Source organism: Streptoalloteichus tenebrarius (assembly GCF_024171885.1).
GTDB classification, from domain to species: Bacteria; Actinomycetota; Actinomycetes; order Mycobacteriales; family Pseudonocardiaceae; genus Streptoalloteichus; species Streptoalloteichus tenebrarius.
Map to the genome: position 1 here is coordinate 1 of NZ_JAMTCP010000007.1, position 57,671 is coordinate 57,671.

General features: G+C 71.7%; 49 protein-coding genes and 2 CRISPR repeat arrays (1 of these 51 running past the window's edge). Of the genes, 29 read left to right on the plus strand and 20 right to left on the minus strand.

Going from position 1 to position 57,671, the window contains the following annotated elements:
- Together LX15_RS09095 and LX15_RS09100 are read right to left on the minus strand one after the other, a co-directional pair.
- The coding region (locus tag LX15_RS09095) for a hypothetical protein (protein WP_253669072.1) at nt 1-239 on the minus strand (239 nt) is incomplete at its 3' end.
- A gap of 65 nt (nt 240-304) precedes the next feature.
- Nucleotides 305-754, minus strand: coding sequence for a hypothetical protein (locus tag LX15_RS09100; protein WP_253669073.1), 450 nt, complete (start codon nt 752-754; stop codon nt 305-307).
- Nucleotides 755-832: 78 nt separating this feature from the next.
- On the opposite strand from LX15_RS09100, the gene LX15_RS09105 reads away from it, so the two are divergent.
- Nucleotides 833-1,390 carry a PadR family transcriptional regulator gene (locus LX15_RS09105; RefSeq protein WP_253669074.1) on the plus strand — a complete coding sequence of 186 codons (558 nt, stop codon included), beginning with the start codon at nt 833-835 and terminating at the stop codon, nt 1,388-1,390.
- A gap of 263 nt (nt 1,391-1,653) precedes the next feature.
- Here LX15_RS09105 and LX15_RS09110 read toward each other — a convergent pair whose 3' ends face one another.
- The 3 genes from LX15_RS09110 to LX15_RS09120 all read right to left on the minus strand — a co-directional run bounded on the left by LX15_RS09110 (nt 1,654) and on the right by LX15_RS09120 (nt 3,593).
- Complete coding sequence (locus LX15_RS09110) at nt 1,654-2,070, minus strand: RNHCP domain-containing protein (protein WP_253669075.1); 417 nt, start codon at nt 2,068-2,070, stop codon at nt 1,654-1,656.
- Between the two features lie 39 nt (nt 2,071-2,109).
- The gene (locus LX15_RS09115; RefSeq protein WP_253669076.1) at nt 2,110-2,493 is read right to left on the minus strand and encodes an RNHCP domain-containing protein; all 384 of its coding nucleotides are present in this window, start codon (nt 2,491-2,493) and stop codon (nt 2,110-2,112) included.
- A 455-nt stretch (nt 2,494-2,948) separates the two neighbouring features.
- Entirely contained in the window at nt 2,949-3,593 is a 645-nt protein-coding gene (locus LX15_RS09120; protein WP_253669077.1) for a TetR/AcrR family transcriptional regulator, read from the minus strand.
- Nucleotides 3,594-3,736: 143 nt separating this feature from the next.
- On the opposite strand from LX15_RS09120, the gene LX15_RS09125 reads away from it, so the two are divergent.
- Nucleotides 3,737-5,677, plus strand: a complete 1,941-nt coding sequence (locus tag LX15_RS09125; protein WP_253669078.1) for a fumarylacetoacetate hydrolase family protein — start codon at nt 3,737-3,739, stop codon at nt 5,675-5,677.
- 218 nt (nt 5,678-5,895) lie between these two features.
- On the opposite strand, the gene LX15_RS09130 is transcribed toward LX15_RS09125, so the two are convergent.
- The 4 genes from LX15_RS09130 to LX15_RS09145 all read right to left on the minus strand — a co-directional run bounded on the left by LX15_RS09130 (nt 5,896) and on the right by LX15_RS09145 (nt 9,518).
- Entirely contained in the window at nt 5,896-6,921 is a 1,026-nt protein-coding gene (locus LX15_RS09130; protein ID WP_253669079.1) for a metallophosphoesterase family protein, read from the minus strand.
- Nucleotides 6,922-7,137: 216 nt separating this feature from the next.
- Nucleotides 7,138-8,355 carry a cytochrome P450 gene (locus LX15_RS09135; protein WP_253669080.1) on the minus strand — a complete coding sequence of 406 codons (1,218 nt, stop codon included), beginning with the start codon at nt 8,353-8,355 and terminating at the stop codon, nt 7,138-7,140.
- Between the two features lie 18 nt (nt 8,356-8,373).
- Nucleotides 8,374-8,958 (minus strand): hypothetical protein, encoded by a 585-nt coding sequence (locus LX15_RS09140; RefSeq protein ID WP_253669081.1) that lies wholly within the window; start codon nt 8,956-8,958, stop codon nt 8,374-8,376.
- Nucleotides 8,959-9,203: 245 nt separating this feature from the next.
- Entirely contained in the window at nt 9,204-9,518 is a 315-nt protein-coding gene (locus LX15_RS09145; RefSeq protein ID WP_253669082.1) for a hypothetical protein, read from the minus strand.
- A 389-nt stretch (nt 9,519-9,907) separates the two neighbouring features.
- Between LX15_RS09145 and LX15_RS09150 the strand changes: the two genes are divergently transcribed.
- Genes LX15_RS09150 through LX15_RS09170 form a run of 5 tightly spaced genes read left to right on the plus strand, consistent with a single transcriptional unit; the run spans nt 9,908 to nt 14,191 of the window.
- Nucleotides 9,908-11,344: a nucleotidyltransferase family protein gene (locus tag LX15_RS09150; RefSeq protein ID WP_253669083.1), complete on the plus strand. Its 1,437-nt coding sequence runs from the start codon at nt 9,908-9,910 to the stop codon at nt 11,342-11,344.
- Nucleotides 11,341-12,336 (plus strand): hypothetical protein, encoded by a 996-nt coding sequence (locus LX15_RS09155; RefSeq protein ID WP_253669084.1) that lies wholly within the window; start codon nt 11,341-11,343, stop codon nt 12,334-12,336. The genes LX15_RS09150 and LX15_RS09155 overlap by 4 nt, the downstream gene beginning before the upstream one ends.
- Nucleotides 12,333-12,827 (plus strand): hypothetical protein, encoded by a 495-nt coding sequence (locus LX15_RS09160; RefSeq protein WP_253669085.1) that lies wholly within the window; start codon nt 12,333-12,335, stop codon nt 12,825-12,827. The genes LX15_RS09155 and LX15_RS09160 overlap by 4 nt, the downstream gene beginning before the upstream one ends.
- Nucleotides 12,817-13,839: a pyridoxal phosphate-dependent aminotransferase gene (locus LX15_RS09165; RefSeq protein WP_253669086.1), complete on the plus strand. Its 1,023-nt coding sequence runs from the start codon at nt 12,817-12,819 to the stop codon at nt 13,837-13,839. Before LX15_RS09160 ends, LX15_RS09165 begins: the two co-directional genes overlap by 11 nt.
- Entirely contained in the window at nt 13,832-14,191 is a 360-nt protein-coding gene (locus LX15_RS09170; RefSeq protein ID WP_253669087.1) for an inorganic pyrophosphatase, read from the plus strand. Before LX15_RS09165 ends, LX15_RS09170 begins: the two co-directional genes overlap by 8 nt.
- Before the next feature lie 1,025 nt (nt 14,192-15,216).
- On the opposite strand, the gene LX15_RS09175 is transcribed toward LX15_RS09170, so the two are convergent.
- From LX15_RS09175 to LX15_RS09205, 7 genes are read right to left on the minus strand one after another with little or no spacing between them, the layout of a single operon-like run.
- Nucleotides 15,217-15,495, minus strand: coding sequence for a phosphopantetheine-binding protein (locus LX15_RS09175; RefSeq protein ID WP_253669088.1), 279 nt, complete (start codon nt 15,493-15,495; stop codon nt 15,217-15,219).
- A 29-nt stretch (nt 15,496-15,524) separates the two neighbouring features.
- Nucleotides 15,525-16,718, minus strand: coding sequence for an acyl-CoA dehydrogenase family protein (locus LX15_RS09180; protein ID WP_253669089.1), 1,194 nt, complete (start codon nt 16,716-16,718; stop codon nt 15,525-15,527).
- Complete coding sequence (locus LX15_RS09185; protein WP_253669090.1) at nt 16,715-17,962, minus strand: type III PLP-dependent enzyme domain-containing protein; 1,248 nt, start codon at nt 17,960-17,962, stop codon at nt 16,715-16,717. Before LX15_RS09185 ends, LX15_RS09180 begins: the two co-directional genes overlap by 4 nt.
- A complete protein-coding gene (locus tag LX15_RS09190) occupies nt 17,959-19,482 on the minus strand; it encodes a class I adenylate-forming enzyme family protein (protein ID WP_253669091.1) in 1,524 nt (507 codons plus the stop codon). Before LX15_RS09190 ends, LX15_RS09185 begins: the two co-directional genes overlap by 4 nt.
- Nucleotides 19,479-21,383 carry a condensation domain-containing protein gene (locus tag LX15_RS09195; protein WP_253669092.1) on the minus strand — a complete coding sequence of 635 codons (1,905 nt, stop codon included), beginning with the start codon at nt 21,381-21,383 and terminating at the stop codon, nt 19,479-19,481. The genes LX15_RS09190 and LX15_RS09195 overlap by 4 nt, the downstream gene beginning before the upstream one ends.
- 16 nt (nt 21,384-21,399) lie before the next feature.
- Entirely contained in the window at nt 21,400-23,196 is a 1,797-nt protein-coding gene (locus LX15_RS33040; protein WP_253669093.1) for an ABC transporter ATP-binding protein, read from the minus strand.
- Nucleotides 23,197-23,206: 10 nt separating this feature from the next.
- Entirely contained in the window at nt 23,207-25,198 is a 1,992-nt protein-coding gene (locus LX15_RS09205; RefSeq protein WP_253669094.1) for an ATP-binding cassette domain-containing protein, read from the minus strand.
- Nucleotides 25,199-25,903: 705 nt separating this feature from the next.
- Here LX15_RS09205 and LX15_RS09210 point away from each other — a divergent pair.
- The 21 genes from LX15_RS09210 to LX15_RS09305 all read left to right on the plus strand — a co-directional run bounded on the left by LX15_RS09210 (nt 25,904) and on the right by LX15_RS09305 (nt 51,303).
- Entirely contained in the window at nt 25,904-27,505 is a 1,602-nt protein-coding gene (locus LX15_RS09210) for a B12-binding domain-containing radical SAM protein (protein WP_253669095.1), read from the plus strand.
- A gap of 15 nt (nt 27,506-27,520) precedes the next feature.
- On the plus strand, nt 27,521-28,795 hold the full coding sequence (locus LX15_RS09215) for a radical SAM/SPASM domain-containing protein (protein ID WP_253669096.1): 1,275 nt from the start codon (nt 27,521-27,523) through the stop codon (nt 28,793-28,795).
- Nucleotides 28,796-29,023: 228 nt separating this feature from the next.
- Complete coding sequence (locus LX15_RS09220; protein WP_253669097.1) at nt 29,024-30,007, plus strand: hypothetical protein; 984 nt, start codon at nt 29,024-29,026, stop codon at nt 30,005-30,007.
- Entirely contained in the window at nt 30,004-30,837 is an 834-nt protein-coding gene (locus LX15_RS09225; protein ID WP_253669098.1) for a phosphorylase family protein, read from the plus strand. The genes LX15_RS09220 and LX15_RS09225 overlap by 4 nt, the downstream gene beginning before the upstream one ends.
- Nucleotides 30,834-31,853 carry a thymidylate synthase gene (locus LX15_RS09230; RefSeq protein ID WP_253669099.1) on the plus strand — a complete coding sequence of 340 codons (1,020 nt, stop codon included), beginning with the start codon at nt 30,834-30,836 and terminating at the stop codon, nt 31,851-31,853. The genes LX15_RS09225 and LX15_RS09230 overlap by 4 nt, the downstream gene beginning before the upstream one ends.
- Nucleotides 31,840-32,361, plus strand: a complete 522-nt coding sequence (locus LX15_RS09235; RefSeq protein ID WP_253669100.1) for a nucleoside 2-deoxyribosyltransferase — start codon at nt 31,840-31,842, stop codon at nt 32,359-32,361. The genes LX15_RS09230 and LX15_RS09235 overlap by 14 nt, the downstream gene beginning before the upstream one ends.
- Nucleotides 32,358-33,224, plus strand: a complete 867-nt coding sequence (gene thiD / locus LX15_RS09240) for a bifunctional hydroxymethylpyrimidine kinase/phosphomethylpyrimidine kinase (RefSeq protein WP_253669101.1) — start codon at nt 32,358-32,360, stop codon at nt 33,222-33,224. The genes LX15_RS09235 and thiD overlap by 4 nt, the downstream gene beginning before the upstream one ends.
- Nucleotides 33,221-34,381: an NAD(P)/FAD-dependent oxidoreductase gene (locus LX15_RS09245; protein WP_253669102.1), complete on the plus strand. Its 1,161-nt coding sequence runs from the start codon at nt 33,221-33,223 to the stop codon at nt 34,379-34,381. The genes thiD and LX15_RS09245 overlap by 4 nt, the downstream gene beginning before the upstream one ends.
- A complete protein-coding gene (locus tag LX15_RS09250; protein WP_253669103.1) occupies nt 34,378-35,124 on the plus strand; it encodes a TenA family protein in 747 nt (248 codons plus the stop codon). The genes LX15_RS09245 and LX15_RS09250 overlap by 4 nt, the downstream gene beginning before the upstream one ends.
- A gap of 491 nt (nt 35,125-35,615) precedes the next feature.
- Nucleotides 35,616-35,750: a hypothetical protein gene (locus tag LX15_RS32340; protein WP_301304295.1), complete on the plus strand. Its 135-nt coding sequence runs from the start codon at nt 35,616-35,618 to the stop codon at nt 35,748-35,750.
- A 17-nt stretch (nt 35,751-35,767) separates the two neighbouring features.
- Nucleotides 35,768-36,685: a GNAT family N-acetyltransferase gene (locus LX15_RS09255; protein WP_253669104.1), complete on the plus strand. Its 918-nt coding sequence runs from the start codon at nt 35,768-35,770 to the stop codon at nt 36,683-36,685.
- Nucleotides 36,678-37,805: a hypothetical protein gene (locus LX15_RS09260; RefSeq protein ID WP_253669105.1), complete on the plus strand. Its 1,128-nt coding sequence runs from the start codon at nt 36,678-36,680 to the stop codon at nt 37,803-37,805. The genes LX15_RS09255 and LX15_RS09260 overlap by 8 nt, the downstream gene beginning before the upstream one ends.
- Nucleotides 37,806-37,873: 68 nt before the next feature.
- Nucleotides 37,874-39,817 (plus strand): ABC transporter ATP-binding protein, encoded by a 1,944-nt coding sequence (locus LX15_RS33045; protein ID WP_253669106.1) that lies wholly within the window; start codon nt 37,874-37,876, stop codon nt 39,815-39,817.
- Between the two features lie 316 nt (nt 39,818-40,133).
- Entirely contained in the window at nt 40,134-40,499 is a 366-nt protein-coding gene (locus LX15_RS09270; RefSeq protein ID WP_253669107.1) for an MmcQ/YjbR family DNA-binding protein, read from the plus strand.
- A gap of 383 nt (nt 40,500-40,882) precedes the next feature.
- Nucleotides 40,883-42,217, plus strand: coding sequence for a cytosine deaminase (locus LX15_RS09275; RefSeq protein WP_253669108.1), 1,335 nt, complete (start codon nt 40,883-40,885; stop codon nt 42,215-42,217).
- Between the two features lie 275 nt (nt 42,218-42,492).
- A CRISPR array of direct repeats spans nt 42,493-44,464; the repeat unit is 28 nt; unit sequence GAACCATCCCCGCGTGGGCGGGGCCGAC.
- 199 nt (nt 44,465-44,663) lie between these two features.
- A complete protein-coding gene (locus LX15_RS09280) occupies nt 44,664-44,882 on the plus strand; it encodes a hypothetical protein (RefSeq protein ID WP_253669109.1) in 219 nt (72 codons plus the stop codon).
- Nucleotides 44,883-45,432: 550 nt separating this feature from the next.
- The gene (locus LX15_RS09285; RefSeq protein WP_253669228.1) at nt 45,433-46,968 is read left to right on the plus strand and encodes a flavin-containing monooxygenase; all 1,536 of its coding nucleotides are present in this window, start codon (nt 45,433-45,435) and stop codon (nt 46,966-46,968) included.
- Nucleotides 46,961-47,896, plus strand: coding sequence for an alpha/beta fold hydrolase (locus LX15_RS09290; protein WP_253669110.1), 936 nt, complete (start codon nt 46,961-46,963; stop codon nt 47,894-47,896). Before LX15_RS09285 ends, LX15_RS09290 begins: the two co-directional genes overlap by 8 nt.
- 31 nt (nt 47,897-47,927) lie before the next feature.
- A complete protein-coding gene (locus tag LX15_RS09295; protein ID WP_253669111.1) occupies nt 47,928-49,274 on the plus strand; it encodes a flavin monoamine oxidase family protein in 1,347 nt (448 codons plus the stop codon).
- On the plus strand, nt 49,271-49,960 hold the full coding sequence (locus tag LX15_RS09300) for a transporter (RefSeq protein WP_253669112.1): 690 nt from the start codon (nt 49,271-49,273) through the stop codon (nt 49,958-49,960). Before LX15_RS09295 ends, LX15_RS09300 begins: the two co-directional genes overlap by 4 nt.
- Nucleotides 49,957-51,303, plus strand: a complete 1,347-nt coding sequence (locus LX15_RS09305; protein WP_253669113.1) for an NAD(P)/FAD-dependent oxidoreductase — start codon at nt 49,957-49,959, stop codon at nt 51,301-51,303. The genes LX15_RS09300 and LX15_RS09305 overlap by 4 nt, the downstream gene beginning before the upstream one ends.
- A gap of 326 nt (nt 51,304-51,629) precedes the next feature.
- Here LX15_RS09305 and LX15_RS09310 read toward each other — a convergent pair whose 3' ends face one another.
- Together LX15_RS09310 and LX15_RS09315 are read right to left on the minus strand one after the other, a co-directional pair.
- Nucleotides 51,630-52,748, minus strand: coding sequence for a helix-turn-helix domain-containing protein (locus tag LX15_RS09310; RefSeq protein ID WP_253669114.1), 1,119 nt, complete (start codon nt 52,746-52,748; stop codon nt 51,630-51,632).
- Between the two features lie 400 nt (nt 52,749-53,148).
- Nucleotides 53,149-54,031: direct repeats of the CRISPR family, unit length 28 nt; unit sequence GAACCATCCCCGCGTGCGCGGGGCCGAC.
- An 867-nt stretch (nt 54,032-54,898) separates the two neighbouring features.
- Nucleotides 54,899-55,723, minus strand: a complete 825-nt coding sequence (locus LX15_RS09315) for an aldo/keto reductase (RefSeq protein WP_253669115.1) — start codon at nt 55,721-55,723, stop codon at nt 54,899-54,901.
- A gap of 120 nt (nt 55,724-55,843) precedes the next feature.
- On the opposite strand from LX15_RS09315, the gene LX15_RS09320 reads away from it, so the two are divergent.
- Nucleotides 55,844-56,332: a pyridoxamine 5'-phosphate oxidase family protein gene (locus LX15_RS09320; protein ID WP_253669116.1), complete on the plus strand. Its 489-nt coding sequence runs from the start codon at nt 55,844-55,846 to the stop codon at nt 56,330-56,332.
- A gap of 82 nt (nt 56,333-56,414) precedes the next feature.
- On the opposite strand, the gene LX15_RS09325 is transcribed toward LX15_RS09320, so the two are convergent.
- Both LX15_RS09325 and LX15_RS09330 read right to left on the minus strand, forming a co-directional pair.
- Nucleotides 56,415-56,864, minus strand: a complete 450-nt coding sequence (locus LX15_RS09325) for an Lrp/AsnC family transcriptional regulator (protein ID WP_253669117.1) — start codon at nt 56,862-56,864, stop codon at nt 56,415-56,417.
- Nucleotides 56,865-56,874: 10 nt separating this feature from the next.
- On the minus strand, nt 56,875-57,671 hold the 3' portion of the coding sequence (locus LX15_RS09330; RefSeq protein ID WP_253669118.1) for a M24 family metallopeptidase. Its footprint extends 361 nt past the window's final position; 797 of the gene's 1,158 nt are visible here — the last part of the coding sequence; the start codon falls outside the window, past its right edge; its stop codon occupies nt 56,875-56,877.

A 57,671-nucleotide genomic window follows, 5' to 3' on the forward strand; every position in this document is an offset into this window, starting at 1 on the left:
GGCGCTGGTGCCCACCCGTTGGCGAGGCGGGTGTAGGGATACCAGCGGCCGTCGCAGCCATGACGCAACTGGACGTTCTGACCGTCGTAGGTGATGCAGTTGGCCTCCAGATGCGGGGTGCCCCCGGGACCGCTGCGAACATTCTCGATCGACTCGGCTGCCTTCCGCAGGATGTCGGGGGCGACGGTGACGGGGTAGAGGGTGGTGAGGACGCCGTTGACGCCCCGAAGGCGTGTCACCCGTTGTTACCGATAGCTGGTGGATGGGTGCGCGGTCCCCCACGCAGTCCGGAAGCAGCGGGCCTTCACTGTGGCCTGCGGCGGATGCGAAAGCCCGGAGGGCACGGCGACGGCGGCCACCCGGGCCGGCCGCCGTCCTGCGGCGCGGGGACGTTGACCTCCTCGCAGACCTGGATCTTGCCGCCACCCAGCTCGGCGACCTCGCGCACGGCCACCCTGACCGCGCGGGCGAAGCCGTGGGGGTCGGCGCGGTCGCTGCCGTACCCGGCCACGAGGTCGACGACCCGGCCCTCTCCCATGTAGGGGCGAGGACTGACCGGCGTCGGCGGGTGGACCAGCTCGCCGTCCCGTCCGTAGCTGCGGTAACACCGGACGTAGAACCTGTCCGCGCCGCCAGCCAACTCCCGGAGCGCGGCGGCGGTGCGGGCGACGTCCTCCGGGGGGACGTCGACGAACGTCTCGAAACGTTCGAGGTCACGGTCCACCACACCCGGCCAGACACCGAAGGTGATCACAGGACACTCCTGTTCGTATACGAGTAGTTCAGGACCCGACGGTACTCGTATACGAACACCGCGCGCTACCCTGACCCCGTGCCGCAGAACGCCATGGACAACCCGCTGGTCCTGCCGATGCTCGGTCTGCTCGCGGAGAGCCCACGCCACCAGTACGCGCTGCTCACCGAACTCCGGGCCCGGTACGCCGTCCTCAGGGCGAAGACGTCCACGGTCTACACGCTCGTGCGGACCCTCGCGCGGCACGGCCTCGTCACCCTCGACGAGGCGGCGGACACGGCGGAACGCCAGGAGGTCCGCCTGACCCAGGCCGGGCTCGACGAACTCCGGCGGCGTGTGGAGGCGCACCTGCTGGACGGCGACCCCAACGCGGACCCGAAGTTCATGATCGCCCTGGCCTACCTCGGCGCGCTCGCCCCCGCCAGGGCCGTCGAGCTGCTCAGGGAACGCGCGCGGAACCTCCGGGCGGACCTCCGCTCCGTGACCGACGTGCTCGACCGGCCCGACCTCCGGGAGCTACACATGATCGAGGCGCACTTCCTGGCGTCCCGCCTCCGGCACGACGCCGCGTGGCTCACCCGCCTGGCCGACCGCATCGAGACCGGCGACCTCGAATGGCCCACCCCCGACCAGTGACCTACAGGCCCACCTCCAGCGAAGAGGTCGAACGGCCAGCCGCTGGGATTCCGCCAGGACACCACCGGTCCGGTGCGACCTCTCCCCCACTGACGTCCACATTGGACGGCAAACCCCCGCGGACCGATCGCGGGACCCCACCGACACGTGACCGGTCCCCGGCGGAGGAACTCGACCGGGGACCGGGACATGACTGGACACGGCGGCGAGGTGGCGCTCCCTGACGGGAGCGCCACCTGCCGGTTCCTCTTTCTCTTCTCTCCTTACAGCGTCAGCAACACCCGCACCGGGACCCGACTGTCGGACAGCGGGCGAACCGCCATCCGCAACAGGGCCAACGGGTTGTCGTCACCCGCGATGCGGTTGACGCTGAGTTCCCCGCACTCCAGACAGTGGTGGATCAACATCCACTCACCGTCGGGACGGACCGAGAGGCCCATCGCCTCCATCCGACCGCGACAGTCCGCGTCCCGGTCTCCCGGAATGCGACGGTCGACGTGCAGGCTGGTCAGGCAGTGCGGGCAGTGGTTGCGGTGCGCCGTGCCGGGTGCCGACAGCGGCACGTCGAGACGGCAGCCCACGCAGCGGAACGCGTCCGTGTGGGCGCTGCCGCGCCGGTCCGGCAGGTCCTTGGCCCGTTGTGGTCGGCGGTCGGTGCGCCGAACCTTCCGTCGTGGCAAGGGATTCTCCCCTCTCCCCGTTCTCGTCGCCCACCGACGTCACAGGGCGCCGAAGGCTTCGAGCGGGAACGGGGGCTGGGCGAGCGGCCGGACGGCCAGGCGCATCAGGATCAGTTGGTTGTCGTCGACCTGTGCGCGGTTGGCGGTCAGCTCGTCGCAGCGGACGCAGCGGTGGATGACCATCCAGTCGCCGTTGCGCAGCACCGCGATGGAGATCGGGGTCATGCGGGACTGGCACTCGGACGGCCCGCCGTCGACCTGGTCGAGCACGTGGCACGAGTGCAGGCAGCTCGGGCAGTGGTTGCGCCGGTGGCCGTCCGGCGTCAGCGCGGTCACCGCGAGGCCGCACCAGACGCAGGTGAACGTCTCGGTCCGCAGGAAACCGCTGGGGTTGGAGGAAGAGGACGAGTTGGTGGTGGACACCCGGAGACACTCCTAGCCGAATTCTCGTACACGGGTACGGGTTCAGGGGCCGGAGCAGGCCGAGCGTTCCTCACGGAGGACGAGGCGGAGTCACCCCGAGAAGGCGTCGGGAAAGCCGACGCACGGGGGTGGCCCGAGTCGCACCGGGAGGTGTCAGATGCCAGGAACGCCGTCAGCGTTCGAAAGCGGTCATTCGCGGTGGCAGGACACGTCGAGGGTGCGGTTGTGAGGCGCGCTCGGCGCGAGCCGGGACATAAACCGACCACCTTCTCGGGCGTGGGTGCGCCCGCGTGAGTTCGCTGCCAGGGACAGCGGGAACGTACCCACGCCGGTTCGGCCGCCGCCAACCATTTTTCGTCAGCGTCAGCGTCAGCGTCAGCGACAGCGACAGCGTCGGCGTCAGCGTCGGTGTCAGCGTCAGCGTCGGTGTCTGTCGCGGAAGTCGTTCCGTCGCCTCACCGACGGCGCTTGCCGGTGGCGGGCCTGTCCGCCTGCTCCGCCGGCTCCGCCGGCTCCGGAACGGCGGCCGTGCCGAGGGCGGCGGTCAGGAGGCTGGTCAATGTGTCGTAGACGCGGTCGAGGTCCACCGTCTTCGGGGAGATGCGCCACTGCTGGTGAATGCCGGTGATCGCGCCCAGCAGGACGACGGCGAGGTCGTCGGTGGTCATGCCGGCGGGAAGCGTGACCGGGTCGAGCCGGGCGGCCAGGTGGGCCCGCATCGTGTCCTGGAGCTGGGCGTAGTGCGCGTGCAGCGGCGAGTCGGGCTCGACGGCCTCGGCGATGAGGGTGATGAACAGCCGGGTCGCCGGCTGGCGGGTGAAGTCCCTGGCCTGCGCCAGGGCCTGGCCGAGGGCGTCGGGTCCGGGCTCCTGGGTGGTCTCGACGCGCCGGAGGGCGTCGACCAGGTGCTCGACCACGGCCTCCAGCAGCCCCTCCTTGTTGCCGAAGTGCCAGGGGATGGAGCCGCGGCTGATGCCGGAGCGCTCGGCGATGTCGGCGAAGGTCGTCTGCCGGTAGCCGCGCTCGGCGAACAGCTCGGTGGCCGCCTCGATCAGGATCGCGCGGCTCTCCCGCGTGGTCTGCGCCCGTCGTCCCGCCACGACGCCCCTCCTCCACCTCGGTTCCTGACGGCTCAGCATAGAACCGACCACCCGTTCTTCCATTGGCCAAGCGGCATGCTCTATGTTGGCCAACACAGAGATCTCTGTCAGCCAACACAGAACTCGACTGAGGGGTGGAGACCATGCGGTGGGTGACCTACGACGCCGGACGGGGCGTGCGCACGGGTCTGCTGGTGGACGACCGGATCCACGCGGTCGCGGAGGGGGTGTCGCTGGTCGACCTGGTCGCGCACGGCCGGGAGGGCCTGGAGCAGGCGGGCCGCGAGGCGACGGAACGGCCGGCGGAGGTCGTGGCGCTGGAGGAGGTCCGACTGCTCCCGCCCATCCCCCGGCCGCCGTCCGTGCGCGACGCGCTGTGCTTCCTGGACCACATGCGCAACTGCCAGCAGGTGATGGGAGGCGGGCGCACGCTGTCCGAGGCCTGGTACGAGATCCCGGCGTTCTACTTCGCCGCCCCCTCCAGCCTGGTCGGCCCGTACGACGACGTGCCGCTCGCGCCGGGCAGCGCGTGGTTCGACGTCGAGTTGGAGATCGCGGCGGTGATCGGCGCGGGCGGTCGCGACCTGACCCCGGAGCGGGCCGAGGAACAGATCGTCGGCTACACGATCTACGGGGACTGGTCGGCGCGGGACCTCCAGGTGCACGAGGGCGCGCTGCGGATCGGCCAGGGCAAGGGCAAGGACGCGGCGACCACCCTCGGGCCGTGGCTGGTCACCCCGGACGAGCTGGAGCCGTTCGAGCGCGACGGCCGGCTCGACCTGGCGGTGGAGTTCGCGGTCAACGGCAGGACGATCGGCGTCGGATCCACCGGGGCGATGGACTGGACCTTCGCCGAGGTCGTCTCCTACGTCTCCCGGGGCGTGGAGCTGCGGCCCGGTGACGTGATCGGCTCGGGCACCGTGCCCACCTGCACGCTCATCGAGCACTTCAGCCTCATGAACCCCGGGGACTTCCCCGGCTGGCTGCGGCCGGGCGACGTGGTCACCCTCGCCGTGGAGGGTCTGGGCAGGACCCGGCAGACCGTGGTCGCCGCGCCCGACCCGGCCCCGCTGCCGCCCCGGCCCAACCCGGACCGACGGGCACGCGCGCCCCGGGTCAACCCGGCCACGTCCCGGTTCCCCTACGAGCGAGGCCTGCACCGGGTCGGCCAGGACGTGTGGGCCTGGCTGGAGCCGGACGGCGGCTACGGGTGGAGCAACGCCGGCCTGGTCCGGGGCGACGGCGCGTCACTGCTGGTCGACACCCTCTTCGACCTGCCGATGACCGAGCGGATGCTGACCGCGATGGCCGAGGTGACCGTCGGAGCGCCCATCAGGGACGCCGTGCTGACCCACGCCAACGGCGACCACACCCACGGCAACCAGCTCCTCGACCCCGACGTCCGGATCATCGCCGCCGCGGGGACCGCGCGGGACATGCACCACGAGATGCCCCCGGACTCGATGGTCATCTCGCAGGTCATGGACCTCGGCCCCGTGCTGACCCCCTACATGCGCGAGCGGTTCGCGCCGTTCCGCTTCGCCGGCATCCAGCTCCGTCTGCCGGACGAGACCTTCGAGGACCGGCTCACCGTGGACGTCGGCGGCCGCGAGGTGCACGTGATCAACCTGGGTCCCGCCCACACCAGCGCCGACTCGGTGGTGCACGTGCCCGACGCCGGGGTGCTGTTCGCCGGCGACCTGCTGTTCATCGGCGGGACCCCGGTCGTGTGGGCCGGGCCGATCGCGAACTGGATCGCGGCCTGCGACGCGATGATCGCGCTTGACGCGCCCACCGTCGTCCCCGGCCATGGCCCGGTCACCGACCCCGACGGCATCCGCGCGGTGCGCGACTACCTCGCCCACGTCGTGGAGCAGGCCGACGCCGCGTACGCTCAGGGGCTCAGCGCCGCCGAGGCCGCCGCCCGGATCGACCTGGGCGAGTACGCGACCTGGCTGGACGCCGAACGCGTCGTGGTCAACGTCCACCAGCGGTACCGGGAACTCGACCCCACCCTCCCCCAGCCCAACCAGATGGAGCTGATGGCGGCGATGGCGCAGTGGGACGCCGACCGGGGCCGCTGACCGGCGCCGCTGACCGAGGCCGCTGACCGGCGCCCCTCAGTAGGGGTGACCGACGCTCTTCAGTAGGCGTGACCGACGCCCCTCGGGACGGGTGACCGGCGCTCCCCGGTTCCCGTGACGGACGCGAACGGGTCCGCTGCCGTGCTGGCAGCGGACCCGTGGCGTTCCCGATGATCTCGGCGTGGCGGCCCGGCCGGACATCCCCGGCCGTTCGCCGCTCACCACATCGGCGTGTGCAGGGGGATCGTGATCTGCTTCAGCCAGGTGCGGGTGGTGAAGTCGCGGGCCTTGATCACGACCGCGCGGTGCGACACCTCGACCTGGAGGCCCTGGTTGAACGCGCCGCCGAGGGACACCTCGCCACCCTTGCCGTCGTCGGCGTAGCCGACCTGCACGGCGGCGGTGTTGACCACGGTGAAGCCTTCGAGGTTGCCGGTACCCGGCACCACCCGGCGCACCACCCAGTCGGACAGGTTGAGGTCCCAGTGCGTGTGCCCGGAGAACAGGAACACGTCCGGGTGGCGGCCGAGGATCGACAGCAGCCGGTCAGGTTGCAGGTAGTCGGACCGGTAGAGCTTGTTGTGCGTGCCGGAGACCGTGTTCGGCAACGGGTGGTGGGTCAGCACCATCACCGGCTTGCGGCGACCCGCCCAGTAGCGCAGCCGCTGCTCCAGCCAGGTGAACTGCTGGTCGCTGATCCACACCTCGTCCCACAGCTTCGGGTCGTGGTACTTGGCGTAGCGCTCGGTGCCGAGGCAGAGCACCGGAATCCCGCCGAAGGAGGTCTCGGTGTAGACCGTGTTCCGCCCCGCGAACCGGAAGAAGCCGCGGAAGAGCGAGTCCTCGGTCGTGCCGTTGGGCCAGGTCTCCTGGGAGAGGGTGTCCGGGTCCCGCCACTTCGGCACGTAGAACTCGTGGTTGCCGATGGCCCAGGCGACCTCGCGCGGATGCGGGTGCCGGTCCAGGGTCTTGCGGACCTCGGCGTACTCGAAGTCGTAGCCGCGCGGGGTGATGTCGCCGGCGACGCCCAGCCCGGCGCTGCCCGGGTTGATCGCGGCGAGGTCGTCCAGGGCGCGCCCGAAGTCGGCGAGGTCGCCCTGGATGTCGCTGATGACGTTGAACCGCACGACCGGTCCCGTCACGCCCCCGTGGGGTGGGGTCGTCGCCCGCGCCTCCGCCTGCCCCGCCACCAGTGTCGTGGCCGCCGCGCCGCCGGCTGCCATCATGAACGCCCTGCGATCCATAGCCCGAGCAACTCCTCACGTCCCGCGTCTGACGCGCAACGTAGGCAGGCCACCCCGAGCGATCATGACTTCCGGCTTGCCCTGACGTGTACGCCCGCCGAACATCCACCCCGACCGACGTGGTCGACGTGAGCGGCGCTCGCCGGGTGTTCGCCAGGTGCTCGCCGGGTGGTTGCCGGTCCTCGCGGCGCGGGGCGCACGGGCTGGCGCCGGCGGTCAGCTCCTGGCGTGGCGGAGCCGGAGGACCACCCCGCTGCGGGGCCGGGTCAACACCCGGGACAGGTCGAAGCCCAGGTCCTGTGGCGGAACCGTGAACGGCAGCCGCGCCAGGGCGCGCACGGCGACGGTGATCATCGTGAGCGTGACGCTCTCGCCGGGGCACCGGTGACCGGTGCGGACCTCGCCGCCTCCCTGCGGCACGAGCGCGTCCGGATCGACGTCGCCGGTCAGGAACCGGCTCGGGTCGAAGCGGTCGGGGCTCGGCCACCGGGTCGCGTCGTGCAGGGTGCCGTACACGTCGAGCACCACCAGCCCGCCGCGCGGCACGGGCACGCCGAGGACGTCCTGCCGCTCCCTGGCGCGGGCGGGCAGGACCGGCACGAAGGGGTAGAACCGCCGGACCTCCTGCGCGAACGCCGCGAGCGCGGCCTCGTCCCCCTCCGCGATGCGGTGGCGCCACTCGGGGTGTTCGTGCAGCGCCCTGCCGGCGAAGGCCACGAACCACGCGACCGCCACGGTGGGGCGCACGACGTTGAGCACCGCCGTCGCGGCGACGCGCTCGGGCAGGAGCCGCCCGTCGTGGTCACGGGCGGTGGCGGCGGCGTGCAGCGCGGTGCCCGGCTCCGGGCGGATCCGCCCCGCCCGCGTGCCGCGCACCAGCCGCCTCGCCCACCGGCCGAGCCGCAGGCGGGCCAGGACCGCACGCGCGTACGCGGGTCCGGGGACCGCGAACCCGTCGAGGACGGCGGTCAACTGCCGGGCGCGGCGCGGCAGGTCCTCCGGCGCGACCGGCACCCCGGCCCACGGGAACACGGAGGCGGCCAGCACCCGCACCGCCTCGTCGAAGAGCACGACGTGGTCGCGCTCCGCCCAGTGCCGAACCACGCGCTCCCACTCGCGCTCCGCGCGTTCGCCCAGCGCCGCGACGGCGTCCTCGGTGAGCAGGTCGAGGTACATCGCCTTGCGGTGGTGGTGCTCGGCGTCGTCCAGCCCGTGCACGGTCCCCGGGCCGAACAGCAGGAGCTTGATGGGCGCGGGAAGCGAACCCTGACGTCGCAGCCGGGGATCGTAGAAACGTCGCACGCCGGCCGGTCCGCCCACGACCACGGCTTCGCGGCCGAGCAGTCGGGTGGGCGCGGCGTCAGCCGTACCTCGGAACCGACGCGCCCACGGATATCCCTGACGAACCAGCTCCAGCGTGCGATCAATCCTCATGCCGTTCGGACTACCCGACTACGCGGAAGGTATTCCCCCCGTTGCCGTACCGAAAGCGGTCCGACCCAATCCCTGACGAATCTCGGGAATGGCGGGAACCGTCCGGAGGGCCACCGCCGCGCCTCGCCCGCCGAGCATGTCGGTTCCCTGGACGAGCCGAACCGCTCCGACGACGAGGCTCCGGTCCGGGGGCGGCAGTGGCGGGTCGTAGTCCCGCCAGCCACAGCCCTCGCACACCCGCACGGACCGCCCCACGTTGCCGGGGGTGGTGGGCAGTGCGGGAACGGCGGGCCCGAACCGGTGGTCCGTCACCAGCCGGCCCGCGTCGGGCCGCCAGGTCAGGCACCCCACCGTCCGTAGGCAGGAGGGGCACGAGGCGTCCGTCAGGTCGTCGGCGACGTACCAGCCGGCGAGGCGGGCGAGCGCGACGAGGTCGGCCAGGGCCGGCATCCAGTCCTCGCCCAGGACGACGCGGACGCGGGGCACCGGAGCGCGTTGCGTGTTGCCGCAGCCGCAGAGCAGTTCGAGGGCGGCCTGCGCGGAGATCACGCCGGTGGGCGACACGGCGGCCTCACTCCCCTGGTCGTCGGGTCGTGGTGGCATTCGCATGACCGGGAGACGACGGGGGTACGCGAGGCTGACGCGGTTTCCTCCACCGGGGTGGGCGATCGCGACCGCGATCACCCGGACGGCGTCATGTTCGCCCTCGCCCCGCCCCCGCGGTCCACGCGACGAACCCCGCATCGACCGTCCTCTGTGGACAGAGAAGGGCATGCGTGCGCGCGAGGTTTGGGAACAGCGCTGGACAACATCGTTTTCCTTGGCTGGCGGGCGACTCATCGTTCCCGCTACCGCCGTCGGGGGCGGACCGCGTCCGGGGGCACGTAGAGGCTCACCTGCACCGACCGCCGCCGGTCGGCGCTCCTGATCGCACAGCTCACGAACGCGACCCACGACCCGTTGCTGGACCGCGTCCAGTGGTGCAGCGACCCCTCGACCACGGCGCCGAAGTCCCAGCCGTCGACCAGGCGGTGCGCGTTCCCGCGCGCGGCCAGGCTCGGGTACACCCGGGCCAGGTTGACGACCACGGGCGTCGGGGGGCGACGCACCACCAGGCAGCCCCCGGGCTGGGCGGGCAGGGCCGGTGGCGGGGTATCGAACACATGTTCTAGTATGGCTCTCGCACGGGGCCCGTGCGAGGTGGGGGCCGGGTCTGGGGAAGAGGCCCGGCCCCCGCCACACCTCCCGGCGACCGACCCTCGCCACCCCCTGCGGCGTGAACCGGCCAGGACACCCCGACTGGCATGCTTCTCCCCCACCCCGGTCACTCCACCTCCACTCAGGAAAACGCGTCAGAACAGCGCATGTCGAAACAGGGACAAGAACGCGCGCGCGGTTTTCTCGGACAGAATCCGGACAGAAACATCGGCCGACGCGCGGAACGTGTGCGACCGAAAGACGGGTCGCGACGTCGAGGGTGGACAGGCAAGAACCCCAACCGTATGCTGCGCGAAGCCGTTCGGGGAATTCAGTTGCCTGAAGGGATCGCGATATGGGAATCCGCCGCCCGCCTTCCCCCGGCCGCACACCGCGAGGAAACCCCGGCGAGCCCGTCGTTCCCGGTTTCGCACCCGAGCTGACCTTCGCGCTTCTGCGCCCGCGCGTGCCGCACGCGGACAACCTGCCCCGACTGCTGCACCCCGTCACCTCGGGGACGCGCACGCCCGCGCAGGCCGCGGACATCATTCGCCGCAACCGGGCCGTGTTGTTGGCGGAATCCGCGCTGCGGCGGTGCGGAAACCATCCCGTCGTCACGGAACTGCTGGCCGAACTGGCCCCGTTGTCGGCCGAGCGGCGTCGCAGGAGCGCGACCATCGACCGCTCGTGCGCGCTGCTGGACGAGCTGGCCCGCGGCCTCGGCGTCGGCGTCTGGGGCATCAAGGGCCTGTCCAGCCGCGTCGGCTACCCGGAGCCGGCGCTGCGGGAGATGCGGGACGTCGACGTGTCGGTTCACGGCCGCGACGAGGCGTTCGCCCTCGCGCGGGCCCTGCGCGGACACGGCTTCGTCACCGACACCGGCGAGCTGCCGTGGCTCAAGGCCGACCGGCACGGCGTCCCCTACGGCCAGTACAAGCTGACCGGACCGGACGGGTTCGCGGCGATCGACCTCCACTTCGGCCCCGGTTACTCCACCGGCCACTGCGGGCTGCTCCCGGTGCCCCCGCCCACCGCTCCCGGGCTGACCCCGCTGCCACAGGTGGACAACCTGCGGCCGATGTTGGGCAACAGCGGCGGTGACATCCACATCACCGTCAAGGACGTCAACGACCTGTGGGTCGTGGCGGGCGCGATGTCCGACGACGAGGCGGCCGCCGTCGTCGCCGACGCCCGCGCGGCGGCCCTGGACGGCCACCTGGCCGCGATCGCCGGGGTCGCGCTCTCGGTGTCCAGAGTGGACGAACGACGGCGCGAGGTGCTCTCCGCGTTCGCGGGCGGGCGGGAACGGCGGGCGGAACGACCGGTGCTCGCGACCGGCCTGATGAGACGGACCTCCCGGGTCCGGGTCCTGCGGACCGCGACCCGCGCCTACCGCCAGGCCGGGGCGCACACCGACTCCGTCGCCCTGCGCGTCTGGGCGGTGCTGTCCGCGCTGGCCTACTACTCCGTGCCGCTGCGGCCACGGCTGACCCCGCTGCCTCCCGTGCGGTCCACGCCCCGACCATGGCGGTGCGTCCGACTGGTCCCGCTCTCCCTCGCGCGGGACCTGGCCGAACGCGGCGAGGCCGGACTGCGTGACTGGGCGGGCGACGCGCTACCCGAGCCCGCCGCGTCCCGCGCGCCCGGCGGCGTCCGCTTCCGGCGCGTCGGCACCGGTCAGGTCGTCGTCGACGGCGACGGCGACCGCGACGGCCACCGCGACGCGGTGTTCATCCCCACCGTGTGGTTCCTGCTCTCCCGCCCGATGATCCGCAGGGCGGGCGCCCAGTGAGCCGGGGGCGGCTGACCGCGCGGGAGGCCCTGCGCACCGTCGGCCTCGACGTCGACCAGCTCCGCTCGGCGCTCGACAAGGTCCTCGCCGAAGGTGAGGGATACCTGGTGGGCTCCCTGGCCTGCGGGCTCGGCAACGCCGCCAGCGACGTGGACGTGCACGTGCTGCGCGAAGGCGTCGACGAGCCCAGCGGGCCGCAACTGTTCTTCGTGGGCGGGGTGACCGTCGACGTCGAGCGCTACCCGGCGCACTGGCCGGCGGAGTTGGCGCGCCGGGCCGCGGCGGCGGCCGTGGTCGGGCTGCCGTTCGGCGTCGTGGCCCTGGACAGGCCGATCGCGGGCAGGTCCCGGCGGTGGGCCTCCCGGTGGCCCTCCGCCCTGCCGCTCCGCGACGGCGCCCCGCCGGTGTTGGACGAGTCGGACGTGCGTGCCGTCCTGCCGCTGCTGTTGCGGTCGGCCCTGGACCAACTGCTGCTCGCCACCGCGCTGGCCCGGCTCGCCGACGCGGCGGCCGCGCCCGCCGACGCCCGGCGATACCTCTGGCGTCGCGCCGAACGCCAGGTGCTGGAGCTGCGCTGCCGCGCGGCGGGCGACGTCACCACGGGCCAGAAGTGGCTGTCCGACCGGGCGCATCGACTCGGCCTCGCCGTCGCCGAACCGGCGGGCGACGAGGCCAGCCTGCGCTCGGCCACGGCGGCGGCCGGGGTGCCGGCGCTCGACGAGTGGGCGCTGACCGCGTTGCGGCCCGCCGGGGGCGCCCGCCAAGCCGACCTGGCGGGAAAGCGGTTTCTGGTCACCCGGCACGACCGGGTGCTGACCGAGTGGACCGAGGTCGACGGCTCGGTGCGGTCCGTTGTGGACCAGATCGGTGCGGCACGCGCGCTCGCGGCGGTGCGCCGCGCGGAACTGGACCTGGTGGTCGACGGCGACGCCGTTCGACAGGTGCTCGCCGACCACGCCCTCCCGACCGAGAGCGACCGGAGCGCGGTGTGAACGACGAGGGACTCGACGGCACCTGGCTGGTCACGCACGGAGCGCACATGGCATGGCGCTACGCGCGGTCGGTGCAGGCGACGCTGGCCGACATCGACGCGGCGCTGGCCGAGGGGAACTGGCGGCTGGCCGTGGAGTCCTGCGCGCTGGCCCTGCGCGGCATCGTGTTCTGCCGGCTGGTCGGCGCCGGCCTCAGAGGCACCCCCGCCGAGTCGGAGTTGGAGGCGCGGCTGGCCCTCGACGACTCCCCCGCCGCGGCCGCGCTGCGCGCCCTGCCGTGGCCGGTGCACGCGGGCGAGGCCGAGGCCCGCGCGGCCGCGGCGGTGGTGGCCGAGCACGACGCCGCCCTGCGCGCCGAGCTGCCGTTCGACCTGCCCGTCATCCGGGTGGCCGAGGGGCACGCCCCGACGGTGCGGATCACGGCGACGATCGCCAGGTGGCGCGCCGAACGCGGCATGGGACCGGTGGACTGGAACCGGGATGGGCTCTGAGCCCGGCCTGCTCGACCTGACGGGCGCGCACCGGCCCTGGCCCGCCGCGCTGCGCGCGCTGTGGGCCGAGTGCGTCGCGGCCACCTGCGCCGACCCGGCTCACGCGCGCACCCCACCCTGGCGCGGGGAGCCCGGGCTGGCCGCGCTGCTGGCCGGGGAGGTCGGCAGCGCGGAACCCGTCCACGTCACCGCCGGCGTTCGCGCGCTGGTGCCCGCGTTCGCGCTGCTCGGCCGGCGGGTCACGATCGAACGGCCCACCTACGACGGCGTCCGGCAGATGTTCGAGCGTTGCGGCACGGAGGTCCGGCTCGACGAGCTGGACGGGTTCCTCGCGGGGGTCGACTCCCCTGAGCGCGAGCTGCTCTGGATCACCTCCCCCGGCAGGAACCCGGACGGCTGGACCCTCGACGCCGCCACGGCGGACCGGCTGGGCGCGTTCGTCGCGGCGGGCGGCATCGTGGTGCAGAACGAGACCTACCGCTGGTTCGCCCCCGAAGGGCCACGGGTGCCCGGCGCGTACCTCGTGGGCTCGTTCACCAAGTTGGCGGGCGGATGGGCGCGCACGGGCTGGTTGGTCGGCGACCCCGTCGGCCCCCTGGGCGCGGCCCTGCGCTCCGCGACGCCGCCGACGCCGTGGCAGGCCGCGTGGGCGCGTTTCGCCGACGCGGGCGGCTTCGCCCAACTGGTCGCGCGCGCCCACCAGGTCGGCACGCTCACCGCGTCGGCCGCCGCCCTGTTCGGCGGCGCGCACGGCCCGTCGCCCACCGGCGCCTCGCTCCTGCTCCGCGTGCCGGGCGAGGACCCGGTGCGACGGCTGCGCGTCGAGGCCCGTGTGCTCACCGGCCCGGGGCCGGCCTTCGGCGCGGACCCGGACCTGGTGCGGCTCAGCTTCCTGGGCTGCGACGGGAAGTGCGCCCACGACGACGCGCTCCGCCGGATCCACGAGCTGGGCGCGGTCCTGCACACGCCGCCGGGCCCGACGGCCCGGCCGATACGATCACCCCATGCCTGACGCCGGTTCCGTGCAGTTCTTCGACGCGCTCGCCGAGATGGCGCGGACCTCGACCGTGGTGATCGACCGACCGAGGAACAAGCCCCACCCGAAGATCCCTGAGGCGATCTACCCCGTGGACTACGGGCACCTGGAGGGCACCACGAGCGGCGACGGCGAGGGCATCGACGTGTTCGTCGGGTCGGCCACCGGCGCGGGTGTGGTCGCCGTGCTGCTGACCGCCGACCTGGTGAAGCGCGACACCGAGATCAAGCTGGTCCTCGACTGCACCCCGGCCGAGATCGAGGCCGTCCGCTCCTTCCTGGTCGACGTCCTGGAGATCGGCGCCCACCTGGTCACGCGGACCAACTGACCGACCCGCCCCCGCCCCTGCCTCCGGCTCCGGCTCCGGCTGATCGTGTCGCCGCGGTCCGAGTACGAGTCCACGACCACAAACGCGGTGCCGGACACGGCGTGGGCCAGTGCTGGAGCTTGGATGCGCTAGCGAACGACGGACCTCGCCGAGAGCCCCACCCGCCACCAACGCCTGTGAGCTGGTCTCGTCCAGGACAACTCACCTTCGGAAGCACCAGGGTGCGCCACAGCAGCTCCACACACGTCGACCCGTAGCCAGTCGAGCAGGTTCAACCCGGTATCAGGCGCCCGGCTGGATTTGAGTCCACGGCCACGAACGCGATGTAGGCCGCTCTGAAGCCGTCCGGGACACCACCGACCGCTCGCTGATCAGAAAGATCCCCATGTAGTCGGCGGAGAGGAGCTGGCCACTACCACCACCGCTGACACCCCGCCACAACAACGACACCACCCACCCATGCGCGAAAATCCACAGTGGAGTGTCGGATGTGCCAGGGCCGGTGGGCTTCGCCGAGAGGGACATCAGCCCGCCACCAACGCCTGTGCGCTGGTCTGATCCGCAACAACACACCTTCGGGAGCGCCAGGGTGCGCCACAGCAGCTCCACACACGTCGACCCGTAGCCAGTCGAGCAGGTTCAACCCGGTATCAGGCGGACTGGCTGGTTTCGCGTCCACGGCCACGAACGCGGTGTAGGCCGCACTGGAGCCGTCGGGACGCCATCGGGCGCTCGCTGATCAGAAAGATCCCCGTGGTGGTCGGCGGCAGAGGAATTGGCCACTGCCAACACCGCTGACAACCAGCGACAACATCGTCACCAGGCACGGCGTCAGTGGCGTCCCGGCGATCGCCCACTACTGCGTGTCCTGGATGCGCCAGCGGGCGGCGGACCTCGTCGAGAGGGACATCAGTCCGTCACCAACGCCTGGGCGCTGGTCTGATCCGCAACAACACACCTTCGGGAGCACCGGGGTGTGCGCGACCAACTTCACGGACGTCGTCCCCGCAGCCCGCCGGGCGGGGTCAGCTCGGGTTCGGTTCGTGGGCGGCCGGTCCGTCGGTGGAGAGGGCGGACACGGTCCGCCACAGGGTGTCGGCGGTTTCGAACGTCTCGGCGGTGAGCAGCTCGTCGGGGAAGCTCACCCCAAAGCCGTTCTCCAGCTCGATGAGCAGGTTCACCGTGGACAGCGAGTCCAGGCCGAGGTCGGCCAGACGCGTGTCCCCGGGGAGTTCCTGGTCGGCGGCCAGCGCCGGCAGGTGCGGGCGCAGCAGCGCCTCGAACTCGGGTGCCCATCCGGACATGGTGGTCTCCCTCCTGGCCTCTGGCCCGGTCACTGGTCCCCTGGCAGGGTCACGGCGGTGTCGAGCAGGCACAGCGCCCCGTTCGCGGCCAGCAGCCTGCGGTCGTCGTAGTTCAGGCTCGCCGAGTGCAGGTCGCGCACCAGGCGTTCCAGCGGCACCGGCGCGTCCCGCAGGTAGCCGGTGCGGAGTCCGGCGATGGTCATCATCTCCTCGGCGGCGGCCAGCGTCTCCCGCGCGGCGATCACCTTGAGCGTGTTCAGCCGGATCTGCGTCGCGGGCCGGTCCAGCGTCCGTCCGAGGGACCGCAGGGTCAGCACCTCGTCCACGACACCCGAGAGGTAGCCGGCCACCACCTCCAACCGGGTGCGCACGCCGGCGAGCCGGTGGACGTCCAGGTCGGACTTCCTGTCGAACCTGACCGCAGGATCGCCGCGCCGTGCCAGCCGGACGAGCGCGGCGAACGCGGCGCGGGCCGCGCCGAGCCAGGCCGCGCTCCAGCCGAGGTGGGCCGAGGGGGCGAAGGTCTCCAACGCGATCTCGCGGAAGGCCGTCGAGTCTTCGGTCTCACCGAGCATCTGGTCGTCGGGAACCCGCCCGGTGAGGGTGAGCGCGGTGTTCTCGGTGCCGCGCATGCCCATCGCGCGCCAGGTCTGTCCATAGCCGACGGACACCCGCTCACGGTCCACATAGCACAGTCGAGTCCTCGGCGGCGTGCCGGCGTCGACGGCCTTGACCAGGAACCCGTCCGCCCGTCGCCCTCCGGTGACGATGGGCGCGGCACGGCGCAGCGTCCAGCCCTCGCCCGTGCGCTCCAGCGACGCGCTGCCCTGGAACAGGTGGCCGCCGCTGCCGTCCTCGGTGGTCACCGACGCCAGGTACCTCCGCCCCTCGGCGACCTCGGGCAGCAGGCGCGCCCGCAGCGCGGCGCCCGCGTGCCGGGCGATCGTCTCGACCTGCTGGCAGTGCATCGCCAACACCAGGCCGGTGGACAGGCAGCCGCCGGCGATCCGTCCGACGACGCGGACCAGGTCTCGCAGGTCGCCGCCGAGGCCGCTGTACTCGACGGGGACCATGAGGCCGAGCAGGCCGGTGCGGCGCATCGCCGCCACCGCAGCGGTGGGGAACTCGGCGCGTTCGTCGACCTCGGCCGCGTGCTCGGCGGCCAGGGCCGCCACCTCGTCGGTGGCGGCGTCGAGGGCCGTCCGGTCCGGCGCGGGACTCATCTCGCTCCCCCTTCGCTGACGTCAGCGCGGCGCGTCCGCAGGGCGGTGGCGGAGCGGACCTCATCACCGTCGAGGACCACCTCCACCGGCGGTGTGCGGCTCAGGAACCCCATCACCGAGGCGGTGAGGCCGTACGCGCCCGCGTTGGGCACCCGCAGCAGGTCGCCCGGTCGCGGCAGGGGCAGCTCGACCGCGCGGGCGAGCACGTCGGCGGGGGTGCAGAGCGGCCCGACCAGGTCGACGCGCACGCGCGGCCGGTCCCCGGCGCCGAGCACCTCGGCCCCCACCGAGGAGGGCAGCAGCCGCCCGATGCCGGACAGCCCGCCCACGTGGTGGATGCCGGTGTCGAGCACGACGAAGGTACGGTCGCCCGAGCGCTTGACGTCGGTGACCGAGCAGACCAACTCCCCCGCCGGGCCGACGAGGCGGCGTCCGGACTCGACGGCGACCAAGGGTTCGCCCGTCCGCCATCCCGGCAGGTGTCGGTCGAGCACCGCCGCGAGTCCCTCCCGCAACGTCTCGCCGTACTCGGGCGGTTCCCCGTCGGTCGCGTAGGGCGCGGCGAACCCTCCGCCCAGATCGAGTTCCGTCACGGTGACGCCGTGCCGGTCCCGCAGTTCCGCCGCGACGGCGGCGCCCGCGCCGAACGCGTCGAGCAGCGCCTGGGGATCGGTGGTGTTGGAGACCGGAAACTGGTGTAGGCCCACGACGCGCGCGGCCCCGCCGAACCGGCACAGGGCGGGGTCCTCCCGGAGCTGGTCGACGTCGATGCCGAACTGGCTGGGCCTGCCGGTCATCCGCAGCCCCGCGGCAGCGGCGTGACCAGCGTTGATCCGCAACAGACAGTCGACCTCCACGCCCTCGGCTCGGGCAGCCGCGTCGAGCCGGGACAGCTCCCCCGCGGATTCCACGGAGAAGCACCGAACACCTCGGCGCAGCGCGTCGGTGATCTCGCCGTCGGTCTTGCCTGGCCCGGTGTAGAGGCACTCGGTGGGCGGGACCCCGGCGGCGAGCACCACGTCCAGCTCACCGGGCGAGCTGATCTCGGCCCGGCACCCACGTGCGGCCAGCTCAGCGACCAAGACGGGGTGCGGGTTCGCCTTCACCGAGTAGTAGAGGACGCACGGCTCGGGCAGCGCCGCCCGCAGTGTGGAGTGCGCGCGGGCCAGCGCCGACAGGCGGTAGACGTACAGGGGGCTGCCGTAGTCGTGCACCAGGGACGCGATCAGGTCCTCGTCGCTCATGACGAACCAGTCCTCCACCGGGCGAGCGCCCGCCGGTCGATCTTCCCGTTCGCGGTCTGGGGCAGGGCCGCCACCACGCGGCAGGCGGCCGGCACCCTGGCCGGCTCCAGCCGCTCCCGCAGCCCGGCGAGGATCTCGGCGGGGGTCGCCGAGCCGACCGCCCACAGCACCGCGCCCTCGGGACCGACCGGGAGGGCCACGCCCGCGGCGGTCACGCCGGGCACGTCGAGGGCGGCCGCCTCGATCTCGGTGGCGCTGACCCGCACCCCCGCGTTCTTGAAGATGTCGTCCTCCCTGCCGTGCACCCGCAACTCGCCGTCGGCGTCGAGCGAGCCCAGATCGCCGGTGAACAGCACGCGCCTGCCCGTGGTCCGACATTGTCCGAACCGGCGCGCGGTCAGCTCGGGGGCGCGCCAGTAGCCGTCGGTCAGGTTCGGCCCGGTCACCGCGATCTCGCCGACCTCGCCCGGCGGGAGCGGCGTGCCGTCGGGTCCGAGCACGGCCACCGAGGTGCCGGGCAACGGTCGGCCCACCGAGTCCGTGGGGGCCGCATCCGGTCCCACCAGCCCGACGGAGACCCGCTTGCACTCGGTGAGCCCGTACATCAGCGCCATCGTGAGCCCGGGGAAACGGTCCCGCAGCGCCCGCTGGGTCGTCTCGTCGAGGCGTTCTCCGGTGTTGGTGAGCAGCCGCAGCCGGGTGGGGGCGCTGTCGCGGCCCGCGAGGGTGAGCAGCAGCCGCGCGAGGCTGGGCACCACGGGAAGCACCGTGGTGCCCGCCGCGCGCAGCGCACGCAGGAAACCCGCGTTGTCCCGGGGATCGGCGAGCACCAGGTGCGCCCCGGCGAGCGCGCACAACGGGATCTGGTAGCAGCCGTAGTCGAAGGACAGCGGAAGTCGCAGGAGCACCACGTCGTCCGCGTGGTAGGGGACGCGGTCGGCGATGGCCCTGGCCGTGAACCCGACCTGACCGTGCGGACACACCACGCCTTTGGGCATGCCGGAGCTGCCCGAGGTGTAGAAGATCAGCGCGGGGTCCCCCGGCCCGGGCGTGTCCGCGGTCGCGGGTGCGCTGGTCTCCGTCGCGGCGACCAGCTCGTCCCAGGTGAGACCGCCCGACCCCACCACGAGGGCGGGATCGACGTCCGCGCGGATGTGGCGGGCGTGGAACGCCTTGGTCCCGGTGCCGAGGGGCACGGTCACCGCCCCGACCATCGAGGCGGCGTACAGCAGGGCCACGAACTCCCAGCGCGGGTCGGCCTCCACGAGCACGCGGTCGCCGCGCCGCACGCCTCGCGACCGGAGCACCGTCGCGGCGCGCAGCGCGGCGTCACACAGACCCTGGTAGTCCACTGTGGACATACGGTCCGACACGGCGGGCGCGTGCGGCGTCCTGTCGGCCGCCGCGAGCAGGACGGCGTGCATCGGCTCGGGATGGACGACGCCGAGGGTGTCCGCCCCTGCCCAGCCGGACGTGTCGACGGTTCGGGGCGCGGTGTGCGTCATGTCCGGGTCGGTCATGGCTGGTCCGCCACGGGGGTTCGTGTGACGTCCTCCCCGTCCCGGCGCAGCTCGGCGGCCAGCGAGCGCAGCGGGCGGGCGCTGAGCAGGTCGGCGAAGGTGACACCGCCGTACCCGAGGTCGGCCAGTCGGTCGACGACGGCGGGACCACGTCGGACGAGACCGCCCTGGCCCAGGTAGGACCGGCCGAGGTCCGGCTCCGACAGCCCCGCCCTGTCGCGGAGGGCGGTCAGCAGCGCGGAGATCGCCGGCTTGGGAGGATCGGAAGGTCCCGTGGGCGCTGTCGGCACTGTCAGCACCGTCGGCGCTGTCGGCGCTGTCGGCGCTGTCGGCTCTGGGGGCTCACCCTCGACCCGAATCTGGTCGGGCAACACCACTCCCGGCCGGTGCAGGTGGGCGGCGAGGTGGTCGGAGACCGTCCGAGCGGCGACCGTGCCCCGGACGGTGGCGACGACGGCGCCGGTGTCGGTGATCGCGACCTCGGCCGCCGTCACACCGGGGAGGGCACGCACGAGGCGCGCGGTGCCGTCGAGGTCCAGCACCCGGCCGTCGGCCGTGCGCGTCCAGTCCGGCGCCCGGGGCGGGACGTCCACATCGGACACACGTGGGTCGGAGCCCCTGGCGGCACGCCACACCAGGTCCTCGGCCGCGCGCAGCAGCTCCTCGGCGTCCCTGGCGGGCAGGACGGCGCCGTCCGCGTCGAAGGACACCGCCGCGACGCCGGCGATCCCGTGCACCACGGCGAACAACGTGGTGTCGGGTTTGCCCTGGCCGGGGCTGTGCTCGACCCGCGTCCGCGCCAGCGAACCGGGTCCCGGCGCCCGCGACGGCCTCGCCCCGGAGCGACGGGACGTGGGCTTGAAGTTGAAGATCGTGGGCAGGGTGACCAGCGTCCGCCGCTCCTCGGTGGCCAGCCCGCGCTCGGCCAGCATGGCGTCGTGGTCGTAGCGGCCGTGCCGGACGGCGAGGAGCTGCGCCCGCCAGCACCGCCCGACCAGCGTCGCGAAGGGAGGGTCGTCGCCCGCCTCGACGTCGACCATCCCGAGCTGGACGAACGATCCCACGGCGTCGTCGTAGTCCCGCGCCGGGCGGTTGTCGACCACCGTCGTCCAGAACCACCGCGTGCCGTCGGTGTACCGGAGCAGCACCGCCGTCGTGGCGGCCATGAGCACGGCCGAGGCCGGCAAGCGCAACCGGTCGGTGAGCGCCGGCAGCGCGGCGGCGAGCGCGGGTGAGTCCAGCCGGACCCGCACCCGCCGTGGCCGCCCCCGGTCCGGCCGGTACGGGAACAGCGCCGTGGGCACCGCCCGCAGCCGCTCGGCCCAGTACGCGAGCGCGGCGTCGGCGCGGCGGCGTTCCGCCTCGGATGCCTCGACCGCGACGAGGTCCCGGGGCTGACGCGGCGGCGGCCCGCCGACGGGGATCTCGCCGGCCAACGCGCGCGTCAGCTCGGTGACCAGCACGTCGAGAGCGCGGGCGTCGGCGGCGATGTGGTGCACCGCGAGGCAGAGGAACCGGGGCAGGCCCGCCACGGTGACCACCGCCGCGCGCAACGGCCACTCCTCCGACAGCCGCAGCGGCACGCGGCACAGGTCGGCGGTCACGGACTCGGCCCGGTCCGCCGCCGTGTCCTCGGTCGACTCGACCTCGGACAGCGCGGGCCGGGCCGGTGGGTGGATCACCTGCCGGGGATCGCCCGCCTCATCGACCTCGATGGTGGTGCGGAGCGCCTCGTGCCGGGTCACGGTCGCCAGCAGCGCCTCGCGCACGTCCGCGAGCGTGCGCCCGGCGGGCACGGGCACCACCCTCGGCAGGTTGAGGGCGGCGCGCGCGGGTTCCGGAACGGCCAGGCTGTTGCACCACAGCATGAGCTGGCCTCGGGTCAACGGGGCGGACCGCATCCGATCTCCCTTGTGATCAGGCGTAGGAGGCGACCTGCGCGCGGTACATCCCGGCGTAGCGCCCACCTCGGGCGACCAGTTCGTCGTGCGTGCCGACCTCGGTGATCCGGCCGCCCTCCACCACGACGACCATGTCGGCGACCCGCGCGGTCGACAGCCGGTGGGTGACGATCACGGTGATCGTCCCGACCTCCTCGGCGGACCTGCGGGCGGTGCGGGCGTGACGGCGGACCAACGCGTCCTCGGACGGGGCGTCCAGACTGGCGAACGGCTCGTCGAGCACGAGCAGGAGCGGCCGGGTCGGCATGAGCGCGCGGGCCAGGGACAACTTCTGCCACTGCCCGCCGGACAGGTCCACCCCACCCTCCAATGTGGAGCCGAGCGGGGTGTCCAGCCCCGAGGGCGCGTCCTCGACCACGTCGTGCGCGCCCGCCTCGCGGATCGCCGCGGCGACGCGTTCCCCGTCGTCCATGCGTTCGAGGTCGCCGATCCCGACGACCTGGGACAACGGCAGGTGGAACCGGTAGCCCTCCTGGAAGGCCGCGGAGATCGCGCGGTGCCAGGCGGGCGCGGCGATCTCGGCGAGCGGTCGGCCGTCCACCGCGACCTCGCCCGAGGTCGCCGGGTACAGCCCGCACAGCAGCTTGATGAGCGTGCTCTTGCCCGCGCCGTGGGGGCCGACCACCGCCACGACGGCGCCTGCGGGCAGTGTCAGGTTCACTTCGCGCAGCGCGTCGGAGTCAGAGCCCTCGTACCGGAAGGAGACCTCGCGCAGCGTGATCCCGCCGCGGATGGCCGTCGGGGCGGGCAAGCCTGCCGTCCCCGACGTCCGCTCGCGGAACTCACGCAGCCACCGGTAGCGGTCGACCATGCCGAAGGCGCGTTGCAGCGACGAGACCTTGCCGGGCATCGAGGAGGTCCTGCGGGCGATGGTCGTCATGAGGACGACCAACATCATCAGGTCGCCCAGGGTGGCGCGGCCGTCCCGCACCAGCCACGCCGCCACGCCCAACACGCCGATGTGGGCCACGGCCAGGAACACCGAACCCGCGACGCCGAACAGCGCGGAACGCAGCTCGGCGCGGACCTCGGCTCCGGACACCGCCGCCCACAACGCTCTTGCCCGTCGGTCCAGCTCGGGGCCGGCGCCGCCGACCCGGATCTCCGGGTTGGTCTCGGCCGACAGGCACAGGTCGGTGAGGTGCTGCTCCAGCCGGGCCGAGGGCGCCGCCGCGTCGACGAGGGCCGCCGCGCGGCGCTGGCCCGCCCCGCGCAGCCACAGCATCGGCAGCGCGGCCAGCAGGAACGCCGCGGACGCCGGGTGCACGCCCACCACGAGGCCGAGGCCGAGCACCAGCACGACGACGCTGCTGACCAGGTCGCCGAGCGTCCACAGCGCGGAGGTCAGCCAGCTCCGGCGCGTGCGCAGGGTGGCCACGCGGTCCAGGTGGGCCGGGTGTTCGAGGTGGCCGATGTGCGGGGTGTCGGACACCGTGGTCAGCACGTCCAGGTCGACGCGCAACCCGATCCGCTCGCCAAGTTGCAGCTCCAGGTTGGACCGCACGCGCCCGATGGACGACCCGATCGCCGCGAGCACACCGGCCACGACGGCGGCCGTGACGCACTCGGTCCACCGGCCCGCGACCGCCGCGTTGACCAAGTCGCGGACGAACCACACCTCCGCGATGACCACGACGCTGTTGAGCACCAGCAGCGCGGCCACCACCAGACAGCTCCGGCGGTCGGCCCGCCAGGCGAAGCCGAGCAGCTCTCCCAGGACGCTCAGGCGCTCGCGTGCGTTCCCACCAGGCACCGTCTCCCCCTCACGTCCCGACCGGACCCGTGACGAGCCGGGCCTGGAGCCGATACCAGTGCGCGTAGTCCCCGTCGAGGTCCATCAGCTCCGCGTGCGTGCCCTGCTCGGCGATCCGGCCCTCCGCGAGGACCACGATCCGGTCGGCGTGGCGCACCGTGGCGAAGCGGTGCGACACCAGCACCAGCGTGCGTCCCTCCATCGTCTCGATGAGCGTGCGGAAGACCTCCAGCTCCGCCTGCACGTCCAGGTGCGCGGTGGGCTCGTCGAGCACCACCACGTCCGCGCCGCGGTCGGCCGCGTAGAGCGCCCTGGCCAGCGCGATCTTCTGCCACTGCCCGCCGGAGATGTCCACTCCTCCCGGGAAACGCGCCGAGAGCACGGTGGCCGCGCCCTGGGGCAGGGCGGAGACGAGGTCACGCGCTCCCGCGCGGTCCAGCGCCCTGTCGAACGCGGCGTCGTCGTCGGCGCCGGGGTCGGGGTCGGGGTAGGCCCCGTCCCCGAGCCGCACGTTGTCCTCAACGGACAGTCCGAAGTGGACTGGAGACTGGAACACCACGGCGACGCGCCGCCACCAGCGCCGCATGTCCGTTGAGGCCAGGTCGACGCCGTCGGCGGTGATCCGCCCGCGCGACGGGGACTCCAGACCGGTCAGCAGCCGCACCAGGCTGGACTTGCCGGCGCCGTTGAGGCCGACGACCGCCAGCTTCTCCCCGGGGCGGATCTCCAGGTCGAGGCCGTCGAAGACGTCGCGCCCGGTGTTCGGGTAGCCGAACCCCACGCCGTCGAACCGGATCAACGGCGGTCGAGCGGGACGGCGACCCACCCGCTCGGCCGCGTCCGGCCGGCGGCCCGCCGGCCCGGCAACGACCGGACAGCGTTCGACCGCACAGCGTTCGACCGCACGACGTTCGGCCGGACGAGGCTCCGTCAAACGGGGTTCGGCCCCGCAGGGTTCGCCCTGACGACCGCCGAACCGCTCGACGAGACGCCGATGGGCGGCGACGGACACGCGCCCGAAATCGACGATGAACGGCTCCATGCCGAGACTCGCCGTGGACAGCAGCAGGATCGTGACACGCAGGTGCAGCACCAGGGCCGCGACGCTGATCGTCCGGTCCGCCCCGGCCACGGCGATGGCGACGAACGCGGGCACCGTGGCCAGCGCGCAGATGCCGAACACCAGCCACTGCTGACCCATGACGCTCATCCGCTTGCGCCACAACGGCGCCAGCCGCGCCAGCGCGGCCCGCTCGAACTGGGTGACCAGCCACGGCCCGAGACCGAAGATCCGGACCTCCTTGCCGGCCGCGGCGCCGCTGGTCGCGTCGGCCAGGTGTTCGGCGCGCCGCTGTAACGGGCGCAGCCGTACCGCGAGGGTGCGCACGCCCGACGCGCCCGCCCACTGCCGGCGCATCAGCGAGTGCTGCGCCAGCACGAGGACCAGTGTCAGCAGCGCCACCCACCAGGAGAACGTGGCCAGGACGGCGGCAGCGGCGACGGCGGTGAGCGTCCGGAACACCAGCATCAACTGTGCGGTGGCCGCGGCGCCGGGAGTGTGGCTGGAGTAGCCCTTCGTCGCCAGCTCCATGTCGCCCTGAACATCCGGCTCGGCCAGCTCCGCCGGCGTGGCGGCGGTGAGCGCGAGGTGGCGCAGCTCGGTGCGCACCGCGCCGTCCACCCGGCGCACCACGAGTTCGCGCAGCGGCCGGTCGAGGGCGGATGCCGCGTGCGCGGCCACCATCACCCCCGCGAAGGTCCACAGGAGACCGAGAGCGCGACCGAAGGCCCCGGAGGGGTCGCCGTCGGCGAGTGCCGCCACGAGCGCGCCGATCAGGTAGGCCATCGCCAACGGCGCGACGACCTGCGCCAGCGCCACCGCGACCAGGCCGGCGAGCGCGGCCGCTCCGGCGTGCCGCAACAGCCCGAGCAGTTCCGCGGTCTGGGCGAGTCTTCGCGCGACACCGCCCGACAACGAGACGGAATCCCCTGTCCCGGTCATTGTCAGACCCCCCAGAAGTCCGCCTTGACCACGTTCCGCGGCCGAGCGGAACTGGCCCGCACTGTACAGAAGAGATCTCCTGTCGGGGAGTGCTCCGAGTCGACTCCTCACGGCCCGCGCGAGCGCGCGAATGAACACGCGTGAGCCCTTCTCGGTCGCACTCGAAAAGAATTCGGAAAGAAACGGCCCATTGGTCCGCGACAGTCGGTCGCGACGACACCGCACCCCGGACGGGGATCGTCCCCGGCAAAGACAGGAGGTCAGCCAGGAACCCCCACCAACACCTTCACGGTTACCCACCCCGAGGGCGGTCACACCCGACGAAGGAAGGAGAACCTGTCAATCCGTGGACAGATTTCCGACCTACCCGACGCCCCACCTTCGCTCTCGAACACCGAGCGGACGAGACGCTCCTCAGAAGAGGGTACTAGTCCGTTCGGCCGAGGTTTCACGCGGGGAGGTCGCAGGTCAGGACGGATGCAAACACACCAGTCCACCGGGGGTGTGATAGCCGTCACCAGCGTGTTTCGATGACGTCCAGCGGAAGAGGACGACTCGGCCGGCTCGACTCCCCACGACACCACCCACCGACCGGGCGACCGTTTCCCGCTTTCCACTCCCCCACGGTTTCCTTGACAGTGCGCGAACCCGTTCCTATCGTGAGCCGACGCGTGGGGCCGCGCATTCCCTGGGGGGAGGGCTACGTTGCTGCTGAATGCGAAAAAGCATTTGGAGGCCCGCGTTGTCCTCGCCACCCCGGCCCCGGTGACGCACCGCACCGCGGAGGAGAATCTCGGGCTGGGTTATCTGGCCGCCGTCCTGCGCGGGGCCGGACACTCCGTGGCGGTGGTCGACGGATGGCTGGAGGGAATGACCGTCGCCGAACTCGCCGAAAGGATCAGCCGGCACGACGCCGAGATCGTCGGATTCGCCTGCTACCGCAGCAACATGGAACGCGCGATGGAGACGCTGCGGTTGGTGCGCCCGCACGGGAGGAGGCCGTTCAGCGTCGCGGGCGGCTACGGCCCGACCTTCCACACCGCGGACTTCCTGGACGCCGGGTTCGACGCCGTGGTCCGGGGCGAGGGCGAGGTCCCCCTGCGCATGCTGGTGGAGCACGTCCTGCGCGCGGACCCGCCGCTGTCCGCGATCCCGGGTCTGAGCTTCCGGGACGAGGACGGGACGGTGCGCCACAACACCACGCCGGCCCCGAAGCTGCCGATGGACGCGCTGCCCGATCCCGAACGGGACACGCTCGCCCTGACCCTCGCCCGCCGGAGCCTGGTGCACATCCAGACCGCGCGCGGCTGCCAGGCGTCGTGCACCTTCTGCTCCATCGTGGCCTTCGAGCGGGTCGGCGGCGGCGCGACCTGGCGGCAACGCAGCATCGGGCGCATCGTCGACGAGCTGGAACGGCTGTACGAGCGGGGCGCCCGGCACTTCAAGGTCATCGACGACAGCCTCATCGAGCCGCCCCGGGACGCCGAGTGGTGCGAGGAGCTGGCCGCCGAGATCGCGCGGCGCGGCATCCACCCCCGGCTCCGCGGCTCCATCCGCGCCGACCGGGTCTCCGAGGAGGTGATCGAGCCGCTGGTGAGGGCGGGGTTCTTCTCGTTCTCCTGCGGCATCGAGAACTTCTCCTCCTCGGCGCTGCGCAGGATGGCGAAGCGGGCCGACGTCGGGCAGAACCTCGCCGCGCTGGACACCTTCCTGCGGCACGGCCTGTACGTCCAGGCCGGACACATCCTGTTCGACGACCAGACCACGTTGTCCGAGCTGGAGGACAACTACGCCATGATGCGGCGCTACGTCTGGACGATCTCCAAGGGGATCTTCACCGAGATGTACGCCGCGGCGGGCACGAACTTCACCAGGAAGCTGCTCAGGCGCGGGGAACTCGACATCGACCAGGACGTCCTGGGCAACACGCGGTACGCCGTCAGGGACGAGGTCGTCCGCGTCGTGTACGACGTGCTGAAGCGGTGGCACAAGGCGCACGCGGCCGTCTACGACAAGGCGATCGACCCGCTCTCGGCGCCGAAGGCGCTGTCCTCCGAGGAGCTGCGCCTGCTCCACGGGCTGGCCGTCGAGCTGCGCGCCGTGGACCTCGACTTCTTCCGCCGACTGCTCGACCTGGCGGCGGTCGCGTCGTCGGCGGTGACCCTGAGGCGCGACGCCGAGGACCTCCTGCGCGCCGACACCGAGGCGACGCTGCCCTGGTACGCGGACTTCGAGGCGCGGCTGAACCGCGCGTACCAGGAAGTGGGCCTGGTCTACGACGCCGATCCCAACCCGTTCCTGTGTTGATGGAGGCTGAGCACGATGGGTGAACCCAAGTCCGGTGGCGAGTCGATCGTGCGGTTCCCGTGGGAACGGCAGGGGGCGCGGCTGCCGCTGTCGGTCATCGACCCCAAGGAGCACTTCGAGCGCGCGGTGGGGCCGATCGAGCACGAGGACCTGGACGAGTGCGAGATCACGATCCGCAACATCGGGTGGACGTTGGGCAACGACTGCCCGTACCGGTGCACGCACTGCTACTCGATGTCCGCGCGCGAGAAGGGCATGAACTTCTCCCCCGAGATCATCGAGCGGATCGTCGACCAGCTCGCGGCCAACGGCGTGGAGACGGTGAACCTCGGCGGGAACGAGCCGTTGTTCACCAACGGCGCGAACCCGAGGGACACCCTGCTGCCCCAGATCATCGACCGGCTCGTGGACTCCGGGATCATCGTCGGCCTCACCACCTCGGGCATCACCGGCCTGCACCTGGAACGCGACCACAACGCGCAGTGGCGCCGCCTCAACGACCTCGACGTCAGCCTCGACTCGCCGTTCGAGGACGAGCACAACGCCAACCGGGGCGCCAAGATCTACAAGCAGGCCATCCGCACGCTGGAGCTGGCCAGGGACTACGGCATCGACCACACGATCATCATGTGCGGGATGAACTGGAACTTCACCCAGCGGCACATCGAGAAGCTGCTGGAGCTGGCGATCCGGTACGACGCCCACATCCGCATCAACCCGATCAAGCCCGTCGAGCCGGCGCACATGGACTCGCTGTTGACCGCGGAGCAGTACTACGAGGGATTCTCGCTGCTGCTCCAGCACTGCGACCCGGTGGACCTCGGCGAGCCCCCGATCGCCGCGGTCACCGACTACCAGGGCGCCAAGGGCTGCCCGTGCGGCCGCACGTCCTTCCGCATCCACTCCATCACGCCGGACGGCCGCATCCCCGTCTCGCCCTGCGTGTACCTGCACGACTACAAGTTCGGGGACCTGAGGAAGGACGACCTGTACGACATCGTCCGCTCCCCCCAGTTCCGCTCGTTCCGCCGCAGGAACGCGCACCCCGAGGTGCTGGACGGCTGCGCGGGCTGCGACCTGCTCCAGCTCTGCCGGGGAGGGTGCGCCGGCCGCGCGTACCTGCACCACGCGCATGAGACGGGCCAGCGTTCGCTGTTCGTGCGCGACCCGTACTGCCCGAAGGACGTCCAGCCCAAGCAGCCCTTCCCCCAGCGACCCACCGTGCCCACGGACAAGCGGTTGGTGCACATGGACTACCTCTGCACCTGGATCGGCAAGCCCCGAGGCTGAGCGGTCAGAGCCGGTCGGACCTCGGTCGGACCTCGGTCGGGGCTCGGTCGGGCTCAGTCGGGCTCAGTCGGGGCTCGGCCGTTCCACTGGCTGTTCCACGAAGTAGTCGGCCCACGGAGCGGTGGGGTCACGAACCGACGTGTCGGCGTGCTCGTGCGCCGACGGTGTCCCGCGCGGAACCCCGGTGTGTCCACGCGCGGGCTGGGGGGAAGGAAGGTCGAGAGGGCTGTGCTGATCGAGCGGATCGTGCGACCACCGCTGGCTGACCTGAGCGTGGCCGTCAGCGGCGCCGCGCCGCTGGTGCGGGCCGTGACCGAGTTCGTGGCCCCGTTCTACCCGATCGCCGACCGGCCGACGGGAACGCCGTGGCGCATGACGGTCGACACCGACCTCCGAGGACCGGCCACATTGGACGATCGGCAACCGCCGCACCAGGCGACGTGGGACGTCGCCCGCCGCCAGCTCCGTGTCTGCTGTGGACAGTCGAACTGGGTGCCCGTCTTCGCGACGCGCTACCTCAGGACCCTGGTGCGCGCCATGGCGGTCGCCGGGGGCGCCCTCCCGCTGCACGGCGCGGGGCTGAGCCTCGGTGGCGTGGGGATCATGCTGGTGGGAGACAAGTGGGCCGGGAAGACCACCGCCGCGCTGTCCCTCACCCGAGGGTGTGCGGCCGAGCTGGTCTCCAACGACGACGTCCTGCTGGTGCCCTCCCCCGACGAGGACCGCTGGGAGATGGTGGGTGGCCCCCGGGCGGTGGGCGTCCGGTCCGGCTCACTGGGCGAACACGTCCCCCCGCTCACCCCCGGAGAGCTGGAGGCGGCCGCCCGCCGGCACCCGGGCAGTCGTCCCGACAAGACCTTCCTGCTGCCCTCCGAGGTGACCGCACTCGGCGGCGCGGTGCGGGTCAGGGCGCCCGCGCACGTCGTGGTCGAACTGGAGACGCGGCCGCACGGGCCGTCCGAGGTCGAGCGGCTGGACGAGGACGAAGCCCTCGACCTGGTCACCCGGCACCTGGAGGGCGCCGCCGACCGCCGGCGGCTGGGGCTGGTGGAGGCGGTCGCCGGGCGCGTCCCCCCTGCCGACGACGGCCGGGCGCTGACGTCCCTGCGGGACGGCCTCCGCTGCTACCGCTTCCGCCACCCGATCACCGGGTGGGTGGGCTCGTTCCTGGACTTCGTCCGCGCGGACGTGAGCAACGAGGTGACAAGATGAGACTGGGTGTCGTCCTTCGTGCGGACACCATCATCCGCGACGAGGGTTTCCGGCAGCGGCGGGTGGTCACGCCCTACGGGCCGGTGGACCGGGTGTTCAGCGGCAAGCTGTCCGGGACCGAGACGCACTTCCTCTACGGCCGGTTCCCCGGCGGCAGGACGCCGAGCTGGGAGATCCCCTACCAGGCCAACCAGAGCGCGTTCGACGAGCTGGGCGTCGACCACGTGATCGGGACGTTCGTCGTCGGCGGGGTGGACAAGGTGGTCAGGGGCGGCGACCTGGTCATCCCCCACGACCTGGTGAGCTTCTCCGGCCCCCAGGTGTCGCTGCCTCCCACCAGCGGCCGCTTCTCGAACGCCCACGTGATCCCCTCGATGTGCCCTCGGCTGCGGGAACTGCTGATCCGGGGGGCGCGGGAGAGCGGGATCGCCGTGCACGAGGACGGCCTGTACTTCGGTTTCTACGGTTTCGCCAGGATCGAGACCCTGGCGGAGCTGGAGCTGATGGACCGGCTGGGCGCGCGGATCGTCGGGCAGACCATGGACCCGGAGTTCACCCTGGCCCGGCAGCGACACGCCCACTACGCGGCGATCGCCGTCGCCATCGACTCCTACCACGACATGCGCGACGAGTCCGATCAGGACCCGGAGGAGTTCCGCGCCCGTTCCCGGGAGGCGATCCGGTACGGGCGGGAGCGGTTCGAACGGATCATCGCCGCCGGATTGGCGTCCGTCGCCAGGGAGCCCCTCGCGCAGGTGTGCTCCTGTGCACGCACCAGCAAGGGCAAACACCCGGACATGTTCGCCTCCTTCCCGGAGGAGTTGCTGTGACGAGCTACGCGGGCTTCTCCGACGCCTACCTCCATCGGCTGCGGGCGTTGCTCGACGAGCCCCGGTACCGCAACGCGCCGCGCGGCTTCCCCAGCCAGGAGGAGCTGGGGGTCAGCCTGCGGGTGGCCGACCCCCGTCGTCGACTGGTCACCCACCCCGCGCGGCGCACCAACATCGTGTTCAACTTCGCCGAGGCGTTGTGGTACCTCGCGGGCAGGGACGACGTCGAGTACCTCGCCTATTACGCGCCGATGGTGCGTCGGTTCTCCCAGGACGGCGTCCGGCTCACGGGAACCGCCTACGGGCCGCGAATCTTCCGCCACGGGCCGACGCGGCTGGACCAGTGGGCCGCGGTCCGCGAGCTGCTCAGGGCCGACCCCGACACCAAACGCGCGGTGATCCAGATCTTCGAGCCTGAGGAGTTGGGCGTCCCCGGCAACCCGGATGTCGCCTGCACCCTCGCGCTCCAGTTCCTGCTGCGGGAGAACGCGCTCCACCTGGTCGGCTACATGCGGGCGAACGACGTCTACCGGGGGATGGTCAGCGACGTCTTCTCCTTCACCTTCCTTCAGGAGGTGATGGCCGGCCAACTGGGTGTGGAGCTGGGCTCCTACACCCACATGGTCGGGTCGCTGCACCTCTACGAGTCGGACATCCCCGCCGCGCGACGGGTCCTGCGCCCGACCACATCTGTGTCCACAGTGGACGACAGGATGCCCGCGATGCCCTCCGGCGACAACCGGCCGCACATCGACGACGTCCTGCGGTGGGAACACCGGTTGCGCCGGAACGAGGTGCGCCTCGACCCCGACGCGCTGGACCGGTCTGCCCTGCCCGACTACTGGCGACAGGTCGTGGTGCTGTTCGAGCTGTACCGGCGGGTCCGCCACGGAGACGGCGGCGCGGAGGGCCTGTGGCAGCGGCTGTGCCCGTTGTACCGGACGTTGATGCTGCGCCGGTTTCCTGGGCTCGCGGGGCAGGAGCACGCCGTGGAGGTGTCCGGTGCCCGATCGTGACGCCTCCGCGCCCACCGTCTTCATCGGAGGGCCGTTCAAGGGATGTGTCGACCCGCTGACCGGGGAGATCGACCCCGCCGTCAGGAGACGCTACGAGCGGCTCATCACCTTCTTCCGTGAACGCGGCTGGACCGTCACCAACGCGCACGAGACCGAGGCGTGGGGCCGGGGCATGGTCACGCCGTGGGAGTGCACCGAACGGGACTTCCGGTGGATGCTCGACTGCGACCTGTTCGTCGCGTTCCCCGGCGACCCGCCGTCACCCGGCACGCACGTCGAGATCGGCTGGGCCACCGGCCTCGGCCGTCCGGTGGTGGTGCTGCTGGAGGAGAACCACGCCTACGCGGCACTGGTGACCGGTCTTCCCGCGGTCGGCGCGGTCCACCTGGTCACCTACTCGGACGACCCGGGTTTCCTGGACACCCTCACCAGGTCCGTCCGCGCGCTCGCGCACCAGGTCGGAGCGACGTGGACGCTGGACGACCCGGTCACGGAGCGGGCGACGTGAGACCCGACGCGACGGGCCGCCCCACCCTGGCCTGCCTGACGATCGGCTCGTCCGATCCCAGTGGTGGTGCGGGAATCCAGGCTGACGTGAAGGCGTTCTCCGCGCTCGGCACCTACGCCACCACCGTGCTGGTGGGGCTGACCGCGCAGAACACGACGGGAGTCTCCCGCGTTCACGACGTTCCGTTGCCCATGGTGGCCGCGCAGCTCGACGCGGTGCTGACGGACGTCGCCGTCGGCGCGGTCAAGATCGGCACGACGTGGAGTCCGGACGTGGTCGAACTCGTCGCGGACCGCCTCTCCGGGCTGGCCGTTCCGATCGTGGCCGTTCCGATCGTGGTCGATCCGGTCCTGGTCACCGCGTCGGGATCGGCGCTGGGCGGCGGGCAGGAGGCGGTGACGGCTGTCCGGCGGTGTTTCCTCCCGCTGGCCACGGTCATCACCCCGAACCTCGGCGAGGCCCAGCGGTTGGCGGGGACACCGGGGGAAGACGATCCGGCGCGGATCGCCGAACGGCTCGTCGACCTCGGCGCCCGCGCCGTCCTGATCACCGACGCGCGACCGGACACCGGCGGAGACTGGCTGTTCGACGGGGAGCGACACCACCCGGTCCCTGGGCGTCGGCACGACACCCACTGCGAGCACGGGGCTGGCTGCACCCACTCGTCGGTTCTCGCGGTGCTGTTGGCGCGGGGGCTGGACCTCCCCACCGCCGCCCAGCTCGCCCACCGCGTCGCGGCCCGCGCGGTGGAGACGGGCCATCGGGACGTCGGCAGTGGACGTCACCCGGTCGACGTGTTCGCGGCCGTCCGCGACGCGGCGGTGTCGAAGCAGCTCGCCGAGCATCTGGAGGGTGTGCGATGAGTGAGGTCTCCGTGGTCGGTGCGGGAGTCGTGGGCCTGTCCGTCGCGTGGCTGCTCGCCGAGGCCGGCCTGTCCGTGACCGTCTGGGAAGCGCGCACGCCCGGCGACGGCGCGTCAGCCCTCGCCCACGGCCAACTGGTGCCCCCTGGGGAGATCCTGCGCCCGCTCTGGCGGCGGAGCCTCGACGTGTACCGGCGGGTCGCGGAGCGCACGTCGCTCGCGTGGGACGACGAGCCGATCGGCACGCTGGTCCTCGGCACGCTGGTCCTCGGCACGCGGGCCGAGGACCTCCCCCGGCTCCGGGAGCGGAACTCCTCCGGCGACGGCCGGTTGCTCACCGGCGAGGAGGTCCGCGCGCACGAGCCGGCGGTGGGTCCCGCCGTCACGTCCGGCCTGTTGTTCGAGGAAGGACGCCGGATTCACCCTCCGGCCGTCGTCGGGGCGCTCGCCGAGCTGGCGCGTCGCGCCGGGGCGCGTGTTCGGTGCGGCGCCCGGGTGGTGCGTCTGGAGCCGGACGGGGACACCTGGTCACTGCTGACGCAGGACGGGCAGCGCGCCCACGGCCAACGGGTCGTCATCGCCGCGGGGCTGGCGTCGGGGGTGCTGGCCGCGTCCCTCGGGTTGCGCGTGCCGATGACCGGGGTTCGGGGCCGCATCCTGCTGACCGAGCCACAGCCGCCGGTGCTCCGCCACATCCTCGGGGAACCCGTGCCGGCCTTGGCTCGCACCGACGACGATCTCCGGGCCGCGACGCACACGCCTCGACCGGAACCCGTGGTGCGTCTGCTCGCCCACCAGCGGGCGGACGGCTGCCTTCTGCTCGGCGCGTCGTGGTGGCCGGAGGAGGCGGGAGAGCCACCGGACCACGACGCGCGAGTGCTGGCGCGGGCGACGAGCCTCCTCCCCGGGCTGCGCGGCGTGCCCGTCCTCCACCGGTGGTCAGGAACACGACCGTGCACTGTGGACGGACGCCCGGTCGTGGACGAGGTCGCGCCCAATCTGTACCTCTGTTGCGGGCACGGCGGCGACGGGTTCATCGCCGGCCCCGGTTCGGCGGCGCTGCTGGCGGACCTCGTGCTGGGGCGCACGCCAGGCGTGAACCCCGAGCCCTTCCAATATGGACGGTGGAGTCGTGTGGAGGAACGGGACCTGACATGACGTTTCTTGACGAGTGCCGGGAGCGGACCGCGTCGGTCTGGTCCGCCTACGAACACCACCCGTGGATCGAGGCCCTCGCGGCCGGCGGCCTCACCCCGGAACAGTTCGCGTTCTTCCAGCTCGACGACGGGGCGCACGTGGCGGAGTTCAACCGGGTGCTGTCGCTGGGGATCGCCAAGGCCCCCACCGGGCACCCGTGGGCGGCGGCCGCCGCGCGGGTCCTGCACCAGCAGTCGACGGACGCCGAACTCGCGGAGAAGCGGGCGTTGGTGGCGGACCTCGGGTTCGACGTGGACCTCCGGTCGGACCGGTGGACGTGTTCCCCCGCCCGCGAGGGGTACGTCAACCACCTGGTGCGCGTGGGGTTCGAGGGCACGTTCCCCGAGATCGCGGTCAGCCTCTACCCCTGCGCGATGTTCACCGAGGTCATCGGCCGGCGTTTCCGCGACGTCCACGTGCCCGGGCCGGAGCCCTTCCGGCGGTGGGCCGCCATCTACACGCGTCGCGCCCGCAGTGAGATGTGCGCGCAGCACGCGAACGTCGCGAACGAGGCCGCGACGCGGCTCGACGAGGAGGGGCGCGCCCGACTGCTCCAGTTGTACCGGCGGAGCCTCGAACACCAGGTACGGGTGTTCGACGCGGCATGGCGGCTGGAGGGGGTGTGGCCGGGTGGGCGGCAGGCCCACGCGATGCGGGTTCGGCCCGACGTCCCCACGCCAGCGGTCGACGCGCCGAAGGCGTGAGGAGCGGGACCGGCCGGCGCGGTGCCCGATCGACTCCGAATGATCCCGGACACCCTCGGCGAGACGACGACGACTCGTTTCGGGTATCTTGTCGGAATTGCGGGCATCACTCCCCGCCGACGTTCTGACAGTTTTGGGAAAGGTTGGCACGCACTCCGCGCCGGCCGCGCCACGATCTCCGGTTTCACCCCAACGGCGCAAGGGCGCGCGCCGTTTCTCCCGAGTGCACCCCTCCCACGGGGAAGCATTCGACCCTACCCTTCTGACCAGGGCGAACGCCACTCGTTCAGGGCAGCGCCCACGTCCATCCCAGCAACGCACAGTGAATTCCTCCCCCCGATGAACACGCGTCATGACGCCACATTCGACAGTTCCCTTCGGACCGGTCTTGACGATCCCCGTTCGCGTCCCCAAGCATGTTTCGCACCAGTGACGAAACTGGTCGGTGGCGCCACTGTTCACACTGAAGTGAGGAAGTGGAGGTCGAACCCATGCACACCACGCGGTCCCGTCTTTTCCGGCCCCGGCTGGGGCACCACGCGTCCCTGCGGGTCGAACTGGACCAGCTCGAAGCCAGGGACGTCGAGCTGGAGGACGTCGGCGTCGAGGTCGAGGACGACGAGTAGGTCCCCGCTGACCGAGCATGACTGAGCGGACACTGCGGCGGCTCGATCCCGGAGCGGACGCGTCGGGTCCGAGCCAGGACTTCCTGGACTCGGCGCGGCGGCGCGGCCTCCTGCACGAGATCGACGGGCGGCGATGCGTCGCCGGGCACTGCGTGGAGCCGGTGACGGGACACCGCGTCCTGTTCGCGCCGTTTGTGGAGCCAGCACTCGCGGAGAGCCCAGACTCGCTGCGGTCGGTGCTGGCGCGTGCGGCCGGCGCGCGGAAGCCCACGCGCGTGACCCTGCGGGTCGACCCGTGGATCGAGCTGCCGCACCCCTGGTGGTTACGCCAGACCTACCTCTGTCTCCGCGTCTGTCCTCCGCCGTCACGCGAGGAACGCGAGGCGGGAACGCCGAATCTGGAGCCGATCGACGGCGTGCGGATCAGGCAGGCCGCTGACGACGACTCGCCCCTGGTGCGCGCGTGGCTGGCCCGCGCCCTGGTCGACGGGCACGACCAGTTCGGGGAGACCGCCGACCGCGGCCGGGTCGACGCGGCGGTGGACGCGCTCCTCGCGTCGCCGTCCCGGCGCACCCTCGTCGCCGTTCGCGACGGGAACCCCGTGGGGCACGCGACGATGGACGTCGACGCGCGGGACAGCGTGCTGGGCACCAGGTTCGTCGAGCTGTTCGACATCCTCGTCGAGCAGGACGCCCGCCACCGCGAGATCGTCCGGAGTCTCGCCGCCACCTGCACCGCGCACGCCGCCGAACTCGGCCGACCGCTCGTGGGCAACGTCGTCCACCGACACCCCACCGGCGAGGACCACGGGCGGCATGTGGTGGCCCGGCTGCGGGATAACGGATGGATGCCGTTGTACCGGTACTGGTCCGCGGACCCGGCCGCGGTCCTGTCGACGGCGACCCGGGTGAGTGGAGTGACGCGACGTGGATGAGCGCTATCTGGAGTGCTTCTCGCTCCGCACCCTGTACGAGATCTTCGGGGTCGACCCGTCCCAGGCCGTGCGCCGGTTGGTGTACAAGGCACGGGCGATGCGGCGCGGCGAGGTCCTCGCTCCCCTGCTGCTGTCCGTCGCCGCACGGGAGGGACACGCGCTGGGCAGCGGGTCCTCCGACGAGATCGCGCGGGCGCGACAGCGCGTCGCCACCTACGACGCCGTGTGGCGCGACCTCGCGTCGCGGTGGGACTGCCAACTGGTCAAGGGGCCGACGATCGCCCGCCACTACCCTCCGGACGTCGTCAGGCCGGTCGGGGACCTCGACATCGTCGTGGACGGCGAGGAGACGCTGTGGCAGGTCGTGGCGCGCGTGCAGGAGCTGTGCCCCGTCCGGCGGCTGGACCTGGCGGTCTTCGGGGCCGACGAGGGACACCACTTCGCGGTCGGCCTGTCCTGGCCCTCGGCCGACCCGCTGCTCGACATGAACCACTACGTCGAGGTCAACACCTTCGGCTACATGGGCGACTCCCAGCGGGTCGGCCTGCGACTGGACGTCCCCCAGGACACGGCGATGGCGAACGTGGTGGCGCTCGCTGAAGAGCGCTTCCAACGCGAGTTCGGGGCCAAGGACGCCCTCGACCTCGTCGCGCTGATGGCCTCCGGGGCGCTGGACGACGTCGAGGCCGTGGTGGCGGTCGCCGAGTCCTGGCTGGTGGCGCCCGAGCTGCTGGAGCTACTCCGCTACGTCGCCTCGCACGCCAGCCTCGCGCACGTGGTCGACCGCGATCTCCTTGAGGCGCTGGAGAAACCGGCGAGGGCCGAGCGGGAGCGCAGGGCGACGGGGACCGGCCTTGACCGCCCCGGCGCGGACGTGCCTCGGCACGTGATGCCGAGGAGCCGCGCGGGTGGGCTCGCGTTGCGGCGCACCACCTACCGCTCCGGACAACCCGAGGCGGTGTTCCGGGAGTTCGACGGTCTCACGCTCATGCACTGCCCCGTCGGGGACTTCCTCGTCGCGCAGGGCGGGAAGCTGGACGCGGCGGCGTACCGGGCCGCGCGGGAGCACGTCCGACAGGACCGTTCGTGGTGGCGGACGTCCACTCCGGACGAACGGTGAGTTCCGGACACGCGGTGAGATCCGGACACACGGTGAGATTCAGACGAGCGGTGAGATCCAGACGAGCGGTGAGATCCCGAGCGGCGAGGAAGGAGAGCCGTGGCGCCGCCGGGATGGCCGGCGCCGAGCTGGTCGTCCCCGCCTGGCGCTCGCTCGACGACGACGTCAGGAGCGCCTCGTTCTGGCGGATGGCGCGCGACCTGCCCCGCCTCACGGGCCACGCGTTGGCGCTGGTCAGGACGACGAGCCGGAGGTGGGCGCTCGCCGTCCTCGGCCTCCAGCTCCTCTCGGGGGCGCTCGTCGTCCTCATGATGGCCGCGGCGCGGGAGTTCTTCTCCGCCCTCGTCGCCTCCGGGCTCGTCGTCGGGAACCTGGTCCACGTCGCGCCGACGCTCGTCGGCGTCGGCCTGGTGATGGGCGCCAGCAAGCTCGTCGGCGCCCTCACCTCGGCCTGCCGCTCCCGGCTCGGCCCCCGGATCGAGCAGCGGGCCGAGCTGAGGTTGCTGGGCCTGACCACCAGGGCGCCGCTCGAACTCTTCGACGAACCCCGGTGGTTCGACGCGATGAGCCGCGCGCGCGACCGGGGCGTGTCGAGCGCGCCGGTCGTCGTCGACCAGGCGCTGGCGCTGTCCGGCGCGCTCGTCACGGTGACCGCCGCCGTCGGCGCGGTCGCCTTCGTCAGCCCCGCGCTGGCCGTCCTGGTCCTCGTCTCGTCGCTGCCCGGGGCGTGGGCCGCCGTCCGCTCGGCCCAGCTCGCCTACGTCAGCCGGCGGAGGACGACCACGCTGCGCCGCAGGAAATGGGTTCTCTCCGACCTCCTGGCCAACCGCAGGGCCGCGCCCGAGATCCGGGCGAACCAGCTCCAGGACCACCTGCTCGGGCTGGTGGAGGAGATCACCACACGGGACATGGGAGAGCGGCTGGAGGTGAGTCGCCGCCAAGCCCTCCAGAGGTTCGTGGGGCAGGTCGCCGGGGGCGCGGCGCTGTGCGTCCTCTACCTCGCCCTGGTGCTCCTCGTCCGGCACGACGCGCTGTCGCTGGCGTCGGCGAGCGCGGCGCTCGTGGTCATCCGGAGCGGGCGCAGGTCGCTCAACCGCGCGGCCCTGACCGTCCGAACCCTCTACGAGCACGGCCTGTACCTGGCGGACTTCTTCCGCTTCTGCTCCGAGACGGAGAACCGCGCCCGCGAGGAGGAGGACGAGGCCGAGCCGGTCCCCCTGCCCCACGACTGCGCGACGCTGGCGCTGAAGGGGGTGAGCTTCACCTACCCCGGGTCCGAGGCGCCCTCACTGCGCGACGTCGACCTCGAACTCCGGCGAGGCGAGATCGTCGCGCTCGTCGGCGACAACGGCTCGGGCAAGACCACGCTCGCCAAGCTGGTCGCCGGCCTCTACCGACCCGGATCGGGAGCCCTCCACTGGGACGACGTGGATCTGGGGACGCTGCCGCTGAGCGCGTTGAGCGAGCGGGTGACCCTGGTCGCCCAGGACCACACCCGGTGGCCCCTCACGGCCAGGGACAACATCGCCATCGGCCGGCCGTCGCGGGAGGCGACCGACGAGCTGGTGGTGCGGGCGGCCCGCCAGGCCAGGGTGGACCCGGTCCTCTCCTCGCTCCGGCACGGGTACGCGACATTGCTGTCGCGTCAGTTCACCGACGGCGCCGACCTCTCCGGCGGCCAGTGGCAGCGGTTGGCCCTCGCCCGCGCCTTCTACCGCGACGCCCACCTGCTCGTCCTCGACGAGCCGACCGCCTCGCTGGACCCGAGGACGGAACGGCACGTGTTCGAGGAGCTGCGGGCGCTCGCCGCGAGAGGACGGTCGGTCCTGCTGGTCACGCACAGCATGAGAATGGCCGCCTCGGCGCACCGGATCGTCGTTCTGGACGGCGGCCGGCTGATCGAGGAAGGCCCGCACGACGCGCTCATGGAGAAGGGAGGAAAGTACGCCGCGATGGTGGGAGCGGCGGCCGGATCATCGGACGGGAGCACCGCCGTCGCGCCTCGCCCCTGACCGCCAATGATCACGATGTTCAGGACGATCAGATCGCTCGTGATGATCACGTGTCCCCTGAGTTCGTGCCTCCCATGTTCGTGCCTCCCATGTTCGTGTCTCCTGCGTTCGTGTCTCCCGGTCTCGTGTCTCCCGGGTTCGTGTTCGCGTCGTTCGTGTCTCCCGGGTTCGTGTCCGCGGCGCTTCTGGTTCCCGTGTTCTCGTTTCCCGCGTTCCCGGTGTTCCCTATGTTCCCTGTGTTCCTGGTGTTCTTGTCGGAGGGGAGTGTCAGGGGGCGCGCCTATACTCCGCACGGACATGTTGTTGGGGGGCTTTGATGACGGTACGTAGCGACGAGTTCTTCCGGATAGTGGACGCTCTTGTCGACGTGGAACGCTCGGAGGGCGAGCAGTACACGTCCTACAGCGTGCGCGGAAAGCGATTCGGCTACTACTGGCCGCGCACGCGGACCGTCGGCCTCAAGCAGACGCTGTCCGAACAACAGGCGCTGGTGGCGGAGCGGCCGGACGTCTTCGAGGTGCAGTTCACGGCGGGCGGCTTCGGGTGGGTCGTGGTCCATCTGGAGGGCATCGACGTCGACGAGCTGTCCGAACTGGTCTTCGAGGCGTGGCGGTTGTCGGCGCCCGAGAGCCTCGTGGCCGAGGTGCCCGACTGGGCGGAGCGGCCACCCACTCTCGCCTGACCCGGGAAGAGCCTGAGCCTGACGGAAAGCACGAACCACCGTCGAGGACGGGATCTTCCCGGCTTCGCCCCACCCTCGCCTTGTCGTCTTGTTCCACGTGTTCCACGTGGGTTTTCCCTGCCGCGGGTTTTCCGCGTCCCGGCTGGACGAGGGGGAAGCCGGGACGCGGTGATTGTTGGCAGGCATCGGAAAGAACCGTGGCCTCGCGGGGAGCGCTTCCCTACACTCCGGCCTCACCCGACCGTCAGGAACGTCGAAGGCCGGCTCGGCCGACATGCCGAACCCGGAGCGGCGGAACGCCCTCCCGGAATGGGAAACACCCTGGCCCGCTCGGGGTTCCTGACGAAACGCGGAGGTTCGTCCCCGCGCATCCGAGGAGGAGCATGAGCAGTCAGGGCGGCCCCCGAACCCCGCGGGACGGCGCGGACCTCGTGATCCGCCGGGCGGCGTTGCCCCGACGGGAAGGACTCCTCGATCTGGCGGTCCGGGACGGCGTCCTCGTCCGCGTGGACGAGGACCTGGCCGGGCTGCCCGCGGCCAGGGTCCTCGACGTCGACGGCCGGCTGGTCACGCCGCCGCTGGTCGACGCGCACATCCACCTCGACTCGGCCCTGACCCTCGGCGAGCCCCGGCACAACCGGTCGGGCACGTTGCTGGAGGGCATCCAGATCTGGGAGGAGCGCAAGGCGACCCTGACGGCGGAGGAGATCCGCCGCAACGCGCTGACCGTCCTGCGCTGGCTCGTCGCCCACGGGACCCTGCACCTGCGCTGCCACGTCGACATCTGCGAGCCCGAGCTGACCGCGCTGCACGTCCTGCTCGACGTGCGCGCGGAGCTGGCCGAGTACTGCGACATCCAGCTCGTCGCCTTCCCCCAGGACGGGCTCCTCTGCCACCCCGACGGCGAACGGCTGCTGCGCCGCGCCCTCGAACTCGGCTGCGACGTGGTCGGGGGCATCCCGCACTACGAGCCCAGCGACGAGCTGGGCGTCGCGCACGTCCAGCGGGTTTTCGCGCTCGCCAGGGAGTTCGACCGGGACGTCGACCTGCACTGCGACGAGACGGACGACCCAGGGTCCCGGTTCGTCGAGACCGTCGTCGCCGAGACCCTGCGCCACGGCTGGCAGGGCAGGGTGGTGGCGAGCCACTGCACCGCGATGGGCTCGTACTCCCCCGCCCACCTGTTCCGTCTCTCCCGCTGGTTGCGGCGGGCCCGGGTCGGGGTCGTGGCGAACCCCGGGGTGAACCTCACGCTCCAGGGGCGCTTCGACACCGGGCCGACCCGGCGCGGGATCGCCCCGCTCGCCGCGCTCGTCGAGGCGGGCGTGACCGTGGGCCTCGGCCAGGACTCCGTCATGGACCCGTGGTTCCCCTTCGGCACCGGGGACCTGTTGGCCGTCGCCCAGCTCGCCGCGCTCGTGGGCCACCTCAGCGGCAGCGACCAACTCGACACCGTGCTGGACATGGTGACGACCTCGGGAGCCGAACTCCTCCGCCTCGGCGACCGGTACGGCCTGGCCGAGGGGCGCCCCGCCGACCTCGTGGTCCTCGACGCGCGCGACACCGCCGACGCCCTGCGCCGCCTGCCCGCCCGCCTCCACGTGTTCCGGCGGGGAACGGAACTGGCGACGACCCGTCCGGCCCGGACCGTCCTCTGTGGAGCGCTCGCGGGAGAGGTGGACTTCCAGCCACCACAAAGGAAATCGCGAGCGGAATGAGCCCCGTGCGCGTCGCGCACATGGGCTGACATGCGCACACGGCTGACACGTGCGTCGAGGTGGTGCGCGCAGGACCGATGTACACGCCCTGCCTACACCGCCGGCCTCTGGCGGTACCGCTCCACCACCGCTTCGACACCCGCTAGCGCAAGACGCGCGAACATGGCGGAAACTTGCGCCGCCTGGCGGCTCCGTGTGTGGACAAAGAAGAACCACCGGTAGCTACTCCGCGCGGGGAGGATAGGTCTCCATCTGCCAAGTGGCCGTCGCTGATGGACTCACCCCCGCATGGGCGGGGCCGACGCCCAGCGAGTTCCTGACGCAGTGTGGAGATCTGGAACCATCCCCGCGTGGGCGGGGCCGACAAGGCCCTGTACCGGGGCGGGGGCTCAATCGCGGAACCATCCCCGCGTGGGCGGGGCCGACAGGAAAGTCCTGATCAAACCTCCGACCGTCACCGAACCATCCCCGCGTGGGCGGGGCCGACGTGCTGCGGCGGGTCGTGCGGGACCTGGTGGAGGAACCATCCCCGCGTGGGCGGGGCCGACCGGCGACGCGGGTGGCGGGTTATCCGGGGGGACGAACCATCCCCGCGTGGGCGGGGCCGACAAGGCGGGTGCCGTCGCCGACGCCGCCCGCGCGGAACCATCCCCGCGTGGGCGGGGCCGACGTGGCCGACGCCGCCGGGTCCCTCGCGCGCGCCGAACCATCCCCGCGTGGGCGGGGCCGACCTGCTGGAGACCGGGGTGGTCGGGGTCTACCGGGAACCATCCCCGCGTGGGCGGGGCCGACTCCGCGATGACCTCACGGATCGTCAGTTCGACGGAACCATCCCCGCGTGGGCGGGGCCGACGGCTGCGAGCCGGTCGGCGAGCTCGGCAGCGCGGAACCATCCCCGCGTGGGCGGGGCCGACATGGCAACCCGACCGCGGCGGCGGTCGTAGAGGGAACCATCCCCGCGTGGGCGGGGCCGACGCCAGGTAGCTGGCGGCGAGGGCGGTCAGGGGCGGAACCATCCCCGCGTGGGCGGGGCCGATCGCCCGGCACGGGGGTGATCTCCGCATCCGTGCGAACCATCCCCGCGTGGGCGGGGCCGACTCCGTCGTGAGCACGCCCGGGCGGCCGAGCGCGGAACCATCCCCGCGTGGGCGGGGCCGACGAGCATCCGGCGCGGACGTTCGGACGTGCGCGAGAACCATCCCCGCGTGGGCGGGGCCGACCGTCCCGCGAACGTCCCGACCGTCCGCTACCGGGAACCATCCCCGCGTGGGCGGGGCCGATGCGCTCACGCCAGCGGAGGCGTGTCCCCGAACCGAACCATCCCCGCGTGGGCGGGGCCGATGCCCTGGCAGCAGATCTACATAGAAGGCCCTGAGAACCATCCCCGCGTGGGCGGGGCCGATGACGCGGGCGAGACCGAGACCGGGGTGGATGGCGAACCATCCCCGCGTGGGCGGGGCCGATCCGCTGTCACGGCGGTGCAAGCCGCTGGCGGGAGAACCATCCCCGCGTGGGCGGGGCCGATCCCGCCAGCGCCGCTGAATACGAGGAAGGGAAGGAACCATCCCCGCGTGGGCGGGGCCGATGCGAGATGCCGGGACACCAGCTTGGCGCGCATCGAACCATCCCCGCGTGGGCGGGGCCGACTGAACCTCCTCCCGCGTCCGGCCGTACTGGTACGAACCATCCCCGCGTGGGCGGGGCCGACGCCTGCCCTCGGTGGGAGCAGTTCCTGTGTGAAAGAACCATCCCCGCGTGGGCGGGGCCGATCGAGACCATCGCCACGGTCGCCGAGAAGCGCAGGAACCATCCCCGCGTGGGCGGGGCCGATGGCGGATTCCAGCTCGACGCTGGCGATCCTCAAGAACCATCCCCGCGTGGGCGGGGCCGATTGGCTCACCGGCGGCTTGGCGGCGAGCACGTCGGAACCATCCCCGCGTGGGCGGGGCCGATCCCTTGAAGGTCGTTCGGTCCCGGAGAAGCGACGAACCATCCCCGCGTGGGCGGGGCCGATGGCTCGCTGTCGGCTCGCCGGCGAACCATCCCCGCGTGGGCGGGGCCGATAACCAGTGATCAAGTCGGTGGTTGCGGGTACCGGAACCATCCCCGCGTGGGCGGGGCCGATGAGCTGGCCGAGCGCGTCATCAGCGGCCCGGCGGAACCATCCCCGCGTGGGCGGGGCCGATGTCGGCGTCCTCCCCCCCAGGCTCTTCTCCAGGGAACCATCCCCGCGTGGGCGGGGCCGATACTTCCTGACCTGGTGTTCTATCGGGCGGGGGCACGGGTTTTGACCATTTGCTCTTGCTATCCGTGGGGCGGGCGGAGACTGTTCGTCGCTCCATGATCGCACCATCGGGCCTTCACCCGCCTGCCGGTCACAGAACCCCACGAGCGCCGGCGTCACCTGACACTTGATGGTGACCACCACCCCCTCGAAAGGCACGCCATGCGCGGCAATCCCGCCATCGTCCTCGTCCACGGCTTCTGGGGCGGCGCCGCCCACTGGGCGAACGTCATCGTGGAACTGGACAAGCGCGGCTACGACGACATCCACGCGGTCGAGAACCCGCTCACCTCCCTCGCCGACGACGCCTCGCCTCCCAGCCCGCAGCCGTCGTCGACCTCATCCAGGCCGCCGCCAACGAGACCGCACGCTGACCACTGACATCCCAGCGGTGCCCGGCCATGCCACGTGACCGGGCACCAACCACTTCTCCTGTTCGGTGACCACCAGCACGACCCGGGCATCCGTGCCACCACCTCCACCGCGCCGGACCACAGGACGAAGCCGGGTGGACGGTGGTCGTGGGGGAAGGCGCACGGCGCGATTGCCCAGAACGGTGCACACCCTCCGCGGCCGCGTCGCATCACTCACCAGCCCCGCTGGTGCCGCCGCGCTCACGAGCCACCGCCAGGCCCGTGATGATCACGCCGATCCCCTCGGTGCGCACGGGGCCGGCCTCGCCGAGGAACGGCGAGTTCGGTGTCGACGGTGGCGATCTCGCGGTCGCGCCCGAGCGGACCGGCACCCCGTGCTGCGCGGCGGGCGGCCGCTCGATCGTCGATGGGGGCGTGAACAGCGGCGGCGCTCGACCGGATCCGGTGCATCTTGCACCGGATCCGAGCGCAGGAGGTGCTCGCTGTCGTTGTGACCGGAGGTCATGGCTGGTGAGAGTGAAGCCACCAGCGACGGGAACAGCGAGGAGTTGCCAGCCATGCCATCTGAGGTGTTCGACGCCGTCGAGGAATTCGACGTGGTCATCATCGGAGCGGGAATCTCCGGGATCGGCGCGGCGACCTGTTTCAGCCGAGAACTCCCCGACAAGTCCCTCGTCGTGCTGGAGGGCCGCGATGACATCGGTGGCACCTGGGATCTGTTCCGTTACCCGGGCGTCCGCTCGGATTCCGACCTCCACACCTTCGGCTACGAGTTCAAGCCGTGGCGCCACGAGTCCGCGATCGCGGACGCCCACCTGATCCGGGAGTACCTCCGGGAAACAGTCGAGGAGAACGACCTGGCGCGCCTCATCAGGCTGCGCCACCGGGTCGTCAGGTCGGAATGGTCCTCTGACGACTCAAGGTGGACCCTCAGTGTCGAGGTGTCGGACCCCGCCACGGGATCGGCCAGGACCAAGACGATCCGCGCGGGATGGGTGTTCGCCGCCACCGGCTACTACAGGTACGACGAGGGGTTCTCTCCGGAGTTTCCGGGGCGCGACGACTTCGAGGGGCTTGTCGTTCATCCGCAGCACTGGCCCGAGACCCTCGACTACAGCGGCAAGAGGGTCGTCATCATCGGCAGCGGCGCGACCGCGGTCACGCTGGTGCCGGCCATGGCCACCGGGCCAGGCGCCGCCCATCACGTGACGATGGTGCAGCGCACCCCCACCTACATCATGGCGACGCCCCGCGTCGACGGCGTCGCTGTGACGCTGACGAAGCTTCTCGGAGCGCAGCGCGGGTATGCCGCAACGAGGTTCAAGAACATCTGGCTCGAACACGCGATCGTCAAGGGACTGCGGGCGTTCCCCAAGGTCGGGCGTTGGCTGATCCGGCGCCACAACATCAAGCGCCTGCCCCGGGGATTCGACGTCGACAAGCACTTCAACCCGCCGTACGACCCGTGGGACCAGCGGCTGTGCCTGGCGCCGGACGGCGACTTCTTCGCTGCGATCAAGGCCGGCGCCGCCTCCGTCGTCACGGACACGATCACGCGGTTCAGCAGACGCGGAATCGTGCTGAGCACGGGTGAGGAACTGGAAGCCGACATCATCGTGACCGCGACCGGGTTGAACGTGCGGCTCTTCGACGGAATGCCGATCGTGGTCGACGGGCGCGAGATCGACGTCGCTGACTCGGTCTGCTACCGCGGGATGCTGCTGAGCGGGATACCCAACTGGGCGATGGCGATCGGCTACACCACCTCGTCCTGGACGCTCAAGGTGAGCCTGATGTGCCGCTACTTCCTCGACCTGGTCCGGCACATGGATGCCCACGGGTACGACCGGGTGGTCCCGGTCGCGCTCCCGGGGATGCCGCGCCAGCCGGTCATGGACCTCAAGGCCGGCTACGCCAAGCGCGCCGAGAAGGTGCTGCCCAAGCAGGGGCTTGTCGCCCCGTGGCGAATGGCGATGTCCTACCCCGAGGACGCCAGGGCACTGCGTGGTCCGGTGGCCGACGAGAATCTCAAGTTCGGCTCCAGTCGGTCGGCCGCGAAGCTGCCTGACGACCGGCGGTCAACGCATGTCTGAGAGGAGCGGCGCTGAAGGCGTCGACCAGTACGCGGCCCTCCCGTCCGGGATGACGATCTGCTTCCGGGACTGGGGCGACAGGGCCGACCCCGCGATCTTGCTCATCGCCGGGCTGGGCGAGGACCTCACCTTCTGGACCGACTCGTTCGTCGGCGCACTCGTCGCCCGATCCTTTCGGGTCATCGCGATGGACAATCGTGACGTCGGCCAGTCGACGTTCGTGGCCACCCCGGCACCCCGGCTGTGGCGCCAGGTGCTCGCCCGTCCCCGCGGTGATGCCTACTCGCTGGCGGACATGGCCAACGATGGCGTCGGCGTGCTCGACCATCTCGGGATCGAGCAGGTTCACCTGGTCGGACGATCCATGGGCGGAATGATCGCGCAGACGATCGCCGCCACGGAACCTCGGCGAGTCCTGTCCCTGACCTCCATCTTCTCGACCACCGGTGCGCGGAACGTCGGCCAGCCGGCACTGTCGACGATTCGGCTCCTCGCCGCCCGACCGGCACGAACGAGAACCGCGGCGGTGTGTGCCCACCTGCGGATCACCCGGCACATCGCGGGACGGGCATACCCGATCGACGACGCGGCGGAGGCCGCCATCGCGGCGCGTGGATGGGATCGCGGCGCCGGTGACCTGGCCGCCGGCGTGGCTCGTCAGATCCAGGCGATCCAGGCCTCCGGAGACCGGACCGCCCAGCTTCGCGGGATCACAGCTCCCACCTTGGTCATCAACGGGGATCGGGACCTGATGGTGGCTCCGAGTGGGGGCGCCGCGACCGTCAAGGCGATCCGCTCGGCGCGACACGTCGTCATTCCCGGAATGGGCCATCACATTCCCGAGGCCCTGATCGACCCAATCACTCAACACATCTCGCGGCACGCGAACCGCGTGGGCAAGGGAGGAAACCATGGCGAAATCTCATGAGCGCGGCTCCACGGTCACCTCGGTCGATGTCGTGATCGTCGGTGCCGGCTTCGCCGGCCTGAGCGCCGCTGAGCGGCTCGTGAGCATGGGTGTGTCCGTGCTGGTCGTGGAAGGTCGCGACCGGGTGGGAGGCCGATCGCTCTCCGGCGAGGTGGCCGGGGTCAAGGTCGACCTCGGGGCAACGTGGGTCGCACGGCGACACACCGCGATCCGCAGCCTCGCGAGCCGAGTGGGGTGCGGTACGACCAGCCAGTTCAACCGGGGTCACAACGTCCTGTGGATGGCCGGCCGACGTCACACCTACACGGGCACTCTTCCCATGGTCTCACCGGCGGCCATGGTGGACATGGCCCGCATCCAGACGGCGCTGAACAAGTTGGTCTCGACCATCAACGTCGACGCGGCCTGGGAGTCCCCCCACGCCAGCCGGCTCGACGACATCTCGTTCGGCGAATGGCTCGACCAGAAGCACGCCCTGGGCAGCACCCGTGCGCTGATGACCATCGTCAGCAAGGTGCAGTGGGGCTGTAGCCCGGGAGACGTCTCCCTGCTTCACGCACTGCGCTACATCCGCGCGGCGGGGGGAATCGACCACATGCTCGACGTCGAGGGCGGGCAGCAACAGGACCGGATCACCGAAACCACCCAGGAGATCGCGAGGCGGCTCGCGGAGCGACTCGGGGACAGCGTGGTGGTGGGATCCCCGGTTCGCCGAATCACACAGGACGACAACGGGGTCACTGTCCGCACCGACTCGGACGCCATCAAGGCCAAGTACGTCATCGTCACCGCCGCCCCCGCGCATCGGGCCGACATCGAGTTCCAACCTGCCCTGCCGGAGAAGTCGGAGGGGCTGACGAAGACCTGGCGCATGGGTGCGCTGAGCAAGGCGTTCGTCGCCTATCACGAGCCCTTCTGGCGTGCCGACGGGCTTTCGGGTGAGGCGTTGACCGACACGGGGACCGTGTTCATCACGTTCGACGTGTCGCCCAACGACACAGGGCCGGGTGTCCTGATGGCCTTCTGCGACCCTCGCGTGTTCGACGGCTTCAGCCCCGAGAACCGACGCAGCCGCGTCATCCGACAGCTCGTCGACCTGTACGGCCCGCGGGCCAACTCCCCCATCGACTACGTCGACCACTGCTGGGGAACGGAACCGTTCGCCCCCGGCGGCCCGAATCCCGCCGTTCCCCCCTACGCGTCCGTGAGCCACGCCAGCGCCCTCACCGAGCCCCACGGGCGCGTCCACTGGGCCGGTACCGAAACCGCGGGCGAGTGGGCAGGAACCATGAACGGCGCCGTCCTGACAGGACAGCGCGCCGCCGAACGGGTCGCGGCCCTGTTGTCCCACGATGCCCGCGAGGAGCCGACACGGTGAAGGACGCGGTCTTCCTGCTGGCCGATCTCTGGATGACCGTCGTCGGCTACTTCTTCGGGTGGAGACTCATCCGGCGGTACGGCAACTACCTCCTCGGCCTCGAATGGATGATCGTCGCGATATCGGGGAGCAACTTTCTCCTCTGGTCGCTGCTCGGGGGTGACGAGGGCAGCGTCCTCTACGACGTGGCGGGCTTCTTCGACGCGTTCTCGCGGTCGGTTGGCATCACGCTGATCCTCGTCCTGGGACTGATGACCGCGACGCATCGCTACAAGCCGACCCTCGCCGTGGAGATCGGTGTCTTCGGCCTCGCCATCGCGGGCGGGCTCTACCTGGGGCAGTTCTTCGGCGAGGAACTCCACGTCATCCCCGCAACCGTCTACGTCGTGGTGAACGTGCTCACGACGCTGTTCCTCGTGTACGTGGGCAAGCGGCTCTGGGATGCCGGCGCCAGACAACTGGCGGTCGGGACGGTACTGGTCACAGGCGTGGCATCCGTCATCGCGATCACCTACGACTTCTTCCCGTTCTCCTTCGATGACGCGAACCGCACGCTCTTCTACACCGCCGCGTTGACGACGTGGGGCGCCCAGGGATTCGTCTACTTCCTCGCATACCGCGCGCTGCACAACCACAACATGACCACGCACGCACAGCCGACTCAGAAGGAGAGCGCGACATCATGAGGATCGACAACGTCGAGTACAGCACCTTCAGTGGCTGGATCGACCCGCCCGCGGACGTCGTCCCAGCGCTCGCGGGCGACCTCACGTGCGACGTCGCCGTGATCGGCGGAGGCATGGGGGGCATGGCGACGGCGCTACGGCTCGCCGAGCGCGGTCAGGACGTCGTGCTGCTGGAGGCCCAGTTCTGCGGCTACGGTTCCAGCTCCCGCAACGGAGGGCAGATCGCAAGCGTTCCGGGTGGGGACCTCCGACTGCTGGGCCTCCTCCACCCCAAGGCGCTGCCCGGCATGGTGCGGCTGGCCGAGAACTCCGCACGCTTCGTGGAAGACCTCATGAAGACCCACGACATCGAGTGTGACTACGAGCCCAACGGCCTGGCGTTGGCCGCGGTGGGGCATGGACAGATGCTCAGGATTCGTACCGTGGCCGCGATCCTCCGGCGCGCCGGCGGACATGGACATGTCGGCACGAGCGAGGAACTCGGCATTCCCCGCGGCTTCGTGGGCGGCATGCGCGAGAGCCTGGGCGGAATGTTGAATCCCGGCAAGTTGAGCCGGGGAGTGCGTCGCGCCCTGCTCTCATCGCCGGCTCGGGTGTTCGAGAAGACCAAGGTCACCGACGTCACGCGGCACGGCGGCAAGGTCGTGATCTCAACCCCCCGCGGCACCGTTCACGCCAACAAGGCGGTGCTCGCGACGAACGCCTACTCCGGGGAGTGGGACATCACCCCCAAGCGCCTCTCGGTGCCGATGTGGCTCATCGAGATGGAGACGGAGCCGATCGCCCCGGAGCGCATCGCCGCGCTGGGGTGGAGCAGCCGATCGGGGGTGATCACCCAGCACCAGATCATGGAGCACTACCGCCTCACCCCGCGCAACACCATCGTGATCGGCGTTCGACGCATCGAGCGCGGCAGGACGTACCCCCTGCCGGCGAAGGCCCCGGATCGGCAGCTCGTCGAAGAGCTTGCCGGTGCCTTCGCGACACGCTTCCCCGCCCTCGCCGACGTCGCCGTGGCGCGCGCGTGGGGCGGCTGGATCGCGATCACCTCGTCCTGGCTGTCGGTCGCCGGCCGGATCGAGGACAACATCTACTACTCGATCGCGTGCAACGGACACGGACTGGCCCAGGCTCCGTACGTCGGGTCGCTCATCGCCGACCTGATCGTGGACGGATCACGAGCCGAGGATCTTGACGGCATCTGGGCGAAGGAGCCGAAGTTCCCTCCCTTCACGATGATGGGTCCGCTCGGCCTGCGCACGGCGTGGACTGTCGACCGCTTCACCGACCTGCTCAACGGCAGTCGGCGCCGCGCCCTTCGCGCTGCCGCCCGTGTGCGCTGATCGGCCTTCGCGGGCCAGGGGCCTGACCCGTGCACGCGGGAACATCCCGTGCTCGTGACCATCACCTCAGAGCGGCCGCTGACCTGGGGCACGCGTGAGGCGTGCCCGAGGAGTGCGAAGGCTCGAACCCACGCCGGCCGTCGCGACGGCCAGAGTTCGGGGCTCGCTGACCTGCGCCTCGTCGCCGGAAGCGGCGTCTGACCGCGACAACGTCCTTCAACGTCAGACGCCGCTTCTCCTCCTTGTGCCCACCTGGTTCGGGCCAGGACGACAGCGTGGCGGCGACCAGGACCGAGGTGCGGTTCTCGACCATCCGCTGGGCGAGGTCAGTTTGGACTGGTCGCCACGATGTCAGGGGCGATGTCCAGCACGAGGAGTGCCGCCGCGACATGGGTGGGGTTGTCCTCGACCTTGACGACCGACAGCCGGTTGGCACGCGAGACCCGCCGCTCAACGGTGTTCCGGTGCGCGTAGAGGTTGGCGGCCGCCCGGGTGGTGTTGAAGCCACACTGCACGTAGGTGAGGAGTGTCTGCCGCAACACGGTGTCGGCTTCGGCCAACGGACCGAGAGTGTTGATGACGAACCGGCGTGCGCTGGCGCGATCCTTCGTGAGGGCGTCAATCAGCTCGACGTCGGCGTAGGCCGTGAAACGCCGGTCGGATCCGAGTCGGATGACCAGCGCCTGTGCCGCGAGGGCGTCCTGGTGACTGGACCTGAACCCTTCGAGTCCACGCCCAGGCCTTCCTGCCGCCGCGCGAACCTCGTCAGCCCTCGCCATGACGCCCTCGACAGGCTGTAGGTCCGGGGTGTCCGCCCCCGAGAGCCAGATCCAACGCGACGTGGCACAGGCACGGGCCACCAAGGCGCTTCGCCCCGCGGCAGCGGAGCGCACCGCCGCGATCGCTTCGTCCAGGGCGTCGACCTGCCGAGGGCTGTCGACCCACAAGACGAGACCCACGTGCCACCGCGCCATGCGGTAGCGCAGGCGCACCTCAGCGACATCCTCCGCCACCGGCGCTCCGCTGGCGATCAGTTGGATCAGCGCGATCGCCTCGGCATCCGCGTTACCCGTCGCAGCGACAAGGCGGGCCTCGCGCAGCGCCGAAATCGAGTCGAGGGCGTACTGCACCATCGACTTCGCCGACACGTCCAGGACCTCCACAAGGAGGTCGGGGTCCGCACAGTGCGCGACGCATTCCTTCAGCCATCGGCGCCAGCAGATCCCGAGTGCCACCCGCCAGCCCCCAGCGAGATCAGGCGCGATGCCACGGGGAACGAGATCGCCGAGGTACGCCGTCGTCCTCGGGCCGACGTAGGGCTCCACCCGTCGCCCCGGTCGCTGGATGTTCGAGGTCAGCCACTGGACCACGTCGGAGCGGTTCACGTGCCGGTCCTCCTCGACCAGCGATGCGTCCGAGAGCAGGGCGGGATCCTTCTGAGCCACGAGAGTGGGTCCTGCGAGGGCGTCGGTCAAGGAGTCTGCCTCCGTCAAGAGGCGCTGGCACAGTGACCGGATCACATCAGCGACCTCGATGGTGGGCGGGGGCCAGAGCTCTTCCATATCTGGGAGTCTGCCTTGATCCTGAGGAGGCGGTACACCCGTGTTGATGTTCGGGGCCAGGTGGCGCGTGCTGCCGGGTGTCCCCGCCGGTGGCCGGTGTTGTCGGGATGGGGTCCAGCCACATCACGCCGGGCGCGTCGGCGCGGGCGCGGTGGTCGGCCAGCAGCGCGGCCACGCGGGTTTCGCCCTCGCCCAGCACCAGGGCTTCCCAGCGGACCGTGCGCGGGTCGGTGGGGATCTCGGTGGGCATGCCGGGATGTCCATGTCACGGCCCGGCCAGCTCGAACCATCCCCGCGTGCGCGGAGCCGACAACCCCGGGGCGCGGGGACTGTCCACTGTGGAGGAACCATCCCCGCGTGGGCGGGGCCGACTGCCCAACACCGCGATGGCCGCGATCCGCTTGCGAACCATCCCCGCGTGCGCGGGGCCGACGAGTTCGGGCAGGCCGTCGTCGTCGGTGTCCGGGAACCATCCCCGCGTGCGCGGGGCCGACCCCAGATCACGGCATCCCGGCTGCGTCACCTCCGAACCATCCCCGCGTGCGCGGGGCCGACGGCAGCCGCGATCCGCACACCATGAGCAGCCAGGAACCATCCCCGCGTGCGCGGGGCCGACCCCAGATCACGGCATCCCGGCTGCGTCACCTCCGAACCATCCCCGCGTGCGCGGGGCCGACCGCACCATCTGCTGGTAGCGAGGGCGGCCGGCGGAACCATCCCCGCGTGCGCGGGGCCGACCGGTCGAAATGTCGCCCCGCCGCTATCTGCACAGAACCATCCCCGCGTGCGCGGGGCCGACAGGGACGGGTACCTGGCACCGGACCTCTCTCTCGAACCATCCCCGCGTGCGCGGGGCCGACGGGCCTCCTCGCGGGCCTGCGCCCGCCGCATCGCGAACCATCCCCGCGTGCGCGGGGCCGACGACGGCACCAGGCGCGAGGTGCCGGGCGCCTTGGAACCATCCCCGCGTGCGCGGGGCCGACCGCGACGCGCTGGGCAAGGCCGGCATCCCGCCGGAACCATCCCCGCGTGCGCGGGGCCGACGAGGCCCAAGCCGGCGGCGGTCTCAGCGCGCGGGAACCATCCCCGCGTGCGCGGGGCCGACCTCCCGGAGGGCCCCTGACCCGCCGCTGCTCTGGAACCATCCCCGCGTGCGCGGGGCCGACACTTCCTGACCTGGTGTTCTATCCAGCCAAGGCACGGGTTTTGACCATTTGCTCTTGCCATCCATGGGACGGGCGGGGACTGTACGTCACTCCATGATCGCGCCATGGCGGATGCGCTCGACAGCACCCCTACGCCGTGCCGGCTCGTATCGCCGACAGCCTGAAAGACCCGCAGAGCAACACGGGGCAGGCGTGCACCGACATCGCCGCCCGACACTGGCCCATCACACCCGTTCCCCACGGCACAGAGAACAACGACTTCATGGAACGTCGCCGGGGCGGTCAAGGAAGTGACCAGCACCCTCAACGCTCTGGCCACCAGGAAGGTCAGCGACATCAACGCCCCGGTCACGCGTTCGGCCACGACCACCCTCGAAGTGACGGTCGCGGACTTCCGAGGCCACCAGGGATGTCGCCGCCCGCATCGGCAGGCATCGACGTCGCCCTGACCACTGTCAGCGTCGCCGGCGATGGCTGGTTGTGGACCTCGACGACACCGGGTCGGGGTGGTGGCGGGTGTCCCGTTCAACGCGGTCTCAACTGCGGGTGTGGTGGTCGGCACCCGGGGTCAACGCGGCGGCGATCGGCGACCTGACGCGCCACGCCGCCACCGACAACAAGTGGATCGGACTCACCCCCACGTGTGCGGGGAGGACTTCTACGCGGTGCTGCTGGCGCGGCTCCTGGGCGACTCACCCCCGCGTGTGCGGGGAGGACCCTTCACGACCTGGGCTAACACCAGGGCGTTACCGATTCTTGATCTCGGGTGGGGCGGAACAGGGTCATCGCTTCATGAAACATCATCGGTCGAGGCTCTGGGTGTGGGAAGGCCCGAGGGCGGCCGACGGAGATCAGGGATCGGAGAGATCAGCGGGCGAGGCGGTGGATGAGATCCCACTGCTGGCGGGTCAGGGGCGGGGCCGCGCCGGCGGCGGCGTTGGCGGCGACGTGCCGTGGGCTGCTGGTGGCCGGGATCGCGGCGGTGACATGGGGCGTGGACAGCGTCCAGCGCAACAGTGCCTCGGCCCACGTGGCGCACCCGGTGGCGGTGAGGTCTTCGGGCGCGGGGCCGGGCAGCAGCTCGCCCTCGGCGAAGGGGCGCATGGCCAGCACGCCCAGCCCCAGTTCGCCGGCCAGCGGCAACACCTCGGCGATGACGGCGTGTTCCAGAGGGTTCACCGGCACCTGGATGACGTCGACCATGCCCGAGCGCATCGCCTCCACCAGGTCGTCGCGGGAGCCGGAGCCGGGCATGTGGTGGTCCCGGCGGTAGGTGACCCCGACCAGGCCGACGTCTCCCGCCTCCCGGCGTTCGACCAGCCAGGGCAGGTGCTCACGCCAGCCGATGAGGTTGTGCACCTGGATCAGGTCGACGTGACCGCCGAACCGGTGGAGCTGCCGGTCGAGTTGCGCGCGTCCCTCCGCGACGTCCTCGCTCCAGATCTTGGTGGCGAGGAATGCCTCCGGCTGTCGGTCGCCCAGGGCGGTGGCCAGCGCTTCTTCGGCGCGCCCGTAGACGGAGGCGGTGTCGAACAGCCGCACGCCGCAGGCCAGCGCCGACGCGACGACCTCGTCCGCCACGTGCTGCTGGTCCTCGGGAAGGTCGAACCGCCGCCACGTGCCCAGGCCGACGCGGGGAACGAGCGGTCCGCGACGCCCCAACCGGCGCGGTCCGGGCTCCTGCCCGCTCACACCGCCATCCCCCGCTCGACGAGGGCCGACCCGCGGTGACCGAGATCGACGGTGAACGAACTGACCTCAGAGGTGAACACGGGTCATGATCTCCTGGATCGCGTCCATCAAACTGTGGGTATGACCACAGGCTCGTTCGCCGACCTGCGCGACGACTTCCTCCGGTTGACCACCGAGATCGCCTGGTGCACCGTGGCGACGGTCGACCGGCTCGGCCGGCCCCGCACCCGCATCCTGCACCCGATCTGGGAAGTCCCCGGCGGGCAGCCCGTCGGCTGGGTCCTCACCACCAAGACCCCGGTCAAGGCCGCCCACGTGGCGGCGAACCCCTACGTGTCCTGCTCCTACTGGTCGCCCGCCCACGACACCGTCTTCGTGGACTGCCGCGCGAGCTGGGTGGAGGAGGTCGAGGTCAAGCAGCGGGTGTGGGACATGTTCCGCGAGGCGCCGCAGCCGCTGGGCTACGACCCGGGCCAGACGCTGAGCATGGCCGTCGACGACCCCGCCCTCGTGCTGCTCCGCCTCGACCCGTGGCGCGTGCACGTCCGGGTGTTCGCCGACCTGACCACCCGCTCGTCCGGCCGCATCTGGCGTTCCTCCCGTTCCTGACACGCCCGGTCCCCCGCCCCGCGACACGCGCGCGACAGGGGACCGGGCGTCAGGACAGGACCAGGGAGGACCGGGACGGGACTCAGACGGCCGGTGGCCGGTCCTCGTAGGGCGTCGACAGCACCACGGTCGTCCGCGTGGACACGTTCGCCGCCTCCCGGATCTGCCGCAGCAGGTCCTCCAGCCCCGACGGCGAGGCCACCCGCACCCGCAGGATGTAGGACTCGTCGCCGGCCACGGAGTAGCACGCCTCGATCTGCGGCAGGTGCTCCAGCCGCTGCGGGTAGTCGTCCGGCGCGGCCGGGTCGATCGGTGTCAGCGAGATGAAGGCGGTCAGCCCCAGCCCGATCTGGTCACCGTCCAGCCGGGCCGCGTACCCCCTCACCACGCCGCGCTGCTCCAACCGGCGCACCCGCTGGTGCACGGCGGACACGCTCAACCCGACCCGTTCGGCCAACTCCGTGTAACTGACGCGGCCGTCCGACGCCAGCTCCCGCAGAATCGCCCGGTCGATGGGCTCAAGCTGGTTCACCCCGAACTCCTCACGCGGGCAGCGACACCAGGTCCCGCGTCGTGTTGTTCAACCGCTCCACGCCGTCCTCGGTGACGACGACGATGTCCTCGATCCGGGCGCCCCACCGGCCGGGCAGGTAGATGCCCGGCTCCACGCTGAACGCCATGCCCGGCTCCAGCACCAGGTCGTTGCCGGCCACGATGTAGGGCTCCTCGTGCACGTCCAGGCCGATGCCGTGACCGGTGCGGTGCACGAAGTACTCCCCGAACCCGGCGTCGGCGATCACCGAGCGGGCCGCCGCGTCGATCTGCTCGGCGGTCACGCCGGGGCGCACCGCGGCCACGGCCGCCTCCTGCGCGGCCTGGAGCACCGCGTAGGTCGCGCGGACGTCGTCGAACGCCGGCTCGCCGATCACATAGGTGCGGGTGCAGTCGGAGTTGTAGCCCTCGGCCACCGGGCCGCCGATGTCGACCACCACGACGTCGCCCACCTCGATCCGGCGGTCCGACAGGTCGTGGTGCGGGCTCGCGCCGTTCGGGCCGGAGCCCACGATCACGAACGCGGCCTCGGTGTGGCCCTCGGCCACGATCGCCTCGGCGATGTCCGCGCCCACCTCGGCCTCGGTGCGGCCCGGCCGCAGCCACTCCGCGATCCGCGTGTGCACGCGGTCGATCGCCTCGCCGGCCTTGCGCAGCCCCGCGATCTCCGCCGCGTCCTTGCGCATCCGCAGCTCCCGGATCACCGGGCCGGCGAGCACCTGGTGCGCGCCGGACACCGCGTCGCGCAGGCGCAGGGCGTGCAGCGCCGGCATCATGTCGGCCACCG

What these genes read in the sequence shown, in the direction of transcription:
- LX15_RS09125 (WP_253669078.1), top strand. Translation starts at nt 3,737, where the DNA reads ATGCGGTGGGTGACCTACGACGCCGGACGGGGCGTGCGCACGGGTCTG.
- LX15_RS09130 (WP_253669079.1), bottom strand. Translation starts at nt 6,921, where the DNA reads ATGGATCGCAGGGCGTTCATGATGGCAGCCGGCGGCGCGGCGGCCACG.
- LX15_RS09135 (WP_253669080.1), bottom strand. Translation starts at nt 8,355, where the DNA reads ATGAGGATTGATCGCACGCTGGAGCTGGTTCGTCAGGGATATCCGTGG.
- LX15_RS09140 (WP_253669081.1), bottom strand. Translation starts at nt 8,958, where the DNA reads ATGCCACCACGACCCGACGACCAGGGGAGTGAGGCCGCCGTGTCGCCC.
- LX15_RS09150 (WP_253669083.1), top strand. Translation starts at nt 9,908, where the DNA reads ATGGGAATCCGCCGCCCGCCTTCCCCCGGCCGCACACCGCGAGGAAAC.
- LX15_RS09165 (WP_253669086.1), top strand. Translation starts at nt 12,817, where the DNA reads ATGGGCTCTGAGCCCGGCCTGCTCGACCTGACGGGCGCGCACCGGCCC.
- LX15_RS09170 (WP_253669087.1), top strand. Translation starts at nt 13,832, where the DNA reads ATGCCTGACGCCGGTTCCGTGCAGTTCTTCGACGCGCTCGCCGAGATG.
- LX15_RS09175 (WP_253669088.1), bottom strand. Translation starts at nt 15,495, where the DNA reads ATGTCCGGATGGGCACCCGAGTTCGAGGCGCTGCTGCGCCCGCACCTG.
- LX15_RS09180 (WP_253669089.1), bottom strand. Translation starts at nt 16,718, where the DNA reads ATGAGTCCCGCGCCGGACCGGACGGCCCTCGACGCCGCCACCGACGAG.
- LX15_RS09185 (WP_253669090.1), bottom strand. Translation starts at nt 17,962, where the DNA reads ATGAGCGACGAGGACCTGATCGCGTCCCTGGTGCACGACTACGGCAGC.
- LX15_RS09190 (WP_253669091.1), bottom strand. Translation starts at nt 19,482, where the DNA reads ATGACCGACCCGGACATGACGCACACCGCGCCCCGAACCGTCGACACG.
- LX15_RS09195 (WP_253669092.1), bottom strand. Translation starts at nt 21,383, where the DNA reads ATGCGGTCCGCCCCGTTGACCCGAGGCCAGCTCATGCTGTGGTGCAAC.
- LX15_RS09205 (WP_253669094.1), bottom strand. Translation starts at nt 25,198, where the DNA reads ATGACCGGGACAGGGGATTCCGTCTCGTTGTCGGGCGGTGTCGCGCGA.
- LX15_RS09215 (WP_253669096.1), top strand. Translation starts at nt 27,521, where the DNA reads ATGGGTGAACCCAAGTCCGGTGGCGAGTCGATCGTGCGGTTCCCGTGG.
- LX15_RS09225 (WP_253669098.1), top strand. Translation starts at nt 30,004, where the DNA reads ATGAGACTGGGTGTCGTCCTTCGTGCGGACACCATCATCCGCGACGAG.
- LX15_RS09245 (WP_253669102.1), top strand. Translation starts at nt 33,221, where the DNA reads ATGAGTGAGGTCTCCGTGGTCGGTGCGGGAGTCGTGGGCCTGTCCGTC.
- LX15_RS09250 (WP_253669103.1), top strand. Translation starts at nt 34,378, where the DNA reads ATGACGTTTCTTGACGAGTGCCGGGAGCGGACCGCGTCGGTCTGGTCC.
- LX15_RS32340 (WP_301304295.1), top strand. Translation starts at nt 35,616, where the DNA reads ATGCACACCACGCGGTCCCGTCTTTTCCGGCCCCGGCTGGGGCACCAC.
- LX15_RS09255 (WP_253669104.1), top strand. Translation starts at nt 35,768, where the DNA reads ATGACTGAGCGGACACTGCGGCGGCTCGATCCCGGAGCGGACGCGTCG.
- LX15_RS09270 (WP_253669107.1), top strand. Translation starts at nt 40,134, where the DNA reads ATGACGGTACGTAGCGACGAGTTCTTCCGGATAGTGGACGCTCTTGTC.
- LX15_RS09275 (WP_253669108.1), top strand. Translation starts at nt 40,883, where the DNA reads ATGAGCAGTCAGGGCGGCCCCCGAACCCCGCGGGACGGCGCGGACCTC.
- LX15_RS09280 (WP_253669109.1), top strand. Translation starts at nt 44,664, where the DNA reads ATGCGCGGCAATCCCGCCATCGTCCTCGTCCACGGCTTCTGGGGCGGC.
- LX15_RS09285 (WP_253669228.1), top strand. Translation starts at nt 45,433, where the DNA reads ATGCCATCTGAGGTGTTCGACGCCGTCGAGGAATTCGACGTGGTCATC.
- LX15_RS09290 (WP_253669110.1), top strand. Translation starts at nt 46,961, where the DNA reads ATGTCTGAGAGGAGCGGCGCTGAAGGCGTCGACCAGTACGCGGCCCTC.
- LX15_RS09305 (WP_253669113.1), top strand. Translation starts at nt 49,957, where the DNA reads ATGAGGATCGACAACGTCGAGTACAGCACCTTCAGTGGCTGGATCGAC.
- LX15_RS09320 (WP_253669116.1), top strand. Translation starts at nt 55,844, where the DNA reads ATGACCACAGGCTCGTTCGCCGACCTGCGCGACGACTTCCTCCGGTTG.